The organism is Corynebacterium sp. CCM 9204 (assembly GCF_041357695.1).
Classification (GTDB): Bacteria; Actinomycetota; Actinomycetes; order Mycobacteriales; family Mycobacteriaceae; genus Corynebacterium.
The window spans coordinates 1-57009 of sequence record NZ_JAUERX010000005.1 but is presented as its reverse complement, the minus strand read 5'-3'; the positions used below and the strand labels follow the sequence as shown (position 1 = coordinate 57009).

The window sequence follows — 57009 nt, the reverse complement described above, 5'->3', positions numbered from 1 at the left end:
CACCAACGACGATCCCATCCTCTGCCGTCAACTGGAGGAAGCCGGGTGCGCCGCGGTGATGCCCCTGGCCGCACCGATCGGCACCGGGCTGGGAATCCGCAATGAACACAACCTGGAGATGATCACCTCCGTCGCCGGTGTTCCGGTGATCTGTGACGCGGGCATCGGCACCGCCTCCGACGCGGCGCGTGCCATGGAGCTCGGCTGCTCCGCGGTCCTCCTCGCCACCGCCGTCACCCGCGCCGATGATCCGGTGATGATGGCGCGGGCCATGAAACTCGCCGTCGAATCCGGCCACCTGGCACGGTGCGCCGGGCGTATCCCGAAGCGGTTCTGGTCGCAGGCGTCTTCTCCGACCGCACCGCCGGTGTGATGTTTCTGTCGTGGTTTCCAGCAGGTGGGTGATCTCTGACGGGAATCCTGGGTCCGATCCGAACTGTACATCTGCGACACAGAGCGTCCGGCTGTTATTCAGGCAGCCGTCTCGCCGCATCCAGAACATGGTTGACGCCGGATTGTCATAATGACAGACACGTGATTGAAGGAGCGTTTGCCGTCAAGCTTTTCACTACCCTTTACCCGAACCCCTGAATGAGAAATATGGCGCACCATGGAATGCTCTACCGGGTGTGATCTTTCGGTTATCTCGGGGTGGTCCGCGCCGGTTTCCGTTTCCTGTGTCAGACTGGTGGACATGATTGAAGTTTCCGGCCTGACCAAGAAGTACCGCCAGGTCCGCGCCGTCGATGATCTGACCTTTTCTGTCAATCCCGGGGTGGTCACGGGCTTCCTCGGGCCGAACGGGGCGGGCAAGTCGACGACGATGCGGATGATTCTGGGGCTCGACAAGCCTACTGCGGGCACCGCGACCATCAACGGTGTGCCCTACCGCAAACTGAAGAATCCGCTCCGGGAGGTCGGGGCGCTTCTCGACGCGAAGGCGACCCACCCGAACCGGAGTGCCGCGAACCACCTGAAGTGGATCGCAAAATCGAACGGGATCCCGAAGCGTCGGGTCGATGAGGTTCTCGGCCTCGTGGGTCTTGCAGATGTTGCAGGCAAGAAGACCGGCGGTTTCTCCCTGGGCATGGGGCAGCGGCTCGGTCTCGCGACGGCGCTGCTCGGTGATCCGGGCGTCCTGCTTCTCGATGAACCCGTCAACGGCCTGGACCCCGAGGGCATCCGCTGGGTACGTGATTTCCTCAAGGCGTTGGCAGGGGAAGGCCGTACCATCCTGGTGAGTTCCCACATGCTGTCCGAGATGGCGATGACAGCAGATCATCTCATCGTGATCGGGCGTGGAAAGCTCGTCTCCGATTCTTCCACCTACGACTTCATCAAACAGTCATCGCGTTCCTCCGTCTTGATGCGTACGGAGCAGTACAAGGAGTTCACGACGGTCCTTGAGGAGGAGAATATCGCTTACCGGGAAGACCTTGATGAGGAGAAGCGACCGCTCATCATCATCGACGATCAGACCACCGACTTCGTCGGCGCCCTCGCGTACTCCACCGGAATCATGGTCAACGAACTCACCGAGCGGAAGGCGTCCCTCGAGGAGGCGTTCCTCCAAATGACCGGCCACGCCCAGCAGTATCACACCGGTGACACCCCGGGGCAGCCGGAGATCCCGGGGACCGTACCGACGCCGGACGCCCAGAAGCTGAACGAGGAGAACTGACACATGTTTCCCAACATCCTTGCCGCGGAGTGGATCAAACTCCGCACCACCAAGGCATTCTGGTGGACGACCGCGATCTTCTTCCTCGTCGGCGTCGGTACGTCCGTGCTCTACGTCTACAGTGCGGCCCAGTTCGATGGGCAGGAGAACGCGATCCTCCTGCCGCAGATCCTGGTGTCCGGGATCGGTGCATTCGGGTTCCTCGTCCTGATGATCCAGGCCGTGATGGTCGTGACCGGGGAGTACCGCCACTTGGTCACCCACTCGACGTTCCAGGCGTGCCCGAACCGGACACTGGTCGTCATCGCGAAGCTCCTGCTGTACACGGTCATCGCCGCGGTTCTCACCTTCATCGGTGTACTCGGAGCCCTCTACGGCGCGAAACTCGTCGCATCCGACGCCTCCGCCGCGACCCTCGACATTTGGGGCGGGGACATCAGCCGCCGGATCATGTGGTCCTACCCGCTCGCAGCGGTGCTGCTCGTCGTGTTTGCCCAGGCCGTGGCCTGGGTCGTCAGACAGACCGCGGGGGCCATCTCGATCCTCTTCCTGTGGTATTTCGCGGTGGAGAATCTGATCAACCTGCTGGTTCCCAAGATCGGCAAGACGATTTACAAGTACGCCCCGTTCAACAACTTCAACGCCTTCGTCAACAATCAGGCGACCGAGGCCCCCTGGGGGGTCACCGGTAGTATCTGGTACTTCGCTGCCTGGGCGTTCGGACTCCTGATCGTGGCTATCCTCCTGGTGAATACCCGCGACGCCTGACCGGCCCGAACACACCCACCACACAACCCGGCACCTCACAGGGGTGCCGGGTTGTGTCATATCCACAAGGAGGAGTCCTCTAACGTGGAGGGCGCCCTCACAGACCGAGAAAGGACCGGTGCCCGTAGTGAACAAGCTCCAGTCGATGTCCGACCGCGCACTCAACGCGCAGATCCTCGTGCTCGTGCTGTGCGTCATCGGACTGGGTGCCATCCTGTTCGCAGTGCCCGACGGCAGGTGGGCCGCGCTACCCTTCATCATCTGTGTTGCCGGACTCCTCGGCTTCTGCGGGGAGGGCTACCGGCGCTGGAGCATCAGGCGCCGGTGACGTTCACCAGCCGTCATGTCGTTGGGGGAGATCCTGCGGTGTCTCTGGCGGTGTGATCGTGTAGCCGAGTTGTTTCAGAGCCTCGACAGCCACTTCGGGGGAGTCGCGGACAGCGGCTCTGCACTGGGTGTCGAGCCACTCTCGGCGCGCGGAAAGCAACGTGGCCTCCCAATTTTCTTTTGCGCGGAAGCCGCATTCGTTGATCGTGAAATAGAGGAAATCCTCCATCGAAGGTCGGAATCGGTGGCCGCCCACGGGGAGATGAAGGGACTGCCAGTCGCCGTTGCAGACCCCTTTCTTCCCGTTCCGCATGAGCCCCGGGCTCAACAGACCACCGACCCCGTGGACATGGATATGAGCGGCAGGAACTGAGGTCTTGTGTCGCTCATACTCGAATCTGACCGCCGGAGATTTGGCTGCACGGATCTGGAATGAGGAGTTCTAGATGACCGGAAAGGTAGCAGAACGGTCTAGACCGGCCTGGTAGGTGATCTTGGCACTGTACAGATCGCTGCCGGGGCAGGTCGATTCCGAGTTCACGGGGAGGACCGGGCCGCTGTATGCCAGTTCCACCTCTAAAACAGCGCTGGCCGTCAACTCATCCTCGTTGACCTCGACCACGCTTTTCGGTGTGAAGGGTAGAACCCGCACGAGGAGCTCTTCGCACTCTTGGAAGAACCTCTCGGCCTAGGTATAGAACCCGGTACTATCCACGACGCGGCATGCCGAGGAGGAACTCCGTTCTCTGGAGCTCCTCATAGACCTGCATGTCCGCGGGGGACAACAGACCCAATCGCGCCAGATCACGGTAATCCCGGTACGTCATGCGAGCTTCGAGCCTGTCGGTCAACTCTCGTCGACGCTTCTGGAGTTCTGCATTGTTGGTCTTCCTGATGGTGATGGCCACGGTGGCAGCTCCCTTCTCGATTGCTCTGGTCGTTTACCTGAATTATTCCACCACAGTACCCGGACGGGTTACCCCCATCTGTTCGAGAATCTTGGGTTGGGAAGCTGAAGAGGTGGTCTATGCCCCGTGCTTTCTACGTCGCGCTGATTGGAAGATAGACGCGCCCGCCGGATTCCGCGAACTCCTTCGACTTCTCCTGCATACCGGCTTCGATCGCCTCTACACTGTCCAGTCCGTGCTGCTTCGCGTATTCGCGCACATCCTGGGAGATGCGCATCGAGCAGAACTTCGGTCCGCACATCGAACAGAAGTGCGCCGTCTTCGCGGGTTCCGCAGGCAGTGTCTCGTCGTGGAAATCGAGGGCGGTGTCCGGATCGAGGGCGAGTGCGAACTGGTCGTGCCACCGGAACTCGAATCGCGCGGTGGACAGGGCGTCGTCACGCTCCTGGGCGCGCGGATGCCCCTTGCCCAAGTCCGCTGCGTGGGCGGCGATCTTGTAGGTGATCACACCGATCTTCACGTCATCCCGGTTGGGTAGCCCGAGGTGTTCCTTCGGGGTGACGTAGCAGAGCATGGCGGTCCCTGCCTGCCCGATGATCGCGGCGCCGATCGCGGAGGTGATGTGATCGTAACCGGGTGCAATGTCCGTGGCGAGGGGGCCGAGCGTGTAGAACGGCGCTTCTTCACACCACTCTTCCTCCCACTCCACATTGATCGCGACCTTGTGCATGGGGACGTGTCCCGGCCCCTCGATCATCACCTGGCACCCACGTTCCTTAGCGACCCTCGTCAGCTCACCCAGCGTGCGCAGCTCGGCGAGCTGTGCCTCATCGTTCGCGTCAGCGATGGAACCGGGGCGTAGTCCGTCGCCGAGGGAGAAGGTGACGTCGTATTTCGCGAGGATGTCGCACAGCTCCACGAAGTGCGTGTACAGGAAGGATTCTTCGTGCCGGTTGAGGCACCAGGCCGCCATGATCGAACCACCACGGCTGACGATGCCGGTGACCCGGTTCGCGGCCAGCGGGACGTAGCGGAGCAGCACACCGGCGTGAACGGTCATGTAGTCCACGCCTTGCTCACACTGCTCGATCACGGTGTCCCGGTAGATCTCCCACGTCAGCTTCGTGGGATCACCCTTGACCTTCTCCAGGGCCTCGTAGATCGGGACGGTACCGACCGGCACGGGGGAGTTGCGCAAGATCCACTCGCGGGTCTCGTGGATGTCCCGCCCGGTGGACAGATCCATGATGGTGTCCGCGCCCCAGCGGGTCGCCCACACCATCTTTTCCACCTCTTCCGCGATGGACGAGGTCACGGCGGAGTTTCCCATGTTGGCGTTGACTTTCACCGCGAACTTCTTGCCGATGATCATCGGTTCGATCTCCGGGTGGTTGTGGTTCGCGCAGATCACCGCGCGACCTGCCGCGACCTCCTCGCGAACGGTCTCGGGGTCGAAGCCCTCGCGGTGGGCGATGAACGCCATCTCCGGGGTGACGATCCCGGCACGGGCCCACGCCAACTGGGTCCGCACCTTCAGCTCCGGGTGCTCATCAGAAGCAGGGACCGCATCGGGGTGCGGCCACGAGTCACGGATCTTTGCCAGCCCTTCCTTCAGATTCAGCTCCGGATCGGTGTGGGTGTAAATACCGGAGGTGTCGTACACGTCGAAATGGTCACCGTTGGTCAGGTTGATGCGTCGGGCGGGAACCCGCAGGGTGGTGCCCTGGAAGTCGACCTCGTTGTAGATCTTCTCGCTCCGGTAAATCGGCCCTGTGGTGACCTGCCCCTCGGTTGGAGGTGCGGTTTTCGGGTTTACTCTGGGCGTGCGTGAGCGCATGACTGTATTTCCTCTCCCTACGCCGGCATTACCCGGACAGGTTCGAAACGGTCGGCACCCCCGGTGATTCAGGTGCCCTCTCAGCGTGGTTGGGGCCACGCTCCCGTGGTTGACAGGTTGTGCGCACGAGTCTAACAAGCGTCAGGTGACATGGATCGGGTGTCGGGGACTGTGTCCCCCTGAGCGGGGTGGCCTTGTGTCCACCCTGCAGTCCGTTTTCGGGAAAGTCAGGGGTTGTCCGTCACGGGAGTCCACGCCTGCTCCTTCTGTGGCATGCCGAAGTAGCTGGCCATGCCGATGAACCCCGCCATGGAGGCACTGTTCATGCACGCCATTCTGTCCGCGTTCTCTTGCGCGGGGTCACCGTTTCCGATGGTCGCCCACGTCGGGGCGTCGGGAACTGGAGCACCGAACACGGATCCTGTCGTTATCAGCGTGGTGGAGGGACCGTCGCCGCCCGCAGATTCACTGACGATAATTTCCACCGGCCCACCGGGAACAACGAGCTGACGCGTGTCCGGGTCCCAGAGTGCGAGGGCACTGTCTGGGATGGTGATGTCGACATCGACGGTTTCACCCGGTGCTATCTCGACCCTGCTGTAGCCGACGAGTTCGCGGATTCCGTCGCGTACCGCATATGCCTGGACAACGGTGGTGCCGTGGCGGTTCCCGGTGTTGGTGACTGTCGCGGTGACGGAATTTGGTCCGGTCGCGTGGACATCGTCCGTGGTAAAGGTGGTGTAACTCAGACCGTGGCCAAACCACCAGCGTGGTGTGATGGACTGCTGCTGATAGCCCCGGTACCCGACGCCGGTTCCCTCAGTGAACACACCTGAACCGAATGAGCTGGTGGTGGGCATCTGATCCTGGGACAGTGGCCAGGTCACCGGGAGGTGACCGGAGGGGTTGACGTCACCGAAGATGATGTCTGCGAGTGCATCGCCGTACTCCTGTCCGGGGTAGAACGCTGCGAGTACCGCCGGGATATTATCCCCGTATCCGTTGATGTCGACGGGTCCTCCCGTGTTGGTCACGAGGACGACTCGTTTGTTGGCCTCTAACGCGGTGCGGATGATGTTGCGCTGGTGCAATCCGAACCGGAAATCGGTGTTGTCGACGGATTCGGTGATGTGCCGGTGCATGACGACGATCACGAGGTCGGAGTTTGCGGCGAGTTTCCGTACGGTGGGCAGGTAGTTGCCGTCGGTGTAGTGCACCTCGGTGCTGGTGCCCAGGGCACGGGAGTAGAGCCCCTCGAAGGGAGTGACGATGTCGTCGGCGATGACGTGGCCGGAGCCACCTCCTGACCCGAGTGCGTCCCGACCCGCACCGGAGCCGATGAGCCCGATGGTGTGGACGGAGTCGTCGACGGGGAGCACGGGGTGTTCGCCTGAGTTCGTGAGAACGGTGTCATTGCGTAGCAGGACCAGTGATTTCGCCGCGATGTCCCGGGCGAGTGCCCGGTGTTCCGGTCCCGTCACCACGGTGTCCTGCGTGCCGGTGGGCGGGGAGTCCACGATGCCGGAACGGAACATCTCGGATATGACGTTGTGCACCATCGTGTTGACGCGAGTATCGGACACCGCGCCCGAGTCCACGGTGGACCACAGGTGATCGGAATAGAAGCACGAGTCAGGCATCTGCATGTCGAGCCCGGCGTTCGCGGAGGCGACGGTGTTGTGCTGGCCGTACCAGTCACTCACCGTGAAGCCGTTGAAGCCATACTGACCGCGCAGCACTTGATTCATCAGGTAGGAGTTGTTGCAGTTCTTCGTTCCGTTGAGTTGGGAGTAGCTGCACATGACCGAGGAGACGCCGGCATCCGCAACCCTGCCGAAGGGTTTTAGGTAGATCTCCTGGAGGGTTCTCTCATCGACGGTGGCGTCACTGGCGTTGGTGTTGCGGCCGTTCTCGCGGGTGTAGGCGCCGAGGTGTTTGGCGACCCCCATAATCCCGGCAGAGCGGGTACCGGTTACCTCCGCCGCCCCGAGATCGCCGACGAGGAGGGGATCCTCGCCGGGGGACTCGAAGAAACGGCCCCACCTGGGGTCACGGGCGATGTCGATGGCGGGACCGGCGACCGCGTTGGCACCCTTGCCGCGTGCCTCGGTTGCGATGGCTGCCGCATATTTCTGTGCGAGCTCGGGTGAGAAGGTCGCACCGAGATTGAGATGGGAGGGAAACTGGGTGACCCCCGATGCGCCATTGCCGATTCCGGCGGGACCGTCGGTGAACTTCACCGGTGGCAGGCAGAGACGTTCGACCCCGTAGGTACGACCGGCGAACTCCGGACCCCACCCCTGAAGGTAGGCGGCCATGCCGGTGAGGACGGCGGATTTCTCCTCCCGCGTCATCTCCGCAATCACCCTGTCCGCACGTTCATCGGGCTCGACGGATGGGTCTAGCCACGGGGAACAGTCCACGGGCGTTGTTCCCGTGGAGTTCTGGGCTACTGCGGGGGTGGTCCCGAGAAGGACAGCCGTGGTGGCCAGCAATGCGGCCGTCGTACGGGTGGGAAGGCGGTGTGGGATGATGCGCATGTGGTCTCCTCAAAAGGGGAGCGGAACAGGTAGCACATAGTGTGCATGAAAACCGTTGCGGCTGGTGGGGAATCGGGGATGAGCAGTACATTTCCGTTGATTTGGGAAAAATGGAAGCGCTCCTGTGCTCCGACTGTCTGCGCCGTACAGCGTTAGACTGTCGCGGTGTTGAATCGTGTGACAGACGGAAAGAAGTGTGATGGCATGAGGCGTGGTGCACCGGGACGTCCGGAACTTGGTGCAGGGCTACTTGCAGCCCTTGCACTGATGATCTCGGCGGGGCCCTTCGCCATCGACATGTACTTACCTGCCCTGCCGACGTTGCGGGATGATCTCGGTGCGACAACGGTCTGGGCGCAGTTCACACTGATGACCTTCATGGTCGGCATGGCGGTGGGACAACTGGTCATCGGCCCCTTGTCTGATGTGACGGGTCGGCGTCCTCCACTCATCGTGGCGACGGTGCTTTCCGTTGTGTGCGCCGTCGCTTCTGCACTCGCCCCGTCGGTCTTTGTTCTCGTGGCAGTCCGTGCGGTGATGGGGCTGGCGAATGGGGCGTGTGTCGTACTGGCCCGGGCCATTGTCGCGGATTTAGCTGAGGGGCGGCGGGCGGCGCAGGCGTACTCGCTACTCATGGCGATGATGGGGATTGCGCCCGTCATCGCCCCGTTGATGGGGGGCCTCCTGGTGGAACCGATCGGGTGGCGTGGCCTGTTCTGGATTCTCGCGGTCGTCGCCGGTGTCCAGGTCATCGTCGCGTTACTGGTCGTCGGGGAGTCGAAGCCCCGGAGACCTGGGGGTGGCGGTTGGGCAACGTTTACTGTTGGTGTCCGAGTGGTCTCATCGAACCGGCTGTTCACCGCCTACACCGTGAGTTTCGCGGCGGCTGCCGGTGTGCTCTTCGGCTATATCGCCGCTGGCCCGCTCGTGTTCATCGACCACTTCGGGATGAGTCCGCGACTGTATTCGATCGTGTTTGCGGTGAACTCCGTTGCGCTCGTCACCGGTTCCCTGGTGAACTCCCGTTTGGTTCGCAGATTCGAACCCGCGTCAGTGCTCCGGGTGGCAGGGGGTGTGGTTCTTGCCTGCGGACTGGTGTTGCTTGGTGACGCGCTGTTGTTTGGTGGGCATCTTCCGGTGGTGTTGGGCACCCTGTTCATTGCGTTGGGGCACATGCCCGGGATCTTCGGTAACGCGACGGCCTTGGGTGTGTCTGCTGTCCGTTCCCACGCGGGACTCGGGTCAGCGGTGATGGGTTTTTGCCAGTTCCTCGTTGCCGGTGCGGTGAGTCCGCTCGTCGGACTCGGCGGCAGACCCGTGGTGGCGCTGGGAATCGTGGTGGCGGTGAGCGTCGGGCTGTCGTTGTGCGGGGCGCTTGTTGCGGGTCGCCTGACGCGGATAGTCACTGCAGAGCCGCGGTGAGCCGCATCGCGTTGTCCAGGTAGCGTTTCCCGAGTCCGCGCCGGGACCATTGTTCATAAGTCAGTTCCGTGCACCGTCCGAGGTACACGTCCGCGAGATCGCTGAGTTTCTGGGCGATCTCCCCGGCCGTGACCATCAGGGTGACCTCGTAGTTGAGGCCGAAACTGCGCATGTCCATGTTGGATGATCCGAGAACTCCGATGGTGTCGCCCTGTGGGTCGGCGAGGGCGAATTTGCTGTGCAGGATCATCGGGGCCGGGTACCGGTGGATGTGGACCCCCGCCTCGATGAGCATCTTGTAGTAGCTGGCCTGGGCGTGCCCCACCATGAATTGATCGGAGACCTCGTTGACCAGCAGATCGACCCGGACACCCCGGTAGCAGGCGGTGAGGATCGCCTCCATGAGGGAGTCATCCGGGATGAAGTACGGGCTGCACAGGATCAGATGTTCTTTGGCGTGGTGCACCATCGAGTTGAACAGCCGGAGGTTGGGTTCGGTGACGTACCCGGGGCCTGAAGGCACGAGTTGGACGATCTCAGTGCCTGCCGCTGGTCCGGTGTCCGAGGTCTGCGGGAGTTCGAGGACCGTCCCGGTTTCCTGGTACCAGTCGACGGCGAAGATCATCTCCATCGCCTCAACGACGGGGCCGGACAGTTGAATCATGAGATCCACCCATTCTCGGCCGGAGCGGTGGTTCCTGCGGGAGAGGTATCCGGGTTCGATCATGTTCTGCGAGCCGATGAACCCCGTTCGTCCGTCGATGATGAGGAGTTTGCGGTGGTTGCGGAGGTCCGGGCGGCGGAACCTCCAGTGGAAGGGTTTCAGGGGCATGGTCAGATGCCAGTCGATGCCTGCTTCGGTGAGTTTTCCGCCGAGTTTCCGGTACCCGGGGTACTTCCAGCTCCCGACCTGGTCGAAAAGGAGACGGACATCGACGCCACGATCGACGGCGCGTTGACATGCGCGGAAAAAAACATCCGTGGTGTCATCCCAGGCGATGATGTAGATCTGGGCGTGGACCGTGCACTCGGCGGCGTCGACAGCCGCGGCCATCGCAGTGATGGACTCCCGGTAATCGGAGTAGAGACCGTGGAACCGGGAGTGCACCGCGGGTAGATCCGTGAGCCTGTCGTTGAGACGCATCACCGAGGCCACTTCGTCAGAGAGCTCCGCGCCTTCGGGAAGAGTGGGGGCCTCCGTGAGCGTTGAACCCACCATCGCCTGTGCCTCCATCTGGATGCGGTGCCTGCGACGGTTGATGTAGGGGCTTCCCATCATCAGGAACAGTGGAAGCCCGATGACTGGTACGAAGAGGATTGCCAGCAGCCAGGCGGAGGAGGAACTGGGTTTCCGGTCCTGTGCGACGGTTCCCACCGCAATGATCTTGACGGCATAGTCGAGCAGGAGTCCTGCGGACTGCCACCACTCCAGCGAAGTCAGGTAGCCGAGTACATTGGGCATCCTGTCTAATCCCCGTCGACCGTGTAGTCGACGATCACGGGGGCATGGTCCGAGGCCCCGTCACCGGCGCGCTCGTCCCGGTCGATGAATGCCGCTCGGGCACTGTGCGCCAGGGGGTGACTGGCCAGGTGGAAGTCGATGCGCATACCTTCGTTGCGGCCGAACCGCATCGCCTTGTAGTCCCAGTAGGTGTATTCGCCGGGGGTGAACTGTCGCGTGGTCTCCGTCAGACCGGCTTCGGTGAGCTGCTGGAAGAAAGCCCGCTCTGGCTCGGTGACGTGGGTTTTGCCGTCGAAGAAGCGGCGGTCCCATACGTCGCCGTCGGTGGGTGCGATGTTGAAGTCCCCCGTGCACAACAGCTTCATCTCGGGGTCATCGGTCAGGGCCTCCCGAACGTGAACTGCCAGGGCATCGAGCCACCGCAGTTTGTACTCGTAGTGGCGGTCAGCGATTTCCCGGCCGTTGGGGACGTACAAACTCCACACCCGAACTCCACCGCATGTCGCGCCGACGGCACGTGCCTCGATCACCTGGTCGGCGATAGCGTCCTTCACGAACCCGGGTTGACCGGGAAAATGATCGGTGACATCCGTCAAGCCGACTCTGGAAAGCAGAGCAACTCCGTTCCACTGGCTGTACCCCACATGCGCCACCTCGTAACCGACCTGTTCGAACGGTAGGTAGGGGAACTGGTCGTCCCGGCACTTCGTCTCCTGGACCGCCAGGACGTCCACATCGTGGCGGATCAGAAAATCGACCATGCGGTCGGCCCGGGTACGAACCGAATTGACGTTGAACGTGGCAATGCGCATACCTAGAGAGATTAGCCGTCAACGACTTTTCCGGGAACCTGGTGAAGTGCCGACACGTTCATCAGGTGAGAGAGGTGAACGGCACGATGACTTTTCCTGACGGTACGTATCCGGGTCGGCCCGATGACGGCCCCCGGAATCGGATGAAGAACCTGGTCCCGGGTGCGCTGTACCGTGCGCAGTGCATGCGAACCGTGATCGCCACCCCCTTCACCGCACCCGTCGAACATGATCAGGTGGAGTGCTTCAGCGCCTTCGCCCCGGGGCTGAAAACCGGTCGCCGGGACCTGCTCAATGCTCCGGTCCGATTACGGGTCGCGGCGCTCGCGTTGGATGCCGCGATTTTTTCGACGCTCTACCTGGTTCTCACCGTCAGCGTCGCCATTGCCACCGGCAACTGGATCTGGTACCTCGCACTTCTGGCCGGGCCACTGCCGTTCTGGCTCTGGCAAGTCATCGGGGACGTGAATGGCGGCGGTCCGGGGAAACGACTGCTTGGTCTTCGGGTTGCGGGGCCCGCAGACTGTCCGGTCACGATGAGTCAGGCGGCGCGCCGCAACCTGTGGCTGTTTATCCCGGCGATTCCCGTCGTAGGGCCGGTCGCGGCGCTCGCGGTTGGCATGTGGCTCGCCGGGTCAGCGAAACTCGACGCCTACGGAATGGGGCCGCACGACCGTTCCTCCCGGACCCGCGTCATCATCCGGAGGTGAACTCCGGATCGAGTTCAGCGTAGCGATGCCGGTGATGTTCGACGAAGCCCAATTTGTCATAGAGCCTGATCCCGGCGGTGTTGGCTGCCAACACTTGCAGGTACGCCATGTCGCCTCCGTTCTCCGCGCCCCAGTGCAGCATCGCTATGCCGAGCTGTGTTCCAAGGCCCCGGCGGCGGTGGTCGGCGGCAACCTCGACGGCGGAGTAGCCAAGCCAGGTACGACCATCCCCGGATGAGGTGATCGTGCCCCTGGTGATTGCAACGGTCCGACCGGTGACATCCAAAAGCCGACCGAATCCCATCCGGCCGTCGATGCGCGTGCGCAGGAGATTAAGTGCGTGTTCGGGGAGTGGGCGCCCCCGGAAGTGGTAGAGCGTCAGCCACTCGTCGTCGGGTTGTTCGTCCACACGGTGTGCGACTCCGTCCGGCAAGTCCAGGGAAGGAAGATCGTTCAGTGGTCGGGTCATCACGACGATCTCCGGGCCCGTCCGCCACGCTGGACCAGCACATGCGATGCGCGCGGGGTTCCCGATCCGGTCAGGTATCAGGACCCTCACCGGAAGGTCGTGCTCCGCATAGAAGGCCTCAATTTCCGCGAGTGGAACTTCACTCAATCCGGCAGACCTGCCCAAAGGTGCCGCAGAGTTGGAACGCTCGGTGATGCCGTCGCCCGCACGCAGTAACCACTGGCCAGACCAGCGGTGCTCAATCCCCGGGAAAGCGGCGGCGGTCGCGGTCTCCACCGCGCGGATGTCACTGTTGCGTACCCGCCGGGGTGGGAGCACTTTGCAGACCTGGACCAACTCGTCCGGGATGGTCACCGTCGGAGCATCGGAGGGAAGACCACCGACCGACTGGGGGCGCACAACCAGCGGATCGAGGGACACCACGTGCCCGATGACATCGGTGAGATGGCCCGGGGTATCCGGGAGATGGCGGCGGACGATCACACGATCGCCCGGCCGCGGGGCACGTTGTGGCACGGCTAGTCCGTGGTCCTGCGCAGTGCCGGGGGGACGTCCGCGTCGACGGTGTCGTCCCGGTCGTGGCTATCGTGCCCGAACGGATCGGCATCTGCTCCGGGCATCCAGGTCAGCCCGGCTTCGGTCCACCCGTTGCGCTTGATGGTCTTCTTCGCGGCGCGACGGTGCCGGCCGATGAGGGTGTCGGTGTAGAGGAAACCGTCGAGATGGCCGACCTCGTGCTGGAGGCAGCGAGCGAAGAGTCCGTAACCCTCGATGCTGATTTCGTTGCCCTCGGCGTCGGTTCCGGTGACCCGTGCCCAGTCGGCTCGTCCGGTGGGGAAGGTTTCTCCGGGGACGGAGAGGCACCCCTCGTCATCGTCGCCGTTGTCACGGGGCATGGACTGGGGTATCTCGGAGGTTTCGAGTACCGGGTTGATCACGCAACCACGCCGGATGGGGCCACCGTTGGCATCGATGTCAGCCTGGGGCTTCTCGGAACCCTCGGGGCCTTCGATATCGGGGCAGTTGTAGACGAAGAGCCTTTTACCGACGCCGATCTGGTTGGCTGCGAGACCAACGCCGTGGGCGACGTCCATGGTCTCGTACATGTCGCGGATGAGTTCCTGGAGTTCGGCGGGCGACTCGGTGACGGGTGCAGTCGGGTTATGCAGCACCGGGTCACCGTGGATAACGATGGGTCGGACAGTCATACCCGGGAGTTTAGTTCACCTCTAGACTGGAGCCATGCCCGCCTCCACACAGTTGTCCGAGTTCGATGCCCGGTTACTGGCGTTCGCGGAGAATGCACCCCGTTCCCCCGGGGCCAGGGAAGAAGCCATCGCCCGAACATTGGGGATAAGCGCTGTGCGTTATTACCAGCGTCTCAACCTGCTTCTCGACGAACCGGCGGCCGCTGCGGCCCATCCGACACTCGTTGCGAGGCTGCGGCGGATACGCGACCAGCGAGCCGAATCACGTAAGAGGATCAAAAGCAGCTAAGATAACTCCTTGTGTCCCCCAACAAACACAGTGACGCCCCCGAAGGTTCCGACGTCCCCGAAGGCCGCCCCGATGAAGCTGTCAGGCATGTGCCTGTTGGGGAGCCCAGATCCCTGCCGCTGAGGGGATTCGCGATGATTCTCGCGGCGGTTGCCGTACTGCTCGCGGCGTGGGCATTATTCGTCGGGCTTCGCGGTGATGACTCCGATACCACCCCTGCCGTGGCAGGAAACACGAGTTCCACCGCACCGACCAGTAACGCAGCGCGCGCAGAGGCCCCCGCTGCCTCCACCGCAGAGGAGGAGACACAGAAGGAGCGGGAAGAAGTGACCTCTGGGTCGCCGAGTCCCGAGCCTGAAGTCACACCGACAGCGGAGATCCCGGTTCAACCACAGCCGAATTCTCAACCCGCTCCTGCCCCCGTCGGTGATCCCCGGACGGTGGCTGTGCACGCCCTGAACAATTCCACGGTCCAGGGGCTGGCTAACCGTGCCGCCGACAGACTCACCGGACAGGGCTGGACAGTCGGGGAGGTGGGTAACCTCGCGGAGGCGTACCTGCCCGCGTCGGCCGTCTACTACAACCCAGGAAACCCCACAGAAGAAGCGGCGGCCCGTGAGGTCGGTACCGCCCTCGGTATTCCCGCGAAGGTACGTACTCCGGAGCTCGCGACCGCTCCCACCGGTGGAGTTGTCGTGGTTCTCACGGGTGACGTCACCTTCTGACACGGCACTCCTCTTCTTCCGTTCCGTCCCACTAGGAGCCGATATGGCTGATCACATGAACTTCAACCGTTCCCCGGAACCGACTCTCGGTGTGGAATGGGAGATCGGGCTCATCGACCCCGACACCCGCGACCTCACGCCGCGTTCATCCGACATGATCGAGCTCATGTCGAAGAAGCGCCCCGATCTGCAGGTGGAACCTGAGTTCCTGAAGAATACCGTCGAGATGGTCACCGGTGTCTGTCACACAGTGCCCGAGGCCGTCGCCGAGCTCGGTTCCGGTCTTGATTCCCTCCACGAGTCGGCTGGTGAGCTGGGGGTCCGCCTGTGGTCCGCCGGGTCGCACCCGTTCTCGGACTGGCGGGACCAGGAGGTCTCGGACAAGAGCCCGTACACTGAGATCATCCGTAGGACGAAGTTCTGGGGTCGGCAGATGCTGATCTGGGGCCTGCACGTCCACGTGGGAGTCAGCCATGAGGCCAAGGTCTGGCCCATCATCAACGCCCTGATGACGAACTATCCGCACCTGCTCGCCCTGAGCGCCGCTTCTCCCGGATGGAACGGATTGGACACCGGTTACGCATCGAACCGTACGATGCTCTACCAGCAACTTCCCACCGCAGGTGCGCCCTATGGGTTCAACACCTGGAGCCAGTGGACCGAGTATCTGCGGCAGCAGGAAAAGTCCGGGGTGATTGACCACACCGGTTCCATGCACTTCGATATCCGTCCTTCCGCCAAGTGGGGCACCATCGAGATTCGTGTCTCGGATGCACCCAGCAACCTTCGGGAACTCGCGGCGCTCACTGCGCTCACCCACTGCCTCGTCGTGTACTACGACCGGGCCTTCGAAGCGGGCGAAACCTTGCCGTCCCTGCAGCCCTGGCACATCCGGGAGAACAAATGGCGTGCCGCCCGACACGGTCTTGAGGCGGACATCATCTGCTCACGGAATACCGACAAGGTGAGTGTCGCAGACGACATTGTCCGCATCGTCACGGTGCTGGAACCCCTCGCGGAGGAACTCGGCTGTGCCGAGGAACTTGCGATAGTGCACGAGATCATCGACAGGGGTGCGTCGTACCGGCGTCAGCGTGAGCTGTACGAGCGGACGGGTGACTGGCGTGACGTCGTCGATTTGATCTGTGATGAGATGGAGCGCGGTCGGCCCTGATCCATCGACACTGCACGGTGTATCGCTGAAAGGCACCCGCCCTGAAGAGGCGGGTGCCTTTTCGGATGCACCGGGTCTCGTGTTCTCGTGTTCTTCAGGGGGAAGAGCTGTTACGGGTGTCGTCCCTGGATAAGGCCTCCGGGTCGTACAGCTTTTCCTTTCTGGCCAGGCGGCCCAGGCGCTGTCCGATCACAGGGGCGGTGATCAGGGTGAAGGCGATGATGAGAATGAGAACCCCGAGGTCTCCTGCCGCTCCGGCGTCGAGGTTCCGGGAGCCGCTGACTCTCAGAAGCGCCCCGCTCACCGCCAGGATCAGTCCGAGTGTCTGGGGTTTTGTCACCGCGTGCAGTCGTGTCAGGGTGTCCCGGAAACGGGCGAGACCGATCGCTGCAGACAAGGCGAGGAGTGATCCGAGGAACAGGAGGATCAGGGACAGGACATCGAGGATCAGCGTGGTCATTGGGCGCCATCCCGTTTCCGGAAACGGGTGACCGCCACGGTGGAGATGAAGCCGAGCAGTGCCACGACGATCATCGAGTTGGTCACGGTCGTGTCGAGGGTGCGGCAGATGTAGACGGCTAGGGTGCACTGGATCATCGCCACCACCGCATCCAGACTCAGGAGTCGGTCGAGCGAGTTTGGCCCGACGAGCATCCGCCACCCCGTCACGATGAAAGCCACCGCCAGCAGGGAGGCGGGGATGAGGAGGAGCGTGTTGTAGAGGGACGGGTCCATCAGCCGTTCCTTTCGAAGATGTGGATGAGACGGCGTTCGAGTTGAGCGATCCGTCGGATCTCGCGTTCGACCACACCTGTGGATGATCCGTCGATCAGGTGCATGGTCAGCTTTCGGTCGGCGATGTCGAGATCGGTGACCGTACCCCCGGGTTGCAGATTGAGCAGGGTCACGGCGAAGGAGAACACCAGATCCTCCTGCACCCGCATCGGTACGATGATGATGGCCCCCGGGGGAACAGGTGCGGGCCGTAACGCGATCACGGCGACCTTCACCGAGCTGGCGACCAGGTCGATGCTGAAGCGTCCAGCCAGGCGCAGGAGAGCCGGCCAGCGGACTCCCGTTCCCGATCCCGGCATGGATGGGAGGGGAAGGAGCAGGGTTACCGCCACTCCGATTCCCAAACCTGCGAGAAGGTTACCTGCGGAGAACTCCCCCCACAGCAGCGCCCACATGAAGGTCAGCCACAGCACGGCCTGCGGGCGGAAGCGGCGGCGGACTCCAGCGATCATCGTTGTTCTCCCTCGCTCGGGGCTGCGGCGGCATCCTCCGGGCTACGGCGGGCGTCGATACCGTCGTTGATACGGTCTCGGTTGCCCGGTGCGAACGGTCCGGACTGACCGGGTACGAGTGTACGGCCGGGGTTGAGATAACCGGGGCCGAGAACGGCGCGGCGGTAGACGGCGACGTCCTGCGCGGATTCCGCGGAGCGGCCCGTCACTGCCGAAATCGGCCCAGCGAGGATGCTCACGGCGAGGGACGCGATGACCAGGAGTGCGGTCGGCACGACCATTCCGGCGGGCATTCTGCCGACGTCGGGGCGTTCCGACAGCTCTATTTCACGGCGTGTGCCACCGAGTGGTCCCGTGGCTGCTAAAGCAGTTGCTCCGTCGGGGGCGTCGGAGCGGTCCCGCCAGAATGCCTTCGACCACACGACAGTCATCGTGTACAGCGTCAGGAGCGAGGTGACAACGGCTCCCGCGACCAGTACCCATGCCATCGCCCCACCGTGTCCGGCTGCGGCCTCCACGAGAATGAGCTTCCCGAGGAAACCGGAGAATGGTGGGATACCGCCGAGGTTGAGGGCCGGAATGAGGTAGAGGACCGCGAGTAGGGGGGAAACGTAGGCGAGCGAACCGAGTCGGCGGAGTGATGACGAACCGGCCTGGCGTTCGATGAGACCGACCACGAGAAACAGTGCGGTCTGCACGAGAATGTGGTGCACGGTGTAGAAGATCGCTCCGGAGAGCCCCGTTGCGGTTCCGAGAGCGACCCCCATGATCATGTACCCGATGTGGCTGACCAAGGTGAACGACAGGAGACGTTTGATGTCGTTCTGGGCCATCGCACCGAGGATGCCGACCAGCATCGTCAGCAGCGCCGCCCACATCAGTACGCCGTCGAGACGCCCGTCGGTGAACACCACGGAACGCACACGGATGATCGAGTAGACACCAACTTTGGTGAGCAGACCGGCGAAGACGGCGGTAACGAGGGCGGGGGCGGTCGGATAGGAGTCCGGGAGCCATGAGTACAGCGGGAAAACCGCAGCCTTGATACCGAAGGCGACGAGCAGCACCGCGAAGATGGCCGCCCGGGTGCCTTCGGGAACCTGCTCCATCCGAACCGAGACCTGTGCCATGTTCATGGTTCCCACCGCCGCGTAGATGAGGGCGAGGGCGACGAGGAACACGAAGGAAGAGAGCATTGAAACCATCACGTAGCTCACACCGGCCCGGACTCGGGCTGGGGAAGCGCCGATGGTCAAAAGGACGTAGCTGGCGACGAGAAGAACCTCGAAACCGACATAGAGGTTGAACAGGTCACCGGCGAGGAAAGCCATGTTCACACCCATGGTGAGCAGCAGGTATGCAGGAAGGAACACCCCCACGGGTTCATCCTCTGTTCCGTCACGCACACCCTGACCGATGGCGTAGCGGAGAACGGAGAACAGTACCAGCGAGGACACCGCGAGCAGTAGTGCGGAGAGCCGGTCCGCGACGAGGGTGATGCCCACCGGGGCATCCCAGCCACCGATCTGGAGAGTCTGGATGCCCACCCGGTCGACGAGGGCGACGAGCACGGTACACAGAACGATCAGAACGGTCAGCGCGGTCGCGGTCACCGCACGCTGGATCCGAGGGTGCCGCCCCGCAAGGAGGCATACCGCAGCGGCCACCGCGGGGATGATCACCGGGAGCGGGACGAGATGGGGGATGAGGATGTCCGTGGACAGCGCTTCAGGGAAGCCCATCAGTTGTCCTCCTTCACGGGACGTTCGAAGCTCTCGGGGCCGAAATCGTCCCCGTGGCCTGTTGCCCGCCCGGTCTCGGGATCTGCGGAAGCGTCGTGGTCGGGTGCCGCCGAGGCGGTATCGGGTCGGTGGGCGATCGCGGTGTCCTCGGTATCGTCGCCGATGAGGTCGGCGGTGCGGTAGCGGTACTGGCGGAAGGCGAGAGCCAGGATGAATGCAGTCATGGCCATGGAAATGACGATGGCGGTGAGGATCATCCCCTGGGCGAGGGGATCGGCGTCGGTGCCCGTCAACGTGGACTCACGCCCGGCGATCGGTGGTGCGCCCGCGCCACCACCCGAGGTCAGCATGAGCAGGTTTGCCCCGTTTCCGAGGAGGATCAGGCCGAGCAGCATCTTTGTCATGGCCCGTTCGAGGAGGAGGTACACTCCGCAGGAGATGAGAACCCCGCACGCGATGAGCAGGAAGAGATTCGCGACCATACTGCTACCTCCGCTTCCTTCTGATGATGATTGTTCCCTCGGAGTTCTTTCCGGGATTCCTTTCCGACGGATACTCGGCCTTTCGGCGGGCGAGCCGTCGGGCACGTTCGCGGGCGCGCCGTCGACGCTGTTCCTCGTCGATGTCGAGCTGCGCACCGAGGGAGCGGAGGATGTGGAGAATCAGGCCGATCACGATGAGGTAGACACCGGCGTCGAAGATCACGGGGGACACGACGTGCACCTCACCGATGAACGGAAGAACGAGATCGGTTGTGGCGGAGGCTAATGGCGGGCGATCGATAAGCATCGGGGCAACGACTGACCCGGCGGAGAGCAGCAGACCGGCACCGAGCAGACGGGACGCATCCACTGGAAGTGCCTCCTCCAGCTCCTCCCGTCCTCCCGCAAGATAGCGGAGCATGAACGCGAGAGCCGCAACGAGTCCCCCGGCGAACCCACCACCCGGCGCGTTGTGCCCGGCGAAAAAGAAATAGAGTGACAGCGTGATCATCGACGGGAAGAGGATCCGGGTCGTCACTTCCATCATGAATGACCGGTTCCTGGCCTTCTCGTCTTCGACGGGTGCCGCGAGCCAACTCGGTGCTTCGGTGCGAAGCGTAGGACGACGGGAAACCCGGGAGAAACTACGGGTGCGGTACACCAAAGATGCGACACCGGTGGCGACGATGACGAGGACCGAGATCTCGCCGAACGTATCCCAGGCGCGGATGTCCACCAATAGCACGTTGACGGCGTTCGATCCGTGTCCGATACGTGAGGCCAGTTCCGGGATGTGGATGGAGACGGGGAGGGTATTCCGGGCGTTCATCGCGAAGGCGCCGAGAACAGACACCGTCAGTCCCACCGACACTGCGAGCCAGGCGCGCAGTCTCGTGTGATCTTTTTCCCCGGCGCGACGTTCCGTACTTGCCGGAAGTTTGCGGAGAACGAGGACGAATACCACGACGGAGACCGTCTCCACGAGCAACTGGGTCAACGCGAGATCCGGCGCCCCGTGGAGAGCGAAGATCACGGCGACGCCGTAACCCGTCATTCCGACGAGGATAAGTGCGGAGAGCCGGTTGTCCAGGACCGTTGAGGCGATTGCGGCGATGACGATGATGACAACTACGAGGCCCTGTACCGGAGAGTCCCACAGTTCCATGCGGATGTCGGTCCGAGAGCCCGTCACGAGCATCGTCAGCGGGAGGATTACCAGTGTGGCGAGAATGACGGCCTCATTGACGGGAAGCGAACCACGTTGTGTCGTTGCAGTGATCCGGAGTGAGATCCTCCGCAGCATGTCGATTACCGTGTCGTACGCGAGGTTCGCGTTACCCAGTGCCGGTCGACTGAAGTGGAGTCGGCTGACGGTCTGCCGCTGCCAGTGCAGAATCACGCCGCAGGTGAGGATTACCGCACTGATGAGTAGCGGTAGCGTCCAGCCGTGCCACAGGGAGAGATGGGACGGAGTTCTGGCGTAGCTGTGGAGGACAGTGTCGAGAGGGGCCGGGATGATTCCCAGGATGATTCCACCCGCCGCGAGAACTGCCGGTGGAACCCACAGTGTAGAGATGACCGGTGCAGCCCCGGACACGGCGGCGGAGGTGCCTCCACCCGATGTGTGTGTCGGTGATTTCGTGGCGAACGCCCCGTACAGAAAATAGAGGGAGTACGCGACCGTCAGCATGCTTCCGACCACGATTCCCGTCAGTGTGAGCTTCCCGGGCATACCGGTAAGCAGGGCTTCGTCGAGAAGCGTGGCGACGGTTGCCTCTTTGGCCACGAAGCCGAGTGTCCCCGGAACCCCAGCCATCGATGCGGCAGCGGTGACCGCCAGCACGAACAGCGCAGGTCGGGTCCGGCCCAGTCCGGATAGTTCGCGGATGTCCCGGGTACCCGTGGTCCGATCGATGGCGCCCACGATCATGAACAGGGTGGCCTTGAACAGCGCGTGTGCCACGGTAAGAGCCAGACCCGCGAGTAGGGCACCGGGTGACCCGATGCCCACCACCGTGATGATGAATCCGAGCTGGCTCACCGTCCCATAGGCGAGAATGAGTTTTAGATCCACCTGACGCAGCGCAATCCATCCCGCCATCAGCATCGTCGCCAATCCGGCCGGGATGACGACGAGATGCCAGGATCCGATCTGGTTCAGTTCCGGGGAGAGCCGAGCCACGAGGTAGATACCCGCCTTCACCATCGCCGCCGAATGCAGGTAGGCCGACACCGGAGTCGGTGCCGCCATCGCACCGGGCAACCAGAAATGCATCGGTGCGATCGCGGACTTGGACAGCGCACCGGTCAGGATCAGCACCACCGCAGCACTCGTTGCTGCGGACGGTGCGGGTGCTCCGGAGTCCATCAACGTGGATAGATCCCAGATATTGGATGTGATGCCCAACAGGATGATTCCCACCAGCATCGCCAGACCGCCCAGCGTGGTAACCATGAGTGCCTGTCCTGCGGCGCGACGGGACGAGGCGCGCTCGCCGTAATAACCGACGAGCAGGAAGGAAAGGACCGAGGTCAGCTCCCAGAACACGTACATCAGGAGCAGATTGTCCGCGGTGACCAGACCGTACATGACCATGGTGAATGCGACCATCTGGGATCCGAATACGGATAACCGTTTCGGATTGGAATCGAAGTAGCCCCGGCAATACCAGAGAATCAGGGCACCGACACCCAGGACGATCAGAGCGAACAGGGCGGACAGTGAATCCATGGTGAGTGTGATGTTCAGGTGCGCTGCCGGCATCCAGGGGATGTCGACACCGGTCGGCTCCACCCCTCGGGAGAAGTCTCCTCGTATCCAGCTCCGTACCGTCCACGCGAACGCCCCGGCGGGAACGATCGCCAGCACCCCGAAGGCCGGACGCCCGATTCTTCCGATGAGAACCGGGGCCACAATGGTTGCCGCAGCGAGCACAGTCAATACGATGAGCACGTCCATGTCTGCGGCTTCTCCGGCTGGGCTGGGCGGGATGGGTCAGAAGGATAGTGTACCTGGCGGTAGCCGCTGCCCGATTCTGCAGCAGAGGCTGCTGCGATCTGCACCGGGTATCCCTCGCCGCCGCCCCGGGCGTTCCGCGCTGTGTTTCGGTAATACTTTCACCGTGGCGTCCGTACAGGGCAACTGTGGAAAAGTGTTCAGCGGTGCAGTCGGTGTGCCGCTCGGCTCATGGCGGAAGCTGTGGCGGAGTCGGGTGTCGCGCCGAAACCGAGGACCCAACAGCGTTTTCCGTTGTCGCAGACCTCCAGGAAGATCGCGGTACCGTTGAAGATCTTCCGCTGCCGGAACGTCAGGATCTCAACTCGGCGCCCGGCGTCGGCCAACAGGTTGGTACACGCGGAGATCGTACCCATGGCGATGATCTCCCGGGGCGCGTGGACGACGCCGCCCCGCCCCGGGCGGGAGGTGGTCAGAGTGGCGGAGAACAATCTGCGGTTGTCCCGGAGCGGGCTGTGTGACAGGCCTTCGATGCGCAGATCTGGGGTCGGGCAATAGGTGGCGGTAAATGTCCGCCAGTCCATTCCGGCGGCTTCCTCACGGAGACCTGCAGGTAGATTCTGGCCGAAACGGGCGCGGAATGGATCGTCGGTGCAGGGGCGCAACGGGTCGCGCCGGTTGAATGGTGCTGGTTGAGTGGTTCGGGTGTCCGTCAGCGGTGGGTGCGCAGTATGCAGGGGGTGGATCGACTGCCCCTCGGTTGCGGTCTGCGGTTCGGTGGTGGTGTGCGTGGAGTGCATCGCCATCGGTCCTTTTCGGGAGTTTCAGTCCGTCCACGGGCCGCATACCTGATACCTGCCGGAGAATTCCGGGGAGGGCCTTGTGGTGGTGTGACGGATCTGTCTGGTCAATGAAATGGACCGACGCTTGTTCAAGCGACTGGGAGGATAACGACTACTGCCCCGGGTGAAGGGGTCAGTCCTTATCCTTCACCGGGGTACGTAGCCTCTGCTACTCGCGTAAGTCGAATGATGTGCGTCACAAAAACGAGGCTAGAGGTTTCCCGTGTCCGGGGTCAAGAGATTCCCGGAAAAGTGGGGTGTGGGGGTATCTACGGGGTGGTGTGGAAGAGCCCCCGGGCTTTTCTCCCGGGGGCGTCGGAGCTGGGTGGGAACCTAGGCCGTGTAGTTGAACAGGAACAGCGTCTCTGCGACGGCGCAGCGCTTCAGTTCCTCCGGGGAGACGGATTCGTTGGCCGAGTGGATGGTGCACAGCGGTTCTTCGACGCCGAACAGGGCGATCTCGGCACCCGGCACCGCCTGTTGCAGGGCGGTGGTCAGGGGAATGGAACCACCGGAGCCGCAGTACGCGGTTTCCTTATCCCCGAAGGCCTTCGACAGTGCATCGGCGAGTGCCTGGGCGGCGGGGCCTGATGTGTCTGTGGCGAAAGGTTCGTTGACCTCGAGAATCTCGACGTCGACCTGTGCGCCCCAGGGTGCGGCGTCGAGCAGGTGGCGGCGGAGTGCCTCGGCGGTCCCGGTCCCTGATGCGCCGTAGGGGGTGCGCAGGTTGAGTTGAGCACTCGCGGTGGCGGGAATGGCGTTCATTGCTTCGGCGACGGGGGTGGAGGTGAATCCGGTGACGGTGACGGCGGGCCGGGCCCAGAGCTGATCCGCGATGTCGGTACCGTCCCCGATGATCTCCACTCCGTCGAGGATGCCTGCGTCCGCGCGGAAGGCGTCCGGGTCGTAGGCGATCCCGTTCCACGTGGCCGTGTTGTCTGTGGCGCGGATGGCGACGCGCCCGGATTCATCGCGGAGGGAATCCAGGATGCGGATGAGGGCTGAGACGGCATCCGGCGCGGGTCCGCCGAATCCACCGGAGTGCACAGCGGACCGCAGGGTTCGCACGGTGACACGGAGTTGTGCACCGCCGCGGAGGGAAGTGGTCAGCGTGGGGACCCCCTCTGCGACGTTGCCGGTGTCCGCGATGATGATCGCGTCGGCGGTGAAGAGCTCCGGTCGTTCGGAGATGAGGGCGTCGAGCCCCTCGCCACCTTTCTCTTCGGAGCCTTCGATGACGACGATGATGCCGATGCCTGGATCACCGAGCTCCCGGAGCGCACGCAGGGTGGCGAGGTGCATGACGAGATTGCCCTTGCAGTCGGCGGTACCGCGTCCGTACCAGCGTCCGTCGCGTTCCGTGAGGGTGAACGGGTCTGAGGTCCACGCTGCAGGGCTTCCGGCCGGGACGACGTCGTAGTGCGAGTAGAGCAGGACCGTCGGGCGTCCGTCGTGGGCTTCACGGCGGCCGATCACGGCGGTGGATCCGTCGGTGGTGGGGTGGGGCTCGACCGTCAGGCCGACGTCCTCGAGTGCGTGGACGACCCAGGCTGCTGCGTCGGCGTTGGCCTGTTTGCAGTCCGGTTCTCCGTGTACGGAATTGAAGGAGACGAGTTCCGTCAGGTCGGCGAGAATGCGTGCCTGCTGGGCCTCGATTGCTGCGGTGACTGCTGCTGTGGTGGGAATCTCGGGAGTCATGGGGTCAAGTCTAGGACCCCGGATCTTGCACTCGCACGTCCCGACTGCTAGAAACGGACCTAGCACTTGATACTGGAGAGTGCCAGGATTTGTACCACCTGCGGGTGAGGTTGGACCCAACACTCACCGACCGTGCCGTCGCGGGCGCCCGCAGATACTTGACGTGAGTGTCGTCCGATGAAAAACCAAGGAGCACACAACACATGGCAAAGATCATCGCTTTTGATGAGGAAGCACGCCGTGGCCTCGAAAAGGGCCTGAACACCCTCGCTGACGCCGTCAAGGTCACGCTCGGCCCGAAGGGGCGCAACGTCGTCCTGGAGAAGTCCTGGGGCGCCCCGACCATCACCAACGACGGCGTGACCATCGCCCGCGAGATCGAGCTGGAGGATCCGTACGAGAAGATCGGCGCCGAGCTGGTCAAGGAGGTCGCCAAGAAGACCGACGACGTCGCAGGCGACGGCACCACCACCGCCACCGTGCTCGCCCAGGCCCTCGTCCGCGAGGGGCTGCGCAACGTGGCCGCCGGCTCTAACCCGATGGGCATTAAGCGCGGTATCGAGCAGGCTGTGAAGAAGGTCACCGAGGAGCTGCTCGCCACCGCTAAGGAGATCGAGACGGAGGAGCAGATCGCTGCGACTGCGGGCATCTCCGCCGCCGATCCCGCCATCGGTGCCAAGATCGCCCAGGCGATGTACGCCGTGGGTGGAGGCAAGCTGAACAAGGAATCCGTCATCACCGTCGAGGAGTCCAACACTTTCGGTGTCGAACTCGACGTCACCGAAGGCATGCGCTTCGACAAGGGCTACATCTCCGGCTACTTCGCCACCGACATGGAGCGCCAGGAAGCCGTCCTTGAGGACCCGTACATCCTCCTGGTCTCCGCGAAGATCGGCAACATCAAGGATCTGCTTCCGCTGCTGGAGAAGGTCATGCAGACCGGCAAGCCGCTGCTGATCATCGCCGAGGATGTTGAGGGTGAGGCTCTGTCCACCCTGGTTGTCAACAAGATCCGTGGCACCTTCAAGTCCGTCGCCGTCAAGGCCCCCGGCTTCGGTGACCGCCGCAAGGCACAGCTCCAGGACATGGCCATCCTCACCGGTGGTCAGGTCATCTCCGAGGAGGTCGGCCTCTCCCTGGAGAGTGCGGACATCCCGCTACTGGGCCGTGCCCGCAAGGTCGTCGTCACCAAGGACGAGACCACCATCGTCGAGGGTGCCGGTGACAGCGCCCAGATCGAGGGTCGCGTCAACCAGATCCGCGCCGAGATCGAGAACTCCGACTCCGAGTACGACCGGGAGAAGCTGCAGGAGCGCCTGGCGAAGCTCGCCGGTGGCGTCGCCGTCATCAAGGTCGGTGCCGCGACCGAGGTCGAGCTGAAGGAGCGCAAGCACCGCATCGAGGATGCCGTTCGGAACGCCAAGGCAGCCGTTGAGGAGGGCATCGTCGCAGGTGGTGGCGTGGCCCTTATCCAGGCCGCTCACGTTCTCGACGGTGACCTCGACCTCACCGGCGATGAGGCCACCGGTGTGAAGATCGTTCGCACTGCGCTGTCCGCGCCGCTGAAGCAGATCGCACTCAACGCCGGTCACGAGCCGGGCGTCGTTGCCGACAAGGTCGCCTCCCTCAAGGTGGGCGAAGGCCTGAACGCCGCGACCGGCGAGTACGTCAACCTGATGGATGCGGGCATCAACGACCCGGTTAAGGTGACCCGCTCCGCACTGCAGAACGCCGCCTCCATCGCGGCTCTGTTCCTCACCACCGAGGCTGTCGTCGCCGACAAGCCGCAGCCTGCCGGCCAGGGTATGCCCGACGCCGACGCCATGGGTGGCATGGGCGGATTCTGATCCCCTGACACCTGACCACCGCCCGGTGATGTGCTCACCGGGTGGTGGTCGAAGAAAACAACGGCCTGCCCCCGCAGTATGCGGGGGCAGGCCGTTGTGGCGTCGTGCGGACCAGTTCACGGGAGCGGTGTTGGCTCCCCGGAGATGTCGTCGACGGGGATGTGGCATGTTCCGGTCACTCCGGTTCCGACTGTCGCGGTGACGACGATCTCGTCTCCGGGTTTCCCGATGTAGGTGATGTGGGCGGTGGGTTGTTCGTGGCTGATGTCCGCCATGCTGGGGGCGCAGTCGCCGTTGGGGGAGGTCGCGCCGAGAATCGGCGCAGTGAGCTGTCTGGAGGGGATTGCTGGTGCGATGGGCGAGATCTCACGGGGTGCAGAATGTTGCGAATTGTATCGATACATTGACACAAAAGAGGGTATGTTCTAGCTTTTTGTATCATAACCTTGATACAAAATGTGCAGGAGGCACCCCATGACATCCGTCCTACCGTCACTGCTCCTCATCGGATTGTTCCTCGTGTCCGTCATCGCCGCACGCTTCGTCCGGACGCGGGGAACTTCCGGGATAGCCACGATCCCGGCTGATTCCGGGCCGGTGCGCCGCTACCGCCGTTGGCTCCGGGGAGGGATCGTGGCCGGAGTCGCCGTCGCATTGTTTGGTGCACTCTTCATCACCGGCCTGGGATTGGGACTGACCCTCGCCCCAACGGTCTTCGCGGTCATCGTGCTCATTGTCTCGGCGGTGGCGGTCGCCACCGTTCGACCGCAGCAAGGCGCACGCCGCCGGGCACCACTCGCCACCAGGACCATCCTGTCGACGACGGGAGCCGTACCGCTCGCGTCGTCGATCGCGACCGTCGTGGTGACCGCCGGAGTCCTCCTCGCCGGGATCCGCACAGGCTCCCCCGACGACCTCGGACGGTCGGGACGGGCCATCACCGTGTCCTGCCTTGAAGCCGACGGAATAATCACGTCCTCCGCAACCCCGTGGCCCGGAAGTTGGTATGCAACCCCGATGCTTTGCATCCTTGCGGCGTGCACCCTGATCGGGGCCCTGGTCCTCGTCCTCGCCACGAAACGTCCGGTACTCCCCGACATCGACGCGGACGTGGCATTCCGCCGGGTCACCGGCACCGCTGTGACCGCCACCCTGACCTTCACGGCGGCCGTCACCGGTGCCCCCATTGCGCTCTGGATGTTCGCCGCATACCCCGACTGTGCGGGAAAACCCGCGTTTCTGTGGTTCATCGGGTTTTCCGGGGTGCTTCTCATCGGTGCCGCCGTCCATGCGTTGACCCATATCATCGCCCTCGTCGCCGCCCCGTCGAGCAAAGCTCGGTGAGATGAGATGCGGCGGATAAGTATCTGTGTCGATGATCCGACTCCCGTCTACGAGCAGGTTCGCCGCGAGGTGATTCGGCTCGTTACGTCAGGTGACCTGGACGAGGGGGCTAGGCTCCCGCCGGTGCGGCAGCTCGCGCGTGACCTCGGGATCGCCCCGGGGACGGTGGCACGCGCTTACCGGGAACTTGAAGCGGCCGGAACGGTGACCACCCGCCGAGGAGCGGGAACCCGGATCGCTGAAGGGGCCGTGGACTCTGTGGCCGGAGGCTCCGGAGGCGGACTCGCTGCCGAGACTTCGGCCCTGGTTTCCCGGGCTGTCGAGGCCGGGATCACATTGCCGGAACTCCAACGACGGATTGCCGAGGCGTGGCCGGGGCGATGACCGTCGAGGGTTAGGATTGACGCCTGCTGATCCACCGCCGCCGTCAGTTCCAAGGAGAAGATCCCATGGCCGGATACACCCCGGGCGAAACCACCGTGCACACCTCGGTCGCCGACATCGGTCGCGTCACCCGTGCACTACGCAAGACGTCACGGCCGGTTGTCCTCGTTCCCACCATGGGTGCCCTCCATGAGGGGCACCTGGAGCTCGTCCGTGCCGCGAAGTCACTGCCGCGTGCCGTGGTCGTGGTCTCCATCTTCGTCAACCCACTGCAGTTCGGGGATGATGCCGACCTGGACACCTACCCCCGGACGCTGGAGGCGGACGTCGAGAAGCTCCGGGGGGTGGGCGTCGAGCTCGTCTTCGCCCCATCCGTCCGCGAGATGTACCCCAACGGGTTCCGCACCACCGTCTCCGCAGGGCCACTGTCCGGGGAACTGGAGGGTGCCTCCCGCCCCGGCCACTTCGACGGAGCGCTGACCGTCTGCCTGAAGCTGTTCAACGTGACCAACTGCTCCGACGCGGTGTTCGGCGAGAAGGACTACCAGCAGCTCGTCCTCATGCAGCAGCTCGTCACCGACCTCAACCTTCCCATTCAGCTTCATTCGGTTCCCGTCATCAGGGAGAAGGATGGCCTGGCAATGAGCTCCCGCAACGTGCGGCTCGATAGCACCGCCCGGCAGGCCGCCGTGGCCCTGTCTGCGGCGCTCACCCTGGGTGCGCACTGCGGGGACCGTGGCCCCGGGGCCGTTCTCTCCGGGGCCCGCTCCGTCCTGGAGGCCGTACCGGAGGTTGAGGTTGACTACCTCGAGCTTCGGGACGGCAGGCTGGCGCCGCTGCCGGAGAACTTCGGGGAGGGGGAGGCCCGGCTCCTCGTCGCGGCTCGGGTCGGGGGCGTCCGGTTGCTGGACAATGTCGGGGTCATCCTCGGGGATCTGGAGGCCCGCCAGGAGAAGGAGATCGCGCAGGCGGCGTTGCAGGCGGCGGGGCTCGACGCAGAGCTCACCGATGAGGAAATGGCGGAACTGCGGCGTCTCCGGGACGAGGTCCGTCGGGTCCGTGAGGGACGGAACATGCCCGGCTGAGAGGTGAAGACGCTCCGGATCGAAAAGCGGTTTTCGGGGGAAAGGTGCTGGGGAGCATCACGAAGAGCGCATTTTAACCCCAAAAGGGGGTAGTAAAAAAAGAAGTATCAATTTAGTGGTGTGCTGGTCGCGCTTCATCGTGACCTCCGTGGTAATCGTTACGGTCGCTGGCGGATTTCACAGCCGTTTACGGGCGTTTTCGTGCACTAAACTTATTTGGGGTGGTAAAAGGGCAGTTCGCTGTAACAGCATTCCCTCATATTTCAGTTGAACTGCTGCTGCGACATTGTCTGGTAGATGTCCTTACCCCGGCAAAGTGGGTTGACGAAGGGCATGGACATGCTTAGATTGTGTGGTGGCGTCCCTGAGGGCGTCAGCAACTGGAAACTTATGCCAGCTCCAGGCTGGTCCTCTCAAGGAGAACAACATGGACTTCACCGTCATCAAAGATCAGCTCGGCGACTTCAGCACCTTCGTCGAAGCGGTCAACAAGCTGATCGAGAACTTCCCGAAGGTTGTCGCTCACCTCGGTCAGGTCGCCGACGGCAGCTTCTCTTCCGCACTCGGAAGCAGCAAGTAACTCTCTCCTGGCCCCGGCATAGGCCAGGGCCTTCAAATTTCTCTCTGCTAGGAGCAAAAACATGGATTCCTTCTCCACCACGCTGACCTCCCTCTCTACCGATGGCGGTTTCCTCCACGAGGTCTTCGAGTTCCTGAAGCCCTTCGCTGACGTCGCTTCCGGCCTCAAGTCCCTCCTGGGCCTGGTCAAGTAATGACCTGCCGCCCCTAGGGGCGAAGGTGTTCTCCGCTTCTTAAAGCGGAGAACGGACAGAAAACCCGGTACCGTGTACGCACGGGCCGGGTTTTCTGCGTGTCCGGGGCATCACGGGGGTGATCGGGAGATTTGTGGACACTCCTACCCTACGACCCCCCGTCGGCGTGGGTTGTGTCCACGATTCAACGCGGAGGCACTGTCGCGGCGTTAAACTGGGCCTATGGCTGAACTTCCCGAGCAGGAACTCCCCGTCGTCGATCTGGCCGCCACCGAGGGCTACATCGTCGATGACTCCGACGATGACGATCCCGTTCTCATCCAGCCGAATGGTGCGCCCGTGGAAACGTGGCGGGAGAATTACCCGTATGACGAGCGGATGTCCCGGCACGAGTACGAGCACACGAAGCGTGCGCTCCAGATCGAGCTGCTCAAGTGGCAGAACTGGACGAAGGACACGGGGCAGCGCCACATCATCCTCTTCGAGGGGCGTGATGCCGCGGGTAAGGGAGGAACCATCAAGCGCTTCAATGAGCACCTCAATCCCCGCGGTGCCAGGACCGTCGCCCTGGAGAAGCCTTCCCCCCGTGAGTCCACCTCGTGGTACTTCCAGCGCTACATTGAGCATTTCCCGTCAGCGGGTGAGATCGTCTTCTTCGACCGCTCCTGGTACAACCGCTCTGGTGTCGAGCGCGTCATGGGTTTCTGCACCGAGTCCCAGCATGCGGAGTTCCTACGGGAGGTACCGATGCTGGAGAACATGATCATGGGCTCGGGTATCTCCCTGACGAAGTTCTGGTTCTCCGTCACGCAGAAAGAGCAGCGCACCCGCTTCGCCATCCGTCAGGTCGATCCGGTCCGGCAATGGAAACTGTCGCCGATGGACCTGGCCTCCCTGGACAAGTGGCCGGACTATACCCGAGCGAAGGAAGAACAGTTCCGTTACACGGACACCGACGAGTCCCCGTGGGTGACCATCAAATCGAACGACAAGAAACGCGCCCGGATCAACGCCATGCGCTACGTTCTGTCCAAGTTCGAGTACACCGGCAAGGATCATGAACTCGTGGGCGAACCGGACCCGAAGATCGTGCTCCGTGGGCGGGATCAGATCGGGGACTGATCACCCCACACCGCGTTCCCCCGAAGTCAGTCCAGTGGTTCGACCGGGTTCCCCTGCCATCTCGTGTGTCGGGGGACCCGGTCTCCGCGGAGAACGAGGGACGCTGGGCCGATCGTCGTCCCCTCGCCGAGAGTCGCGGCGGGGAGTACCACCGAATGGGGGCCGAGGACAGCCCCGGCACCGATCCGGACGGTGTCCAGGCTCATGACCCGGTCCTGGAAGAGATGGGTTTGCACCACACAGCCGGGTCCAATGGTCGCCGCATCCCCGATCTCCACCAGGTCGGCCTCGGGGAGCCAGTAGGACTCGATCCAGGTGCCCCGGCCGATCTTTGCACCGATCGCACGGAGGAACCACACGAGGGGCTCCGTTCCCTGATTGGGATTAAGGAACCACGGTGCCGCGACCGCTTCCACGAATGCATCCTGAAGTTCGTTGAGCCACACGAACCGGGACCACAGGGGGTGCTCACCTGGTCGGATCCTGCCGACGCACAGCCATTTCACCGCGACGGTGATCGTGGCCGCACACAGCCCGGCGGACATCAGGACCAGACCGCCACAGAGCCACGCGAGTCCGGCCCCAGCGAGGGAATCCCCGGGGCGGGTGTAGAGCCACTGAAGGGCCAGCAGCGTTCCCGCGACAAGCACCCCGGAGGTCATCGGGGCGAGCAGCCGCATCGTCTCCACGAGCCCGCGGGCGCGCTTGAGACGCCCTGTCGGACGATACGTTCTTGCTTCACCACCGGCGTCGACGGTGACCCGCCGCAGTCGCTCCGGCGGGGAGCCCAACCAGTTCGATCCTGCGCGTGCCTTACGTGGAGTCTGTGAGAGCACCGCGACCAGGGAATTCTTGGCGAGCTTTCGCCCTGCTCCGGCGATACCGGAGTTCCCGAGGAAACTGCGCTTACCGATGCGGGTGCGCCCCGCAAGCATCCAGCCTCCTCCGAGCTCATAGCCGCCGACCATCGTGTCATCCGCGAGGAACGCCCCATCCCGGATATCCGTGAATGCTGGGACCATCACGGCAGTGGAAATTTCGGTGTCCCGGCCCACCTGTGCTCCCAAGGCACGTAGCCACAGGGGCGTCAGTCGGGAAGCGTAGAGGGGGAACAGGTGGGTCCGGGCGGCGTCCATGAGACGTTCCGTGGCCCACAACTGCCAACCGGTCCGGGAGCGAACCGGATGCACCCCGGTGGTCAAACGGAACGACATCAGCCGTACCCCGATGAGCGTGAGCATCGCGTTCACACTGAACGCGATCAGCGCTCCCACCGGTGCGAGAAGTAGCCCTGCCGTGATAGTTGCTGTGCCGGAGCCACCGCCTAGCGCGGTCGCTGCACCAGCCACTGCTGCGCCGCCGGTACCTATGGAGAAGATGGGCATGAGGCTCAGGGCCAGGGATGTCGCACCGTACACGGGTACCCACCAGGGGCGTCGTGCCGGGTGCTCCTCGGGGAAACGTCGCTTGGCGCGACCTACCTTCGCAGCGGGGGAACCCGCCCACCGTGCGCCGGGTTTCACCTTCTTCATCCCGGTGACGCACGAACCGGCCTCGACATGGGCGCCGGCACCGACAACTGTCCCGGGAAGGAGCATGGAACGTGCACCGACGCAGGCGTCCTCATCCACCGTGATCCGTCCGATATGAACGGTGTCGCCGTCCACCCACACTCCGGAGAGATCCGTCTCCGGTTCGATGCAGCAATGGTCCCCGAGGGTGAGGAGACCCGTCACGGGAGGGAGAGTGTGCAGGTGGACATCCCTGCCGATGGATGCCCCCAGCAGGCGCGCGTAGCTGGTTATCCACGTCGCCCCGGCAATGTCCCGGGCACCACAGGCGTCCTGGATACGGTCCGCGGCCCACAATCGTAGGTGCTCGGGTCCGCCGCGCGCGTAGTTCCCGGGTGTGATGCCCCGGGTGAGCACCCGGGCGGCGAGCGCTCCCAGGGGCAGTCGCCCGGCGGGGGTCACGAATATGACGAGCATGAGGACCACGAGCCACCAGGGGGCGGGCACCGCCCACCAGGTTCCGGCGGCGGCAGCGAGGTTGTTGGCGACGAGAAGCCACGCCACCCACTGTGCGGCCTGGAGCGTCATCACTGGAACCTGGATCAGATGCTGGAGAACCCGGGTCCGGGTCGGCACACCGCGCACCCTCCGGCGCTGCACTACCCCGGAGGGTGCGTCGGGACGGGCGTCGAGACACTGAGCCAGTGCCCCCAGACGCGGATGATCGTAGAGCTCCCGCACGGACATCGTAGGGAACCGTTCCCGGATTCGTCCGACCAGAGTGGCAGCGGCCAGTGATGTACCACCGAGCGCGAAAAAGTCCGCGTCCGGATCGGACACCGCGGAACCGAGAACGTCCACCCAGAGTTCCGCGAGCCACGCCTCAGTGGGAGACATCGAGGAGGTGTCGGTCACCGCGCCGGGTAGTGGCCACGGCAGTGCCGCCTTGTCCACCTTTCCGGACGTCCGGACGGGTAGTTCATCAAGGACGCACAGACGTGGTACGAGTGCCGCGGGCATCGCCTCAGCGAGCCGTTTGGTAGCTGTGACAGTGTCGAATCCTGCGTCCGGGTTCACACAGGAGAGATAGGCGACGAGTACCTTGGACTCCGCCCCGGTCGTCTGTACGACGACTGCGGAGGACCGGACCCCGGGCAGTGCTGCGACGGCTGCCTCCACCTCACCGAGTTCAATTCGCCTGCCTCCGATCTTGACCTGGTCGTCCACCCGGCCGACGAAGTAGAGACCATCCTCCTCCAGACGGACGTGATCGCCGGACCGGTAGGCCCGGGGCCACCCCACACTGCGTAGTGGCGCATACTTCTCCCGGTCCTTCTCCGGGTCGAGGTACCGGGCGAGGCCGACCCCGCCGATGACGAGTTCACCGATCTCGCCCGGCACGACCGGCTGACCATCGCCATCGACCACGACGAGATCCCATCCGTCGAGGGGCAGACCGATGGATACGTCCCGTCCGGTGTGCATCCGTGAGGCGCAGGCCACGACTGTGGCCTCGGTCGGGCCGTAGGTGTTCCAGATCTCGCGCTCTCCGGTGTCCAGGCGTTCTACCAGCTCCGGGGGACAGGCCTCGCCTCCGAAGATGAGCAGGCGGATGTTGTCCAGTGCCTCTGCGGGCCACAGGCCGGCCAATGTCGGAACGGTGGAGACGACCGTGATGTCACGCCTGATCAGCCAGGGGCCGAGGTCCATTCCGGAACGCACCAGCATCCGTGGTGCGGGAACGAGGCAGGCACCGTGCCCCCAGGCCAGCCACATCTCCTCGCAGGATGCGTCGAAGGCGACGGAGAGGCCTGCGAGTACGCGGTCGTCCGGTCCGAGTGGGCCTCCGGGGGAGTCGACGAGGAATAAGCGCGCCTCGGCGTCGACGAAGGCGGCGGCGGAACGGTGTGTGACGGCGACGCCTTTGGGACGGCCGGTGGACCCGGAGGTGAAGATGATCCAGGCGTCATCATCAGGCCGGGGTGGGCGGGTGTCGCCACCGGCCGTCCGACGGAGCACGGTAAGTCCCGAATCGGTGACGGTCGCGTTGACCCTTGCCTCATCGAAAACCATCTCGGCGCGTTCATCCGGATCGTCGGCATCCACCGGAACGTATGCTGCACCGGCGGTCAGGACGGCCAGAATCGTGATGTACAGCTCGCTTCCGCCACTCGGCAAGCGGATCCCGATGCGGTCACCCCGGCGGATGCCTGCGGCATGCAGCGCTCCAGCCTTGTGGTGCACGACCTCCATGAGTTCGGTGTAGGTCAGAACCTCACCGTCGTCGATGGCTGCGGCGTTGGGGTGGGCGGCTGCGGTGGCTGCCACGATGTCTGTGAGCGTGCGTCGGGGTGCGGCCTCACCGGCGCGCAGGAACTGCGGGGGAACGGATTTCAGGGACACGGTGCGGGCGGGGCGCTTTCCGGTTGGGATCAGTGCTCATCGACATCGAGGGCGATGATCGCCTTCGCGAGCTTACGGAGGTGTTTCAACTGTTTCGAGGTGGATTCGTCGAGGGCGCGGTCCTCGGCCTCGGCGACGATGGCCGCGAGCTTCTTCTGTGCCGTGCGGCCTTTTTTCGTGGCTGCGACAATCTGGCGGCGACGGTCCTTCTGGTCACGTTCACGCTTAACCCAGGAGTGCTTCTCCAGACCATCGATCAGACGGACCATGTCGGAGGCGTCGAATGCGAGTAGTTCACACAGGGCAGTCTGACTGGCCGCGGATTTCTCGACGAGGCAGGTAAGAACCCAGTACTCACGGAGTCCTGTTCCTTCTTGGGTGAGTGCCCCCTCGACCTCATCACGGGTGCGGCGGCGGAGCCGCTCCAATTGGAAGGATGGGGATTCGAGGAGTGCGGTGGGAACGACCGGTGTAGCTGCCATACCATTCATATTAGCCCCCTAACATGGCATATGGAAAACATTGGTCTGTATCCATGATTAGGTGTGGTGTGGCTCGTGGACGTAATTGCCCGCACTGCGGACATTAGGTGCCGGGGAGCTCCATCGGGAGTGCGGCGGCACGCCACGCTGACGTACCACCCTCGACGTTGATGGCATCGACCCCACGGTGACCCAGGTACTCACAGACCTGGGCGGATCGGCCACCGGACAGGCAGATGATGTAGAGCTCGCGGTCCTGGTCGAGCTCATCGAGACGGCCGACGATCTCGCTCATCGGAATATTGACGGCACCGACGGCATGCCCCTCGGCGAACTCGGTGGTCTCCCGGACATCGATGAGCTGAGCGTTGGCGGGGACATCGGTGGGTGAGACGGAATCCATGTGAAGACCTTCGGTTCGTAGGGGAGAGACGCCCGGAGGGTGCCCGGACGGGTGCAGAGATCGGACACCGGGAAGTCTACCCGCCGAATCGGTGCAACCTGCGGAATTGCGAAACCTGATGGGGAGATTCAGGGGTGGAGCGAACTGGGATGTCGGATTACGCCAATCGTTCTCTACCCCCACGCCATAGACTGACCACATGCAGGGAACCCATACCACGATGTTCAATTTCGGCTGGCCACTCGTGGTTGCTTTGGTCCTCCTCGTCACCGTCGCCGCCGTTCTCGCCAGAGTGGGGCGGACCGAACATGCGAGGCTCATTCCCTGGGCCGCGATCCGGGCGACGGTGCAGCTTCTGGTCCTCGGACTCATTCTCGACTTCGCTGTGAGCCACCTGTGGTCAATCATCCTTTTTCTCACCGCGATCACGTTGACCGCCGCCGAGACGGCGCACGGCCGAATTCTCGTCGCCCGCGGCGGAGGCAATCTGTCCCGGAAGAAACGTTCCCGGATACCGTTCAGCCAGCGGATCCGGGAGATCCTAATCCTCACCGTTCCCGTCGGATTGGTGCCATTCCTTCTCGTCGCTGCGCTGCTTCTCGCGGGGATCCTTGATCTGCGGGGACTGGCAGTCATTCCCGTGACCGGCATTCTGATCGGGCACGGCATGGCGGTTTCGGCACTGACCGGACGACGGGTTCATGAGGAACTCCGGTCCGGGCGGGGTGAGGTCGAAGCCGCACTTGCCCTCGGATTCACGGACACTCAGGCCCGGATGCTCGTGGCGGAGCGGGCCGCCAGCGCGGCACTCGTGCCGACCATGGACACCACCAGGACCGTCGGGATGGTCACGATTCCTGGGGCATTTGTCGGCATGATCCTGGGCGGAGCGACGCCGATGGAAGCGGGCATAATGCAGTTGTTCGTGATCATCGCGATTCTCGCCGTGTCCACGGCCGCGCTGATGATCACCGAGTATTTCGTTGTCTGGCGCCTGCTCTGACCGTCACATCGACCGGCTTCAGGCGTTCGAGCCGGATTCCAGGTTGGTGGGGCGGTGAAAATTCCCGCTGGGGTAAAGCAGTCTGTGGGGTGGTTTACGTCGTGGAAACGCAGAAGAAACAATCGGCATGGGCCTTGTCCCTCACCGGGGATGGGGGACAAAGGAACACAGTCTTCCTGCGTTTCGTGCATATTCTCGTCTGCTCCGCATCCATCACAGCCAGAACAACAGGGGCGGCTGCCGCACAACCCCTGCCATCAGTTTCTGTGGCAAACCGGAATTGGTGTGTCGGGCATACGGTCGTACGACAACCGCCTAGTCAGATTCCTTGTGGCGGTGGGGCCAGCCCCGCTTACTGCGGGAGTGCTGCTCCTTCTTCGGTGGAGTCGGAGGTACAGCCGGTGACTGGCCGCCGGTGGCGGACAGATGCCGGAGCAGATGCTCTTGCTGTTCAGTCATCCGGCTGATCTGGCCCCGGAGTTGGTCGATTTCACAGCGCAGCCCCTTGAGCTCCCGCGTGACCGCCCGCTGCTGGTCCTGCAGCGCGGCAGTGTCCTCGTCCTCGACCTGTTGGACCAGCCACGACGCGAACGTTGCGGTGACGACACCGGCGACCGCGATACCACCCAGCATCACGGCGATTCCTATGTACCGGCCTCCGGTGGTCACCGGGGTGATGTCGCCGTAACCGACCGTTGTCACCGTCACTATCGACCACCAGACGGCGTCGAAGAAGGTGGTGATCTGCGACTCGGGGTTACCGTGCTCGACGTCGTAGATGGACAGTGCGGAGATCAGGATCAGTAGTACCGAGGCCACGCCGGTGTAGGCGGCCACCGTGACCCGCTTGTTCGACGCCGAGAACCGCTGGACCAGGAAGATCACCGGTAGGATCCGCAGCAGCCGCAGCGGCCGGAACCAGGGCAGCACCACCAGGAGGAACTCGTGGAAGTGCCGCCAGAACCACCGGATGCGGGCCTCCGCGAGATAGAGCCGGGTGATGTAGTCCACGATGAATGCCCACCAGGTCAACCACATGCCGTACTCGGCGATGCGGGTCCAGCGGGCATCGGCTCTGCCGATGGACGCCCAGATGAAGAGGATGAGGAAAATGATGGAGACGATGATCATCGGCCCCTCGACCCGTGCCTCCCACCGCTGTTGCGGTGGGGCGTCATCTGGGATCTCAGGGTGGAAGACCGTGAGATAGGCGTACTTCAGGCGGGCAGGGAAGGACACTCCCTGATCCGGGTCCGCTGTTGTTCCGGTGCTCTCGTCTGGGGTGGCGGGCATGACGATCAGTGTGCCATGCCCGGTTCGCTAACCCTTGTAGCGCTCGACGGAAGCCTGCAGGATCTGCTCGGCCTCGGACTTGTCGCCCCAACCGGCCCCCTGAACTTCTTTACCGGGTTCCAGATCCTTGTAGTGGACGAAGAAGTGCTCGATCTCGTCGCGGAGGAAGGTGGAGACGTCGTCGATGTTCTGCAGATGATCGAAGCGCGGGTCGTCCAGGACACAGAGCAGCTTGTCGTCGCCGCCGGCCTCATCCGTCATCTTGAACACACCGACGGTGCGGGCTTTGACGATGACACCGGGAAAGACGGGCTCGGGCAGGATGACCAGTGCGTCCATCGGGTCGCCGTCTTCGCCGAGGGTGTGATCGATGAAGCCGTAGTCGGCCGGGTAGGCCATCGGGGTGAACAGGTAGCGGTCCAGGTAGACCTTGCCCGTCTCGTGGTCGACCTCGTACTTGTTGCGGGAACCCTTGGGGATCTCGATAGTGACTTCGATGCTCATGGCGTGTGTTGCCGTGTTCCTTTCCCTGCGGCACCTCGTGTCCGGGCGGCGAGCCGTACCGGAATCAGCGCGCAGGATCGACTGCGGTGGTTGTAATCGGGGCCGAGATCATCCCGGGCCCGTGATCATCCCCATCCTAGCCTTGGCGGTGTGCGGTCCCGTCGGGGTGCACTAGGATCATGCCCGCAACACCGTGACACGGTGGCCGACGGTCCGGGACAGACGGACCCGGTGGAACCTCGGGAAGGCATGACATGACGCTCAAGGACTGGTGGTGGGTGACCTCCGCGATCCTCGTGGTGGCATTCGCCGGTGGCGTGGCTACCGTCGCCGTGGCCCGGGATGGTGCCAGCCGTGAGTTGAACCACGGTGCTGCCCTCGAAATCCAGGTCCCCGCAGAGCCGTTTACCCCGATCCTCACAGATGGAGACGCCAACACAGTTCCAGACACCGCCGACCTCGTAGCCAGACTCGACGGACTCGCCACAGACCCACGACTCGGGCACCTGGTGGCCTCTGTCACGGATGCCACCACCGGTACCGTGACCTGGGTGAGAACCCCAGACCAGGAGGTGCGCCCTGCGTCGACGGTGAAGATCCTCACGGCGGTCGCAGCACTGCTCACCTTTGGTCCGGAGCAGACGGTGACCACGAGGGTCGTCGAGGGAACCGAACCCGGTACCGCAATCCTCGTTGGAGCTGGTGACGTTGATCTGACCGCGGCGAAACTCGATGATCTCGCCGCTCAGATCCGGGCCGGAATGCCCGGTGATGCTCCGGTCGACGTCATGGTGGACACCTCCCGCTGGTCCACGGACACGTTTGCTCCCGGATGGTCCAGGGAGGATATCGAGGCCGGTTTCATTGCCCCGATAGAACCGGTCATGGCCGACCGTGGATTGCTTGACGCTACCGTCAGTCATGGCCCACGTAGCGCCGAGCCCGCAATGGATGTTGCACGCAGGCTCGGAGAGCGGCTGGGGGGCGGACATTCAGGCCACGTCACAGCCCCCGTCGAGGCTCGTGAACTCGCCTCGGTGACCTCGGAACCCCTCATCGACCGGCTCCGTCTCATGATGCGTGACAGCGACAACATCGCAGCCGAGGCTATCGGGCGTGAGGTCGCACTCGCCCGGGGCCTGCCGACGGACAGTGCCAACGCCGGACGCGCTGTGCTCGACACCCTCCGTGAACGGGGAATCAACGTCGGCGGTGCCCGTCTCGATGACACTTCGGGGCTTTCCGAATCAGATGCTGTCTCACCTGCGCTTCTTGACGCCGTCCTCACTGCTGCGGTGCGGGGCACCGAGCTTCGGGCACTGTTGGACACCCTGCCGGTTGCCGCAGCCACCGGCACACTGAGCAACAGATTCGGGGACCGGGCAGGTCGTGGCTGGGTCCGGGCGAAGACCGGAACCCTCACCGAGACCTCCGCGCTCGCAGGTACGGTAACCTCGGAAAATGGACGTGTCTACACCTTCGCGTTTATCTCCAACGACTCTGCGATCCTGCCCGCCAGAGAAGCTCTCGATACACTCGCCTCCGCGCTCCGGAGTGGGTGACCGAGGTGCCGCCCCGCATCGGTGATGTACCTTTGCCCCGTATCTGTCCGCGCTTCCTCACCCTCAGAGTGGCCGTCCGACGCTTCGCCAGGGGCGGGGGCCCGGCGGTGCTTGGGGTATCTGGAGGCCCGGACTCCCTGATGCTCGCGGCAGCGGCACTGGCTGAAGACGTAGCTGTTCACGCGGTATGCGTCGATCACGGTCTGCAGCCGGGTAGTGGTGCACAAGCTAGCCGGGCGGCGGAACAGAGTCGTTCGATGGGGGCGACGGCAGAGGTTGTCGCCGTTGACCCGGCCGCATTCGCGGGAAGCCTGGAATCGGCGGCGCGGGACGCCCGTTACAGCGCACTCGCGGAGGTGGCCCGAAGAATCTCGGCACCGGTGTGGGTCGGGCACACTCTGGACGATTCCGCCGAGACGATGGTGCTCGCGGCACTCCGGGGAATCTCCGGTGGATTGTCGGAGGAGGGGACGGTTCCGGGAACCGCGGGAACGAACGCACCGGTTTCACTTCTGCGACCATTTCTCCGGGTCCGTCGCGCGGACACCGTTGGTGCCGCCCAAGAACTGGGTCTCACCCCGTGGCAGGATCCGCACAATGCGGATCAGGGGTTCCGTCGGGTGTCGGTACGCGGGCGGATCATCCCCGCGCTCTCCGAAATGATCGGAGGTGATGCGGTTCCCCCTCTCGCGGAGGCGTCGGCTAAGGCGACGGAGGACGCGGAATTGCTCGATGCACTCGCCGCCGACGCGCTCCGGAGACACCGGGACCACTCCGGGTGCACCACCCCAGGTTCCCTACCGGTGAGCGTCGGCGGCGAACATCCCGCACTACGACGTCGGATCCTCGCTCATTTCCTCCGCGCCAACGGGGCGGTGGTGACCGCACGCGGTATCGCAGGCGTCGACACGCTTTTGACGGATTGGCACGGACAGGGTCCGGTCGCGGTGGGAGGAACCTCCGACGGGCGCAGGTTGGTTGTGATGCGGCACAATGGCATTCTGACTGTGAGCGCGCGCTGACGGACACCCGGTGACTGGGTTCCCCGAATGGCGGGCGAACGACGACGAAGGGTCGACACACACCATGCATGAACAGAAGAACATCCCGGTCCCCGACGGTGCCTACGGAACCGACGTGGAGAAGGTCCTGGTTAGTGAAGCGGATCTACAGCGCCGGGTGGCGGAGATGGCTGCGAAAGTGTCCGCGGAGCATGCCGATGATGAGGACGATCTCATCCTCATCGGGGTGCTCAAAGGCGCGGTTTTCTTCATGACTGATTTCGCCCGGGCACTCACCATTCCCTCCCAGATGGAGTTCATGGCGGTGTCCTCGTACGGAAATGCCACTTCATCGTCCGGAGTGGTGCGGATTCTGAAGGATCTTGACCGGAACATCGCCGACCGGAACGTCCTCATCGTGGAGGACATCATTGACTCCGGGCTCACTCTTTCCTGGCTGCTCAAGAACCTGAAGAGCCGAGGACCGAAAAGCCTCGAGGTCATTTCCCTGCTCCGCAAGCCGGAGGCTGTCCGGGCGAAGGTGGAGTTTTCCGATATCGGGTTCGACATCCCCAACGAGTTCGTTGTCGGTTACGGCCTCGACTATGCCGAGCGCTACCGCGACCTGCCTTACGTGGGCAGGCTGCACCCCAGCGTCTACACAGGCTGACCTCAACCCGCGGGTTTCCGCGGCCACGCGGGTATCCTGTGTGTGAACTGCGGCGGAGAAGATCCTTCCGGCGCGGGACGCCCACCCGTATGCTGTCCGTGCTCCACAACGACTTGAAAAGAAAGGGGCCGGTGTTCGCCGCCCGACCGCACCCGGTCGGACCGCCGCCGGCTTGGCTTGTGAATGGATAACAAGAAACTACTGAGGATCGGTGCCGTCGCCGCGGTCATCTTCATTGCCCTGTATGTGATGACCGTTTTGACCGATGACACCCGTAGCTACCGCAAGGTGGATACCTCCATCGCGTTGGCGCAGCTCGATGAGCACAATGTCAAGGAGGTTCAGATCGATGACCGGGAGCAGCAGCTCCGGCTGAAACTCAAGGATGAGATCTCCGTCGAGGAACACGACGGGATCAGTGAGATCATCGCGGAATACCCGGCCCGGACTACGCCGATCATCTTCGACAAGGTGCAGTCCGCTGAGGCGGAGAAATACACGACCAAGGTCACCCGGGAGAGCTTCATTGGCTCGATGCTGAGCGTTATGCTCCCGATGCTCATCGTCTTCGGTCTGTTGATCTTCTTCTTCTCCCGTATGCAGGGGGGCGGAATGGGCATGCTTGGTATCGGCGGTTCCCGGGCCAAGCAGCTCAACAAGGACATGCCCACCAATACCTTCGGTGACGTCGCCGGCGCTGATGAGGCGGTTGACGAACTCCACGAGATCAAGGACTTCCTCCAGGACCCCTCGCGCTACGAGGCACTGGGTGCGAAGATCCCACGTGGTGTCCTCCTCTACGGACCACCCGGAACCGGTAAGACACTGCTGGCTCGCGCTGTCGCCGGTGAAGCGGGTGTGCCGTTCTACTCCATCTCCGGTTCCGACTTCGTCGAGATGTTCGTCGGTGTCGGTGCCTCCCGGGTCCGTGACCTGTTCAAGCAGGCCAGGGAGAACAGTCCCTGTATCATCTTCGTCGATGAGATCGATGCTGTCGGACGTCAACGGGGCTCCGGTATGGGCGGTGGGCACGATGAACGTGAGCAGACCCTCAACCAGTTGCTCGTTGAGATGGACGGATTCGGTGACCGTGAGGGGGTCATTCTCATTGCCGCGACCAACCGGCCTGACATCCTAGACCCCGCTCTCCTGCGACCCGGTCGTTTCGACCGTCAGATCCCGGTCACGAATCCCGATCTCAAGGGTCGCGAGATGATCCTCAAGGTTCATGCAAAGGGCAAGCCCCTGGCCCCTGACGCAGATCTGAACTCCCTCGCCAAGCGCACCGCCGGTATGTCCGGCGCAGACCTGGCCAATGTTCTCAATGAGGCCGCCCTGCTCACTGCGCGCATCGGCGGCAACGTCATCACCGCAGATGCGCTAGAGGAAGCCACTGACCGCGTCGTTGGCGGCCCCCGCCGTTCCAGCAAGATCATCTCCGAGCACGAGAAGAAGGTGACCGCCTATCACGAGGGTGGTCACACGCTCGCCGCTTGGGCGATGAAGGACATCGAACGCGTCTACAAGGTCACCATTCTTGCCCGCGGTCGTACCGGTGGACACGCCATGACCGCAGCCGAGGACGACAAGGGTATGTACAACCGCTCCGAGTTGTTCGCCCGCCTCGTGTTCTCGATGGGTGGTCGCGCCGCCGAGGAACTGGTCTTCGGCCAGCCCACCACCGGAGCGTCCTCCGACATCGAGCAGGCAACCAAGATCGCCCGCGCCATGCTCACTGAATACGGAATGTCACCTGAACTCGGCACCGTCAAATACGGCGAGGAACAGGGTGACCCGTTTTCCGGTCGTGGTGCAGGCGGAAGCCTTGACTACTCTCCGGCTGTGGCCGCCACGATCGATGAGCAGACCAGGTATCTTCTGGACAAGGCTCACCGCGAGGCATACCTCATCCTCCGGGACAACCGGGAAACCCTCGATCGCCTGGCGGAAAAGCTTCTGGAAAAGGAGACTCTGCGCCGCCCCGACCTCGAGGCATTGTTCACGGACATCACCCCTCGCGACGGGGTGGAGGTTTTCCGGGGTGAGGACAACGACTTCCCGCGACAGATCGGCCGTGAGCCGGTGAAAACCCCAACGGAACTCGCGATCGAGCGAGGTGAAGAGCCCCCGAAGAAGTTCTCTCTCCTAGAGGCATCCAAGGCGGCCCGTGCTCGCCGTGAGAAGCAGCTCGCTGCCCTCGGTGGTCCCGCTCCGGTGCAGAATCCCCACGGGGATCCCGCACCCGGGGGACAATCGCAGCAGGAGGGGGGCGGCAGGTCGGCATCGCAGGAGAATACCGTTTTCGGATACGGCGACACCACCGGTTCACATCCGGTGGGCCCAGTTCCGGAGACTGCGAACACAGCCGGCAGGCATTCACTCCCGCAGCAGAACAACCCCTCCGGTGAGGCCGATGTCAGTGCCCCGACCTATGGCGGAACTCCGCCGCCGCCAGGTTGGTCCGCCCCGGGCTGGCCGCCACGTGACGGTTCCCGTCCCAACCCGTACGCTTCCGACACCGGGAGCCGGACGCCCGCACCGCAGCCGACCGGAGAACACCCCGGGGTAGCTTTCTACGGTCCGGGCGAACCTGCCGACGGAGTGGAGGGCCTGCAGACCTATACCGCACCGAGCGGTGACGGTGAACTCATCGGTTTCCGGCTCCCCGATCATGAGCAGCCGGAGCATTCCCCGGAGAAAAAAGATACCAGGGACACCGCATCTGAAGCTCCATCCTCCAGCCCGAATGATGTCATCGGACTCGGAGACGTGACCAGGGAACCTCCCCGGGAGGACAATGATGAGCGTCGGGATTGATCATGATCGTGCCGTGGCTGCCGTCAGAGAACTACTCCTGGCAGTGGGCGAGGATCCTGACCGGGAAGGACTCCGGGAGACCCCCGATCGCGTCGCCCGGGCATACGCGGAAATGTTTTCAGGGTTGCACGCGGATCCCTCGGAGGTTCTCGCCAAGACTTTCAATGAGGACCACCAGGAACTTGTTCTCGTCCGGGACATTCCCATTTACTCGACATGTGAGCATCATCTCGTCCCATTCTTCGGGGTAGCACACATCGGCTACATCCCCGGAAAATCCGGGCGTGTCACCGGGCTGTCCAAACTCGCCCGACTCGCGGACCTCTACGCCAAGCGGCCGCAGGTGCAGGAGCGCCTGACACGGCAGGTGGCTGACGCTCTTGTGCAGCGCCTGGATCCGCAGGCCGTTATCGTTGTCCTTGAGTGTGAGCATCTGTGCATGGCCATGCGAGGTATCCGGAAACCCGGTGCCACGACGATGACCTCCGCGGTGCGGGGTGGATTCCAACGCAATGCGGCCTCCCGTGCCGAGGCCCTGAGCCTTATCCGGGCGAAACGGTGAGCCACATCACCGACTATTGTCCGGGTCGCCAACTCCCAGAGGAGCTGCCGTCCCGTGACAGGTGCCTGGTCATCGGCATAGTCAACGTGACCGAGGATTCCTTTTCCGATGGTGGCCGTTACCTCGACCCCGGTGTCGCAGTGGCTCACGCGCACGAACTCGTCGCACTCGGTGCGGACATCATCGACGTGGGGGGAGAATCCACGCGGCCCGGTGCCGTCCGGGTTGATCCGGAGGTGGAACTCCGGCGGATCACTCCGGTGATTCGTGCCCTCGCGAAGGAGGGAATCCCCACATCGGTGGACACGATGCGGGCACGCGTGGCCGCCGCCGCAGTGGAGTCCGGTGTCTCTATGATCAATGACGTCTCGGGTGGGCAGGCGGATCCTGACATGTTCCGCGTCATGGCCCAATCGGGGCGCCCGGTCTGTCTCATGCACTGGAAGACCGTCCGTTTCGGGGACGCCGCAGGAGCTGCGCACACTGACGGTGACGTTGTCACGGATGTACATCGGAGACTCGGAAGGCTCGTCGAGGAAGCGCAGGAAGCCGGAGTCAAGCCGCAGAACATCATCGTCGATCCAGGACTCGGTTTCGCCAAGACAGCGGAGGACAACTGGGCGCTGCTCGCTGCACTGCCTGAGTTCACGTCAGGGCCGTACCCCGTTCTCGTCGGAGCTTCCCGGAAACGGTTCCTCGCGGCGGTGCGGACGGATCGGGGTCTCACCGGATCCGCCGATCCCGCCACTGCGGCGGTGACCACGCTGGCCGCCCACCATGGGGCCTGGGCGGTCCGAGTCCATGACGTTGCCGTCTCCAGGGACGCTGTCGATGTTGCTGCGGCGTGGCGGTCAAGGGGTGGTCAAGGGGTGTCCGAAATGTGTGAAAACCAACTGGAAGGACGGGGTTTACCCGAACATGGCTGACAGAATTGAACTCAGGGGACTGAAGGTCCACGGACGTCACGGGGTTCTCCCCGCGGAACGTGCCGGTGGACAGGAGTTCATCGTCGATGTCGTGTGCTGGCTGGATTTCTCTGCCGCCGCAGCGGGAGATGATCTCGCGAGGACCGTCGACTACTCAGAACTGGCGGAACTGGCGCACCGGATCGTTTCGGGAACCCCCAGGGATCTCATCGAGACCGTCGCAGCGGAGATCGCCGATTCCGCGATGGGACGATTCACCCAGCTCTATGCGGTCGAGGTGACCGTGCACAAACCGAACGCACCTATTCCCCTGGACTTCAGGGATGTTGCAGTGGTCGCCCGCCGTTCCCGCGGCGGTCGGGGTCAGGGGCCGTCCTGATGCGGGCCGTCCTGTCCATCGGAGCCAATCTCAATGAGGCCGCGGGTACCGTCTCCGGAGTGTTGAGGCATTTCGCCCCTGAAACCGTCGCCGTTTCCCCCGTGTACGACACTGCTCCGTGGGGCGTTACGGACCAGCCCGACTTTGCCAACGCGGTTGTCGTCATTGAGACCACCGGAACCCCGGAGGAATTGTTGGACCGATGCCAGGAACTCGAGAATGCAGCAGGTCGAATCCGTGAGGTCCGTTGGGGACCACGAACCCTCGACGTGGATATTGTTCAGTGCACGACGGACAACGGAACTGAGGTGACCAGTGACACGGCACGTCTGACATTGCCGCATCCGCACGCCCATGAGCGTGCGTTCGTCCTGGTCCCCTGGTTTGCCGCCGATCCCGGTGCCCGGTTGAACGGCGTACCCATCGGTCAGCTCATCGAAGGCCTCGCCGCGGAAGACGTCGCGGGGGTCCGGTTACCGGGAGAACATTCCGGGGAGTGCGCGCGATGAAGACCACCCCGATTCCCCTTCTCGTGTTGACTGCACTATTCTGCGCTGGTGTATCGGGGATCCTGACCTGGCGATTCTATGCCATGCTCATCCCGATCTCTGTGACGGCCTCCGCCACGCTGTGGATCATGGCGGGGCTTTGTGGCGTGCTGGCATGGCGGGTTCGCACGTATCTGGAGAAGGGCAGGATCGGCCTGGACCGGAGCCAGTTGAACCCGATTACCGTCGCGCAGTGGCTCGTCATCGGGAAGGCGTCAGCGTGGACAGGCAGTGTGGTGGGAGGCGCCTACCTGGGAATGGCAAGTTACGTGATCCCGAGGTCCGGGATGTTGACGGCGGCAGCGGATGACCTTCCAGGAGTTCTGCTCTCACTTCTCGGTGGGGTTGCGATGGCCACTGCCGGTGCCGTCCTCGAACGGAGCTGTGAAGCCCCGCCGCCACCGGACGGGGAACCTGCGGGCGCGGTGTAAAACGGCGATCATTGTCATTCAGGTGGTGTCGTCCCTGCGTGCCTGGGCAACAAGGCCGTTTCCTTTAGTACATTGGTATCCATGACCGACACCGACGAGACCGTGACACCCCCCGGCTCCACCGCGGACCAGGCGGTGGAGGAGACCAGTGACCGGTGGCAGATCGCACTGGTTGTACTGGTTCTCCTCGCAGTGATCGCTGTCGTGGTGATGCTCTTCACCGGGAGTGACATCGCACTGAAGATCGGTGTCGTCGTCGCCCTCTGGGCGGCGGTCCTCGGTGTGTTTCTCGTCTCCCGGTACCGTGGGCAGGTTCTCGCGGAACGTCGGGACAGGAAACTCGCGGACCGGATGCATGAAGAGGAATTGGAACGGGAGATCGCGGTTCACCGAGAACAGGAACTGATCCTCGAGCAGAGTTTCCTCGAATCGCTCGATGAATACCGGGATACGACTCTCGCGGAGATTCGGGAACAGCTTGATTTCATGCGTGCTCAGCTTGAGGCGCTGAGCGGCCAGACGTGGAGCTATGAACCCGCTGCCCTCCAGGCGGAAGCCCGCCGGATTCAGGAGTTGCTGTCCGGCCCGTCCGGGGCTGAGGCTCGTGAGGTGCACAGTGGTCTTTCCGGGGAGGTGCCGCCGGACATGGGAGACGGAGTCGAGGACGGACAGGCGGCAGACGTCGAGGAAGTTGAGGTGGTTCCTGAAACTACGGCCTCGGCCACCGGTGCAGTAACTTCCACTCAGGCTGGGAGGATGTCTCGGGAGATACGGGATACGGGCACCCCGGAGGCTTCCGAATCTGGCACGACGGAGGTCGAAGCGGCTCCTGAAGAGCAGGGCGCTGTAGCGGCTCAACCGGAGTCCTCGCAGGAGGACACCCCAGACGAAGACACCACGGGGGCGTTCGCACCGGTGAGCAGGCCATCTTGGCTGACCTCCCCCTCGGCGATGAAGCCTAATCCGTTGATCACCGGTGAAGCAGGTGTGGGAGGAACCGTACCTGTGGATGCCAGTTACCTGATCGCCGGTGGTGGACGGCACGAGACCCCCGGAGGGGAGTCGGCAGAACATTCCTCGGCGGACACGGGAGACGAGACCTCCGCGTCGCGTGACAATGACGGCTCCGTCCGTCACGGTGACGCACAGAAGAAAGGCTTTGACACCGGTGCCATGGGGGCGGTGCCCTGGGATGCCACGGGCAGCTCGGCGGCACGACGGGCGGCACACGCAGTGGAAACTGGCGGGGGAGCAGTGGACGAGCAATCGACGGAGCGGCGGCACGGACGTCGTCGGCGTGATGAACGTGGTGGGGTGTCTGTCGCTGAACTGCTGGAGCACCTCCGGGAGAATAAGGCTGACGATCAGTGACCGCTCCGCGACTGCGGGTGGGGTTCTACGGTACAGGCGGGATCGCTGCGGGACTGGCTGAACGGTTGAATGGTGTCGGGCACCGGGTTGAGGTCGTTGTTGATCCCGTGCGTACCGATATCGCATCGCGTTTCGGTGACTGGGGGCGAGTGGAGACGGATGTCGATGCGTTGGGCAGGTGTGATCTCATCCTGATCTGTGTTGCCGATGAAGATCTCACGGATGCCGTACGCAGCCTCATTCCGCATGTGAACTCCCGGCAGATGGTTGCCCACCTGTGTGTTTCGGTAGGGATTCGGGTACTGGATCCCCTCGCCACGCATGTCGCACTGGTGATGGCGCTGTATCCCGCGGTGTATCCAGTCGGAACTGCGGATACGGCGGGTGTTCTTCGAGACAGTGATGAGTTGGAGGGTGCTCCGTGGATCGTGACCGCAGATCCCGGAGCGCCCGAAGGCGTCGCGGAGGTGTTCGTCGCGGAACTTGGCGGTTGGATGGTGAATGTCCCGGACAATGAGCGGCCCGCGTTTGCTGCCGGGTTGCAGCATGCGACGGAACACCTCATGAGTGTATTCGACGACGCCTGTTCGATGATCGACGAGGCGTATTTCCGTAGCGGTGGTCCGAGGGAGGGGATCGGTAGAGCACTACTGCGCCGGACATCGCTCAGGATGCTTGAAATTGCTCTCGTGGATCCGGATCACAATGTCGCGGGGCCCGTCTACCGTGCTGCTGCGGATACGGTCCGTCGGCAACATGATTTGGGTATTCCGGATGGTGCGGCGGCCCGGAGCTATCGCGATCTGGCGAGGCGAACCGCGGAGCTCACTCCGTTCGGTGACATCGACATCGAGTTGTGGGCTGACGGTGATGCCGGAGGGCCTGCACCACGCGAGGAATGACCGATTTTACCCCTATTTTGGGGAAATCTTTCGTAGAGTATCTTTTGTGCTGGTCATCACAGGTTGCATAGGCATAAACAATGTCATCTCGCGCTAACGCCCTGTGTCGTGTGGGTTTCTGCGTCGGACCGTGACAGTCGTATCCCGGTTGGACTGTCGCCCTTGATCCTGAAACACGAATTTCAGATACCGGTTTTACCTAGGCTCTTAGGTGTGCAACTGACCCGGTTCTCCGATCTGGCCCTACGGACGCTCATGCGTCTCGGCGAGGGATCCGCCATCGATGGACCACGAATGACGGTCGCGGAACTCGCTTCGGCGGTGGAAGCACCCGAAGGGCATGTCGCCAAGGTCGTGTCCCGTCTCGCCCGGATCGGGGTTGTCCGGAGTCTCCGTGGACGGACCGGCGGTGTCGTCCTTGAGGACTCCGCCGCCGCCCGCAGCGTCGGATCTCTTCTCCGTGAGCTGGAACCTCAGACACCTGTGATCGACTGCATCCGACCGTCGCCCTGCCCCTATCTGGAGGGCGACTGCCTGTTGCGGCACCGGCTGGCGGACGCCACGGAGTCGTTCTACCGGAGCCTCGATGATCTCCGTGTTGCGGATCTCATCGCCGATGCGTCCAAGGCGCGGGGAAAGCCCGTGGCGCTGGGTCTACCGCACACACCCTGACACCCATCCACGCGGACGTCGATAGCCCGAGACCCCGCCGCAGACCATTCATAAAGGAGCGCCCAGCTCATGTTCGTGACCACCCAGCCCGACACCTCCCGCACGCTGTCCGAGAAAAACGCCGATATCGTCCGCGCGACCCTCCCCGTGATCGGTGCGCACATCAATGAGATCACCCCGATCTTCTACGACAAGATGTTCACCGCGCACCCGGAGCTGATCAGCGATCTGTTCAACCGGGGCAACCAGGCCGCAGGCGAGCAACCCAAGGCGCTCGCCGCGTCGATCGCCACCTTCGCCACCATGCTCGTCGATCCAGACGCCCCGGACCCGGTCGAGATGCTCGGCCGGATCGGTCACAAGCACGTCTCCCTCGGCGTAACCCGCGACCAGTACCAGATCGTCCACGACAACCTCTTCGCCGCCATCGTCGACGTCCTGGGCGACGCGATCACCCCGGAGATCGCCGGCGCCTGGGATGAGGTCTATTGGCTCATGGCCGATGTGCTGATCGACTTCGAGGAGGACCTCTACGCCTCCGACGATGTCGAACCAGGCGAGGTATTCCGTGATGTCACAGTCACCGAGAAATACGATCTCCCCGGTGACGCGACCGTCTACACCCTGAGCGGTGACCTCTCGGTCCCGCGTCCCGGCCAGTACACCTCGGTCGGCGTGAAACTGGACGACGGCGCGCGTCAGCTCCGCCAGTATTCCATCATCGGCGGCGACGCCACGAAACTGACCATCGCGGTCCGCCGTGAGGGTGAGGTCTCCGGATTCCTCCGCGACCGCGTCAACGTCGGTGACACCATCCAGGCGACCCTGCCCGCCGGTGACCTCGTCCTCGACGATGCCGATAACCCGGTCGTCCTCGTATCCTCCGGAATCGGGTCCACCCCGATGACCGGCATGCTGTATCACCTCGCGACAACCGGTTCCTCGCGCCCGGTGACCGTCCTGCACGCGGACATCGACGAGGAACACTTCGCACAGCGCGAGCAGATGGCCGCGTACGTCGCCGAGATCCCCGGCGCCACGATGGAGGTCCGTTACCGCACCAACGGCGATCGGATCGATATCGCGGAGCATCTGCCCGCCGGTGCGACCGTGTACCTGTGCGGCGGAAACGGCTTCCTGCAGGCACTGCGCGACCAGATCGCGGCTCTACCGGCTGATCGCGCCCCGAAGGCCGTGCACTTCGAGCTGTTCTCCCCGAACGACTGGCTCATCAGATAGTCCTGCCCGAAGGGTGATCGGTACACACGTATCGACTACGCTGGCGTGGTGTGACTGACACGAAGAAGAACCCCGCCGTGACCACGCCCGACGCCGACGATGTTCCGGAGCAGCTCCGCATCCGCCGTGAGAAGCGGTCCCGGCTGCTCGATGGTGGCGTTGAGGCATACCCCGTGGAGGTGAAGCGCAGCACGTCCATCGCGGACCTGCGGGACCGCTACCGGGTTCTTCCCGAGGACGCCGATGACGCCGCCGCCGTCGCGCGTGAGGACGGCGTGACCTACCTGTCCAAGGGCGGTGAGACCCGGGACGTAGTCTCGATCGCGGGCCGCGTCATCTTCGTGCGCAACACTGGAAAGCTCTGCTTCGCCAGTATCCAGGATGGTGACGGAACCCAGGTGCAGGCCATGCTCTCGCTCGCGGAGGTCGGCGAGGAGGCACTGGCAGGCTGGAAGAGTGACGTCGACCTCGGCGACTTCGTGTCCGTCACCGGTCGTGTCATTTCTTCCCGTCGCGGGGAACTCTCCGTCATGGCGTCCGAATGGCAGATGGCCTCGAAGTCGCTGCGCCCCCTGCCCGTCGCCCACAAGGATCTGAGCGAGGATACCCGCGTCCGGCACCGCTACACAGACCTGATCATGCGGCCCGCAGCCCGGGAAAACGCGCTCACCCGGATCAAGGTCATGCGTGCACTGCGCCATCATCTGGAAGACGAGGGCTTCCTCGAAGTCGAGACCCCGATGCTCCAGACCCTCCACGGTGGTGCAGCAGCGCGTCCCTTCCAGACCCACTCCAACGCGCTTGATATTGATCTCTACCTGCGTATTGCGCCGGAGCTCTACCTCAAGCGTTGCGTCGTCGGCGGAATCGACCGAGTCTTCGAGGTCAACCGGAACTTCCGTAATGAGGGCGTTGACTCATCCCACAGTCCCGAGTTCGCCATGCTGGAGACCTACCAGGCGTGGGGTACCTACGACGACGGCGCGGAGACCATAAAGAATCTCATCCAGGCCGTCGCCACCGAGGTGTTCGGCTCCACGACGGTCACCCTCGCTGATGGCACCGAGTATGACCTCGGTGGGGAGACATGGCAGACCCTCGAGATGTATCCCTCGCTCAATGAGGCTCTCGCCCGTAAGTTCCCCGGACAGCCCGAGGTCACCGTGGACAGCACCGTCGAGGAGCTGAAAGCCATCGCGGAGGTAATCGGTCTCCCCGTCCCGCAGAACGCGGGTTGGGGCCACGGCAAGCTCGTCGAGGAGATCTGGGAGGTGCTCTGCGAGGATCAGCTCTACGGCCCGGTCTTTGTCCGGGACTTCCCTGTTGAGACGTCTCCGCTTACTCGCCAGCACCGTGATAAGCCCGGCGTCACCGAGAAGTGGGACCTCTACGTCCGTGGATTTGAGCTGGCGACCGGCTACTCCGAGCTCATCGACCCCGTCATCCAGCGTGAACGCTTCGTCGATCAGGCCCGGCTCGCAGCCGACGGCGACGATGAAGCGATGGTTCTCGACGAGGACTTCCTCACCGCCATGGAGCAAGGCATGCCCCCGACCGCAGGCTGCGGAATGGGGATCGACCGTCTCTTAATGGCCCTGACGGGCCTTGGTATCCGGGAGACGATCCTGTTCCCGATGGTCAAACCCGAGTCCAGGCACTAGAACTGTGCTGCTGCAAACTCTCCGCTGAGAACTTCCGTGGCATTCAGCGGAGAGTTAGGCATTGACTTAACCACGTGAACGGTGCGGGGACGCTTCAGTGATGTGAAAGTAGTTTGAACAGGCACCACCACAGGCGGCGTAGCGGGAAGAAAACGGTACTTCCCGTTACTTAGGTAATCACTGGCTTGACACACCGGTTGATCTACAACAGTGTTCTCCTTACACCTATGGTTGTTATGCGGTGACCCCGGTTTGCGCGGTCGTTGTACATGGCAGATAGCTGCTGGTTGGAAAGGGGTAGCTTTATCTACCGGCTCCTTGTCACCGTATAAGTAACGATACTGGAGCTGGTTATTCCCAGTGATTGTGGTTTCACGATGGCGTTGAAATGTTAAGAATCCGCCAATTGGAAGATCAATGATGACTGCGTGGATACTTTATTCGAGTGGGCGTCCGATGGGGAGAAAAGTCTCGAATATCCGGATCACTGATGCTTGGACATACGCAAGCGTCGAATCTGCTGAGGGGCGAGACTCGAGATAACCATCTGGGGGAAGATCAGATTTGTGAAACTTACCTGGGACATGCGTGACGTTCCAGGTCTCTCTCGCCTGCAACAGGCGCGTTGGTGCGGCCGGAACAGTCCATCAATAGTTTCGGGATTTACCCAATGGTACTGGAACAGGCGGTGCGAACTGTATGACCGGTTCCATGGGGCGGGTATCTGATGAGAATAACTGCTGTTGAGTTTGCGCCAAGCGATATAGTGCCAGTTATCTATCCTTATATAAATTCTATAGCTCCTATTGAAAAACTCCAATCGTGCCATCGCTATGCCTGCGGCTTGAGGTTCCTTTTGGCTCGATGGAGGGGACGTTTCCGGAAATGGCCAGAGGGGTCTCATGTAACGTTTCTTTGTTTACAGGGGGATGGAATCCTCTGGATATAGATGTCATAACGGTGGAAATTTACGTTCTCCTATCTGTCTTACGATAGGTGCTTGCCCGGGGTGTCGGTGTCGTCTAATGGGTGTAAAAGGTGGCGGAACTAATTTTTTGCTGACAGTGGGGAATCTTTGTTTTCTACATTCCCTTTGTAAGGTTTTTTGCTTTAGGGGTTTACTTTAAATAGTGCGATGAGGGGGTGGTTGGGGCAACATTCGGAATATATGAGGGGGCTATTCTCGTTGTGGTTCTGGAAATTCTTATTTCTTGCTCTGTATAAAGTGATTGGCGTTAGGTCATTTTCGGCAATCCAGATGTGTTATCAGGTGTGTCTCAGGTGTGACGGTGGGGGTCGGGTAGGGATAATCCTACTGTTAGGCATAAGTGTGAAAAAGAAGAAGTGGTACATATTTCCTTATCCATAAAGAGCATGATGATATTTGCTACCCGTGAAAAAACGTATGAACAAGTCAAAATTTTGGTAGCACGATATTAGAGCTGCAGTATGCTGGAGCAATACTCTTATATGTGATTTACGTCACGTATCAAGTTTAGTAAAATATTATGATTTCTGAAAGTGTGTGGGGAATCTTCAGAATGTGAAGCAAAAATCGAGCGTGTAGCGCTGGCTTAGGTTGTGTGTCTCGAAATATGCTACTGGAATTTTATTTTAACGATATATAGCGTTTTCGTTGAATTAGTGTCTGGAATGTCGAAGTTTCTGACCATGGAAAGCTTAGATGGCTGGCCATGGTTGAGGGCTGTGACGGATTGGAAGGGTGTGCTTATGGCGCAAAGATGGATCTTATTATCGAGGATGGTTGCGGTGGCAACCGTCCTCTCTCTTGCATTTTCTTTGCTTGTTGTACCGAAATTATCTGTGGTCCGTGCGGACGAGGGGGCTACCGTCGCGGTCCCGCACTTAGAATCACCCGCAATACTTCCACCCACAACTGCAAGCGGTTTTCCGGAGGGGGACATTGGTTATATTTTCTATCTCTCAAAACCTGGCGAACCGCCCTTTGATCCAAAAGACTATCCGATCGAAGAATTGGTGAAAAAGGATCTCCGGTGGGCTGCACTCTTGAATGTTAATCTCCCGAATGGTGGGATTACAAAGGCCTATTGTGCAAATCAGCCGATCCCACACCGAGTAGGGGAGCATAAAATTGACCATCTGGGGAATCACAACATCCCCAATGATGAGAAGGTCAAATGGATTCTTGATCACGGCTACCCCGAAGTGTCACTGGCTGACCTTGAGCGAGCAGTCGGAGTCTCGGGGCTGGACGAGAAGGCTGCTGTAAGTGCTACGCAGGCCGCAATCTGGAAGTACACCAACCCAGATGTTCCGGAACCTGTGTGGATGAACCTTTATCCAGGTGAACAACATCCGCTTGATTTTGTGAAGGGTAAAGATAAGAGGAACCTCGAAAAAGTTCGAGATTACCTTTACAACGGCGCATCTACCGCGAAAAAACCTGAGCTGTTCAGCTTGAAGCTGGATCCAGCCGTGGACACGGGTGCAGCAGGATCCGATGTCGGATCTTATTCGGTGGCAGAAGCTGGTGCCGACGCCAAGCTCACACTTGAGGGTGCACCAGAAGGGATCGAACTGGTTAATTTGGCTACCGGCAAGGCTGTGGGTTCTACGGTCGAGGTTTCAAAGGGCGATAGGTTTACTGTGCGTGTTCCTCGCGCCACGGCAGCCGGGGAAGCGAAGCTGGTACTGACAGGAACCGGAATCGTTACCGCAGGAATGGGCCTCGTCTACTCAGGTACCGAACACGGCCCCGCCCAAGAGCTGGTTGTCGCGAAAAATTCCGCTCCCGTCTCGCAACGCTTCGAGGCGAAGGTGTCGTGGCGTAGCG

Annotated in this window: 55 protein-coding genes and 1 riboswitch (1 of these 56 only partly in view); of the genes, 32 read left to right on the top strand and 23 right to left on the bottom strand. The window is 62.8% G+C overall.

All coding sequences use genetic code 11. The features are described 5' to 3' along the window. The 4 genes from QWU43_RS10220 to QWU43_RS10205 form a co-directional block, all read left to right on the top strand. Positions 1–373 carry the end of a thiazole synthase gene (locus tag QWU43_RS10220; RefSeq protein ID WP_370915531.1) on the top strand. 392 nt of this gene lie to the left of the window's left edge, so the window shows 373 of its 765 coding nt (coding positions 393–765); the start codon falls outside the window, past its left edge; its stop codon occupies positions 371–373. Positions 374–694: 321 nt separating this feature from the next. Continuing rightward, positions 695–1681, top strand: coding sequence for an ABC transporter ATP-binding protein (locus QWU43_RS10215; protein WP_370915532.1), 987 nt, complete (start codon positions 695–697; stop codon positions 1679–1681). Between the two features lie 3 nt (positions 1682–1684). Then, positions 1685–2449: a multidrug ABC transporter permease gene (locus QWU43_RS10210; RefSeq protein ID WP_370915533.1), complete on the top strand. Its 765-nt coding sequence runs from the start codon at positions 1685–1687 to the stop codon at positions 2447–2449. Positions 2450–2576: 127 nt separating this feature from the next. Then, complete coding sequence (locus QWU43_RS10205; RefSeq protein ID WP_370915534.1) at positions 2577–2777, top strand: hypothetical protein; 201 nt, start codon at positions 2577–2579, stop codon at positions 2775–2777. Positions 2778–2780: 3 nt separating this feature from the next. Here QWU43_RS10205 and QWU43_RS10200 read toward each other — a convergent pair whose 3' ends face one another. The 5 genes from QWU43_RS10200 to QWU43_RS10180 form a co-directional block, all read right to left on the bottom strand. Then, on the bottom strand, positions 2781–3089 hold the full coding sequence (locus QWU43_RS10200) for a hypothetical protein (protein ID WP_370917780.1): 309 nt from the start codon (positions 3087–3089) through the stop codon (positions 2781–2783). A gap of 129 nt (positions 3090–3218) precedes the next feature. After that, complete coding sequence (locus QWU43_RS10195) at positions 3219–3398, bottom strand: hypothetical protein (RefSeq protein WP_370917779.1); 180 nt, start codon at positions 3396–3398, stop codon at positions 3219–3221. 85 nt (positions 3399–3483) lie between these two features. After that, complete coding sequence (locus tag QWU43_RS10190; protein ID WP_370917778.1) at positions 3484–3684, bottom strand: hypothetical protein; 201 nt, start codon at positions 3682–3684, stop codon at positions 3484–3486. Positions 3685–3817: 133 nt separating this feature from the next. Then, the gene (thiC, locus tag QWU43_RS10185; protein WP_198736803.1) at positions 3818–5521 is read right to left on the bottom strand and encodes a phosphomethylpyrimidine synthase ThiC; all 1704 of its coding nucleotides are present in this window, start codon (positions 5519–5521) and stop codon (positions 3818–3820) included. Then, a riboswitch (TPP riboswitch) is annotated at positions 5519–5639 on the bottom strand. It overlaps the preceding gene by 3 nt. Positions 5640–5748: 109 nt before the next feature. Further along, positions 5749–8061 (bottom strand): beta-glucosidase, encoded by a 2313-nt coding sequence (locus tag QWU43_RS10180; RefSeq protein ID WP_370917777.1) that lies wholly within the window; start codon positions 8059–8061, stop codon positions 5749–5751. Positions 8062–8226: 165 nt separating this feature from the next. On the opposite strand from QWU43_RS10180, the gene QWU43_RS10175 reads away from it, so the two are divergent. Beyond that, entirely contained in the window at positions 8227–9483 is a 1257-nt protein-coding gene (locus tag QWU43_RS10175; RefSeq protein ID WP_370917776.1) for a multidrug effflux MFS transporter, read from the top strand. Here the strand turns inward: QWU43_RS10175 and QWU43_RS10170 are convergent. After that, positions 9464–10945, bottom strand: a complete 1482-nt coding sequence (locus QWU43_RS10170; RefSeq protein WP_370915538.1) for a phospholipase D-like domain-containing protein — start codon at positions 10943–10945, stop codon at positions 9464–9466. The two genes, QWU43_RS10175 and QWU43_RS10170, sit on opposite strands and share 20 nt — an antisense overlap. A gap of 5 nt (positions 10946–10950) precedes the next feature. Further along, entirely contained in the window at positions 10951–11757 is an 807-nt protein-coding gene (locus QWU43_RS10165; RefSeq protein WP_370917775.1) for an exodeoxyribonuclease III, read from the bottom strand. Between the two features lie 86 nt (positions 11758–11843). Between QWU43_RS10165 and QWU43_RS10160 the strand changes: the two genes are divergently transcribed. Continuing rightward, positions 11844–12467: an RDD family protein gene (locus QWU43_RS10160; protein WP_370915540.1), complete on the top strand. Its 624-nt coding sequence runs from the start codon at positions 11844–11846 to the stop codon at positions 12465–12467. Here QWU43_RS10160 and QWU43_RS10155 read toward each other — a convergent pair. Together QWU43_RS10155 and QWU43_RS10150 are read right to left on the bottom strand one after the other, a co-directional pair. Beyond that, a complete protein-coding gene (locus tag QWU43_RS10155; RefSeq protein ID WP_370917774.1) occupies positions 12454–13452 on the bottom strand; it encodes a GNAT family N-acetyltransferase in 999 nt (332 codons plus the stop codon). The genes QWU43_RS10160 and QWU43_RS10155 overlap by 14 nt on opposite strands. Positions 13453–13454: 2 nt before the next feature. Further along, positions 13455–14144 carry a peptide deformylase gene (locus QWU43_RS10150; protein WP_370915542.1) on the bottom strand — a complete coding sequence of 230 codons (690 nt, stop codon included), beginning with the start codon at positions 14142–14144 and terminating at the stop codon, positions 13455–13457. A gap of 34 nt (positions 14145–14178) precedes the next feature. Between QWU43_RS10150 and QWU43_RS10145 the strand changes: the two genes are divergently transcribed. Genes QWU43_RS10145 through QWU43_RS10135 form a run of 3 tightly spaced genes read left to right on the top strand, consistent with a single transcriptional unit; the run spans position 14179 to position 16332 of the window. After that, positions 14179–14433, top strand: a complete 255-nt coding sequence (locus QWU43_RS10145) for a DUF3263 domain-containing protein (protein WP_370915543.1) — start codon at positions 14179–14181, stop codon at positions 14431–14433. Between the two features lie 11 nt (positions 14434–14444). Beyond that, complete coding sequence (locus QWU43_RS10140; protein ID WP_370917773.1) at positions 14445–15158, top strand: LytR C-terminal domain-containing protein; 714 nt, start codon at positions 14445–14447, stop codon at positions 15156–15158. Positions 15159–15201: 43 nt separating this feature from the next. Further along, entirely contained in the window at positions 15202–16332 is a 1131-nt protein-coding gene (locus tag QWU43_RS10135) for a glutamate--cysteine ligase (protein WP_370915545.1), read from the top strand. Between the two features lie 94 nt (positions 16333–16426). On the opposite strand, the gene QWU43_RS10130 is transcribed toward QWU43_RS10135, so the two are convergent. From QWU43_RS10130 to QWU43_RS10095, 8 genes are all read right to left on the bottom strand, one after another. After that, positions 16427–16792: a monovalent cation/H(+) antiporter subunit G gene (locus QWU43_RS10130; RefSeq protein ID WP_370915546.1), complete on the bottom strand. Its 366-nt coding sequence runs from the start codon at positions 16790–16792 to the stop codon at positions 16427–16429. After that, positions 16789–17067 (bottom strand): monovalent cation/H+ antiporter complex subunit F, encoded by a 279-nt coding sequence (locus tag QWU43_RS10125; protein WP_370915547.1) that lies wholly within the window; start codon positions 17065–17067, stop codon positions 16789–16791. Before QWU43_RS10125 ends, QWU43_RS10130 begins: the two co-directional genes overlap by 4 nt. Then, positions 17067–17579 (bottom strand): Na+/H+ antiporter subunit E, encoded by a 513-nt coding sequence (locus tag QWU43_RS10120; protein ID WP_370915548.1) that lies wholly within the window; start codon positions 17577–17579, stop codon positions 17067–17069. The genes QWU43_RS10125 and QWU43_RS10120 overlap by 1 nt, the downstream gene beginning before the upstream one ends. After that, positions 17576–19321 (bottom strand): Na+/H+ antiporter subunit D, encoded by a 1746-nt coding sequence (locus QWU43_RS10115; RefSeq protein ID WP_370915549.1) that lies wholly within the window; start codon positions 19319–19321, stop codon positions 17576–17578. The genes QWU43_RS10120 and QWU43_RS10115 overlap by 4 nt, the downstream gene beginning before the upstream one ends. Then, positions 19321–19803 carry a Na(+)/H(+) antiporter subunit C gene (locus tag QWU43_RS10110; RefSeq protein WP_370915550.1) on the bottom strand — a complete coding sequence of 161 codons (483 nt, stop codon included), beginning with the start codon at positions 19801–19803 and terminating at the stop codon, positions 19321–19323. The genes QWU43_RS10115 and QWU43_RS10110 overlap by 1 nt, the downstream gene beginning before the upstream one ends. 4 nt (positions 19804–19807) lie before the next feature. Beyond that, positions 19808–22756 carry a Na+/H+ antiporter subunit A gene (locus QWU43_RS10105; RefSeq protein WP_370917847.1) on the bottom strand — a complete coding sequence of 983 codons (2949 nt, stop codon included), beginning with the start codon at positions 22754–22756 and terminating at the stop codon, positions 19808–19810. Between the two features lie 203 nt (positions 22757–22959). Further along, on the bottom strand, positions 22960–23559 hold the full coding sequence (locus QWU43_RS10100) for an acetyl-CoA acetyltransferase (protein ID WP_370917772.1): 600 nt from the start codon (positions 23557–23559) through the stop codon (positions 22960–22962). A gap of 375 nt (positions 23560–23934) precedes the next feature. Next, positions 23935–25299, bottom strand: coding sequence for a dipeptidase (locus QWU43_RS10095; protein WP_370915552.1), 1365 nt, complete (start codon positions 25297–25299; stop codon positions 23935–23937). A 203-nt stretch (positions 25300–25502) separates the two neighbouring features. Here QWU43_RS10095 and groL point away from each other — a divergent pair, with 203 nt between their 5' ends. Next, positions 25503–27146, top strand: coding sequence for a chaperonin GroEL (groL, locus tag QWU43_RS10090; protein ID WP_198736496.1), 1644 nt, complete (start codon positions 25503–25505; stop codon positions 27144–27146). A 116-nt stretch (positions 27147–27262) separates the two neighbouring features. Here the strand turns inward: groL and QWU43_RS10085 are convergent, their stop codons facing one another. After that, positions 27263–27556 (bottom strand): hypothetical protein, encoded by a 294-nt coding sequence (locus QWU43_RS10085; protein WP_370917771.1) that lies wholly within the window; start codon positions 27554–27556, stop codon positions 27263–27265. A gap of 64 nt (positions 27557–27620) precedes the next feature. On the opposite strand from QWU43_RS10085, the gene QWU43_RS10080 reads away from it, so the two are divergent. The 6 genes from QWU43_RS10080 (at position 27621) to ppk2 (ending at position 31854) form a co-directional block, all read left to right on the top strand. After that, positions 27621–28490, top strand: coding sequence for a hypothetical protein (locus tag QWU43_RS10080; RefSeq protein ID WP_370917770.1), 870 nt, complete (start codon positions 27621–27623; stop codon positions 28488–28490). 6 nt (positions 28491–28496) lie between these two features. Beyond that, positions 28497–28874 (top strand): GntR family transcriptional regulator, encoded by a 378-nt coding sequence (locus tag QWU43_RS10075; RefSeq protein WP_370917769.1) that lies wholly within the window; start codon positions 28497–28499, stop codon positions 28872–28874. A 65-nt stretch (positions 28875–28939) separates the two neighbouring features. Next, complete coding sequence (gene panC, locus QWU43_RS10070) at positions 28940–29959, top strand: pantoate--beta-alanine ligase (RefSeq protein WP_370917768.1); 1020 nt, start codon at positions 28940–28942, stop codon at positions 29957–29959. 427 nt (positions 29960–30386) lie between these two features. Beyond that, entirely contained in the window at positions 30387–30539 is a 153-nt protein-coding gene (locus tag QWU43_RS10065; RefSeq protein WP_370917767.1) for a PorH family porin, read from the top strand. 61 nt (positions 30540–30600) lie between these two features. Then, on the top strand, positions 30601–30732 hold the full coding sequence (locus QWU43_RS10060; RefSeq protein WP_370917766.1) for a hypothetical protein: 132 nt from the start codon (positions 30601–30603) through the stop codon (positions 30730–30732). Between the two features lie 222 nt (positions 30733–30954). Further along, the gene (gene ppk2 / locus QWU43_RS10055) at positions 30955–31854 is read left to right on the top strand and encodes a polyphosphate kinase 2 (protein WP_370915559.1); all 900 of its coding nucleotides are present in this window, start codon (positions 30955–30957) and stop codon (positions 31852–31854) included. A gap of 26 nt (positions 31855–31880) precedes the next feature. Here ppk2 and QWU43_RS10050 read toward each other — a convergent pair whose 3' ends face one another. The 3 genes from QWU43_RS10050 to QWU43_RS10040 all read right to left on the bottom strand — a co-directional run bounded on the left by QWU43_RS10050 (position 31881) and on the right by QWU43_RS10040 (position 36653). Further along, positions 31881–35768: a Pls/PosA family non-ribosomal peptide synthetase gene (locus tag QWU43_RS10050; protein ID WP_370917765.1), complete on the bottom strand. Its 3888-nt coding sequence runs from the start codon at positions 35766–35768 to the stop codon at positions 31881–31883. Between the two features lie 29 nt (positions 35769–35797). Then, complete coding sequence (locus QWU43_RS10045; RefSeq protein ID WP_370915561.1) at positions 35798–36250, bottom strand: MarR family winged helix-turn-helix transcriptional regulator; 453 nt, start codon at positions 36248–36250, stop codon at positions 35798–35800. A gap of 103 nt (positions 36251–36353) precedes the next feature. Continuing rightward, a complete protein-coding gene (locus QWU43_RS10040) occupies positions 36354–36653 on the bottom strand; it encodes a rhodanese-like domain-containing protein (protein WP_370915562.1) in 300 nt (99 codons plus the stop codon). Positions 36654–36852: 199 nt separating this feature from the next. On the opposite strand from QWU43_RS10040, the gene QWU43_RS10035 reads away from it, so the two are divergent. After that, positions 36853–37656 (top strand): ABC transporter permease, encoded by an 804-nt coding sequence (locus tag QWU43_RS10035; protein ID WP_370917764.1) that lies wholly within the window; start codon positions 36853–36855, stop codon positions 37654–37656. 315 nt (positions 37657–37971) lie between these two features. On the opposite strand, the gene QWU43_RS10030 is transcribed toward QWU43_RS10035, so the two are convergent. Then, a complete protein-coding gene (locus QWU43_RS10030; RefSeq protein WP_370917763.1) occupies positions 37972–38949 on the bottom strand; it encodes an ion channel in 978 nt (325 codons plus the stop codon). A gap of 27 nt (positions 38950–38976) precedes the next feature. Next, positions 38977–39453, bottom strand: coding sequence for an inorganic diphosphatase (locus QWU43_RS10025; RefSeq protein ID WP_370915565.1), 477 nt, complete (start codon positions 39451–39453; stop codon positions 38977–38979). Positions 39454–39707: 254 nt separating this feature from the next. On the opposite strand from QWU43_RS10025, the gene dacB reads away from it, so the two are divergent. The 15 genes from dacB to QWU43_RS09950 form a co-directional block, all read left to right on the top strand. Further along, on the top strand, positions 39708–41015 hold the full coding sequence (gene dacB, locus QWU43_RS10020; protein WP_370917762.1) for a D-alanyl-D-alanine carboxypeptidase/D-alanyl-D-alanine-endopeptidase: 1308 nt from the start codon (positions 39708–39710) through the stop codon (positions 41013–41015). Positions 41016–41020: 5 nt separating this feature from the next. Continuing rightward, entirely contained in the window at positions 41021–42037 is a 1017-nt protein-coding gene (gene tilS, locus QWU43_RS10015) for a tRNA lysidine(34) synthetase TilS (RefSeq protein WP_370915588.1), read from the top strand. 64 nt (positions 42038–42101) lie between these two features. Next, positions 42102–42686 (top strand): hypoxanthine phosphoribosyltransferase, encoded by a 585-nt coding sequence (hpt, locus tag QWU43_RS10010; RefSeq protein WP_370915567.1) that lies wholly within the window; start codon positions 42102–42104, stop codon positions 42684–42686. 183 nt (positions 42687–42869) lie between these two features. Further along, positions 42870–45503, top strand: coding sequence for an ATP-dependent zinc metalloprotease FtsH (ftsH, locus tag QWU43_RS10005; protein ID WP_370915568.1), 2634 nt, complete (start codon positions 42870–42872; stop codon positions 45501–45503). Beyond that, positions 45487–46065, top strand: a complete 579-nt coding sequence (gene folE, locus QWU43_RS10000; protein WP_370917761.1) for a GTP cyclohydrolase I FolE — start codon at positions 45487–45489, stop codon at positions 46063–46065. The genes ftsH and folE overlap by 17 nt, the downstream gene beginning before the upstream one ends. A 5-nt stretch (positions 46066–46070) precedes the next feature. After that, positions 46071–46991, top strand: coding sequence for a dihydropteroate synthase (folP, locus tag QWU43_RS09995; RefSeq protein WP_370915589.1), 921 nt, complete (start codon positions 46071–46073; stop codon positions 46989–46991). Then, complete coding sequence (folB, locus tag QWU43_RS09990) at positions 46984–47370, top strand: dihydroneopterin aldolase (protein WP_370915570.1); 387 nt, start codon at positions 46984–46986, stop codon at positions 47368–47370. The genes folP and folB overlap by 8 nt, the downstream gene beginning before the upstream one ends. Then, positions 47370–47879: a 2-amino-4-hydroxy-6-hydroxymethyldihydropteridine diphosphokinase gene (gene folK, locus QWU43_RS09985; RefSeq protein WP_370915571.1), complete on the top strand. Its 510-nt coding sequence runs from the start codon at positions 47370–47372 to the stop codon at positions 47877–47879. Before folB ends, folK begins: the two co-directional genes overlap by 1 nt. Beyond that, entirely contained in the window at positions 47876–48349 is a 474-nt protein-coding gene (locus QWU43_RS09980) for a DUF3180 domain-containing protein (protein WP_370915572.1), read from the top strand. The genes folK and QWU43_RS09980 overlap by 4 nt, the downstream gene beginning before the upstream one ends. 81 nt (positions 48350–48430) lie before the next feature. Continuing rightward, the gene (locus tag QWU43_RS09975; protein ID WP_370917760.1) at positions 48431–49720 is read left to right on the top strand and encodes a DUF6779 domain-containing protein; all 1290 of its coding nucleotides are present in this window, start codon (positions 48431–48433) and stop codon (positions 49718–49720) included. Next, positions 49717–50622 (top strand): DUF2520 domain-containing protein, encoded by a 906-nt coding sequence (locus tag QWU43_RS09970; RefSeq protein ID WP_370917759.1) that lies wholly within the window; start codon positions 49717–49719, stop codon positions 50620–50622. The genes QWU43_RS09975 and QWU43_RS09970 overlap by 4 nt, the downstream gene beginning before the upstream one ends. A gap of 213 nt (positions 50623–50835) precedes the next feature. Beyond that, on the top strand, positions 50836–51294 hold the full coding sequence (locus QWU43_RS09965) for an Rrf2 family transcriptional regulator (protein WP_370915575.1): 459 nt from the start codon (positions 50836–50838) through the stop codon (positions 51292–51294). Positions 51295–51363: 69 nt separating this feature from the next. Next, a complete protein-coding gene (locus tag QWU43_RS09960; RefSeq protein WP_370915576.1) occupies positions 51364–52533 on the top strand; it encodes a globin domain-containing protein in 1170 nt (389 codons plus the stop codon). Positions 52534–52583: 50 nt separating this feature from the next. Next, on the top strand, positions 52584–54194 hold the full coding sequence (gene lysS, locus QWU43_RS09955) for a lysine--tRNA ligase (protein ID WP_370915577.1): 1611 nt from the start codon (positions 52584–52586) through the stop codon (positions 54192–54194). A 1770-nt stretch (positions 54195–55964) separates the two neighbouring features. Next, on the top strand, positions 55965–57009 hold a 1045-nt coding region (locus tag QWU43_RS09950), incomplete at its 3' end, for a thioester domain-containing protein (RefSeq protein WP_370915578.1).

Excerpts from the sequence above, each read along its gene's own strand:
- folE (WP_370917761.1), top strand. The coding sequence starts at position 45,487 with ATGAGCGTCGGGATTGATCATGATCGTGCCGTGGCTGCCGTCAGAGAA.
- QWU43_RS10210 (WP_370915533.1), top strand. The coding sequence starts at position 1,685 with ATGTTTCCCAACATCCTTGCCGCGGAGTGGATCAAACTCCGCACCACC.
- QWU43_RS09980 (WP_370915572.1), top strand. The coding sequence starts at position 47,876 with ATGAAGACCACCCCGATTCCCCTTCTCGTGTTGACTGCACTATTCTGC.
- QWU43_RS09960 (WP_370915576.1), top strand. The coding sequence starts at position 51,364 with ATGTTCGTGACCACCCAGCCCGACACCTCCCGCACGCTGTCCGAGAAA.
- QWU43_RS10075 (WP_370917769.1), top strand. The coding sequence starts at position 28,497 with ATGCGGCGGATAAGTATCTGTGTCGATGATCCGACTCCCGTCTACGAG.
- QWU43_RS10180 (WP_370917777.1), bottom strand. The coding sequence starts at position 8,061 with ATGCGCATCATCCCACACCGCCTTCCCACCCGTACGACGGCCGCATTG.
- QWU43_RS10120 (WP_370915548.1), bottom strand. The coding sequence starts at position 17,579 with ATGATCGCTGGAGTCCGCCGCCGCTTCCGCCCGCAGGCCGTGCTGTGG.
- panC (WP_370917768.1), top strand. The coding sequence starts at position 28,940 with ATGGCCGGATACACCCCGGGCGAAACCACCGTGCACACCTCGGTCGCC.
- QWU43_RS10045 (WP_370915561.1), bottom strand. The coding sequence starts at position 36,250 with ATGGCAGCTACACCGGTCGTTCCCACCGCACTCCTCGAATCCCCATCC.
- folB (WP_370915570.1), top strand. The coding sequence starts at position 46,984 with ATGGCTGACAGAATTGAACTCAGGGGACTGAAGGTCCACGGACGTCAC.
- QWU43_RS10040 (WP_370915562.1), bottom strand. The coding sequence starts at position 36,653 with ATGGATTCCGTCTCACCCACCGATGTCCCCGCCAACGCTCAGCTCATC.
- QWU43_RS10110 (WP_370915550.1), bottom strand. The coding sequence starts at position 19,803 with ATGGTCGCGAATCTCTTCCTGCTCATCGCGTGCGGGGTTCTCATCTCC.
- dacB (WP_370917762.1), top strand. The coding sequence starts at position 39,708 with ATGACGCTCAAGGACTGGTGGTGGGTGACCTCCGCGATCCTCGTGGTG.
- QWU43_RS10025 (WP_370915565.1), bottom strand. The coding sequence starts at position 39,453 with ATGAGCATCGAAGTCACTATCGAGATCCCCAAGGGTTCCCGCAACAAG.
- QWU43_RS10060 (WP_370917766.1), top strand. The coding sequence starts at position 30,601 with ATGGATTCCTTCTCCACCACGCTGACCTCCCTCTCTACCGATGGCGGT.
- folK (WP_370915571.1), top strand. The coding sequence starts at position 47,370 with ATGCGGGCCGTCCTGTCCATCGGAGCCAATCTCAATGAGGCCGCGGGT.
- QWU43_RS10165 (WP_370917775.1), bottom strand. The coding sequence starts at position 11,757 with ATGCGCATTGCCACGTTCAACGTCAATTCGGTTCGTACCCGGGCCGAC.
- QWU43_RS10035 (WP_370917764.1), top strand. The coding sequence starts at position 36,853 with ATGCAGGGAACCCATACCACGATGTTCAATTTCGGCTGGCCACTCGTG.
- QWU43_RS10125 (WP_370915547.1), bottom strand. The coding sequence starts at position 17,067 with ATGGACCCGTCCCTCTACAACACGCTCCTCCTCATCCCCGCCTCCCTG.
- ftsH (WP_370915568.1), top strand. The coding sequence starts at position 42,870 with ATGGATAACAAGAAACTACTGAGGATCGGTGCCGTCGCCGCGGTCATC.
- QWU43_RS10170 (WP_370915538.1), bottom strand. The coding sequence starts at position 10,945 with ATGCCCAATGTACTCGGCTACCTGACTTCGCTGGAGTGGTGGCAGTCC.
- ppk2 (WP_370915559.1), top strand. The coding sequence starts at position 30,955 with ATGGCTGAACTTCCCGAGCAGGAACTCCCCGTCGTCGATCTGGCCGCC.
- QWU43_RS10135 (WP_370915545.1), top strand. The coding sequence starts at position 15,202 with ATGGCTGATCACATGAACTTCAACCGTTCCCCGGAACCGACTCTCGGT.
- QWU43_RS10030 (WP_370917763.1), bottom strand. The coding sequence starts at position 38,949 with ATGCCCGCCACCCCAGACGAGAGCACCGGAACAACAGCGGACCCGGAT.
- QWU43_RS10080 (WP_370917770.1), top strand. The coding sequence starts at position 27,621 with ATGACATCCGTCCTACCGTCACTGCTCCTCATCGGATTGTTCCTCGTG.
- QWU43_RS10150 (WP_370915542.1), bottom strand. The coding sequence starts at position 14,144 with ATGACTGTCCGACCCATCGTTATCCACGGTGACCCGGTGCTGCATAAC.
- QWU43_RS10200 (WP_370917780.1), bottom strand. The coding sequence starts at position 3,089 with ATGCGGAACGGGAAGAAAGGGGTCTGCAACGGCGACTGGCAGTCCCTT.
- QWU43_RS10215 (WP_370915532.1), top strand. The coding sequence starts at position 695 with ATGATTGAAGTTTCCGGCCTGACCAAGAAGTACCGCCAGGTCCGCGCC.
- QWU43_RS10130 (WP_370915546.1), bottom strand. The coding sequence starts at position 16,792 with ATGACCACGCTGATCCTCGATGTCCTGTCCCTGATCCTCCTGTTCCTC.
- QWU43_RS10065 (WP_370917767.1), top strand. The coding sequence starts at position 30,387 with ATGGACTTCACCGTCATCAAAGATCAGCTCGGCGACTTCAGCACCTTC.
- thiC (WP_198736803.1), bottom strand. The coding sequence starts at position 5,521 with ATGCGCTCACGCACGCCCAGAGTAAACCCGAAAACCGCACCTCCAACC.
- hpt (WP_370915567.1), top strand. The coding sequence starts at position 42,102 with ATGCATGAACAGAAGAACATCCCGGTCCCCGACGGTGCCTACGGAACC.
- QWU43_RS09975 (WP_370917760.1), top strand. The coding sequence starts at position 48,431 with ATGACCGACACCGACGAGACCGTGACACCCCCCGGCTCCACCGCGGAC.
- groL (WP_198736496.1), top strand. The coding sequence starts at position 25,503 with ATGGCAAAGATCATCGCTTTTGATGAGGAAGCACGCCGTGGCCTCGAA.
- QWU43_RS10145 (WP_370915543.1), top strand. The coding sequence starts at position 14,179 with ATGCCCGCCTCCACACAGTTGTCCGAGTTCGATGCCCGGTTACTGGCG.
- QWU43_RS10100 (WP_370917772.1), bottom strand. The coding sequence starts at position 23,559 with ATGCACTCCACGCACACCACCACCGAACCGCAGACCGCAACCGAGGGG.
- QWU43_RS10095 (WP_370915552.1), bottom strand. The coding sequence starts at position 25,299 with ATGACTCCCGAGATTCCCACCACAGCAGCAGTCACCGCAGCAATCGAG.
- QWU43_RS10115 (WP_370915549.1), bottom strand. The coding sequence starts at position 19,321 with ATGGGCTTCCCTGAAGCGCTGTCCACGGACATCCTCATCCCCCATCTC.
- QWU43_RS10160 (WP_370915540.1), top strand. The coding sequence starts at position 11,844 with ATGACTTTTCCTGACGGTACGTATCCGGGTCGGCCCGATGACGGCCCC.